This window comes from Shewanella sp. Scap07 (assembly GCF_013394145.1).
Taxonomy (GTDB): domain Bacteria; phylum Pseudomonadota; class Gammaproteobacteria; order Enterobacterales; family Shewanellaceae; genus Shewanella; species Shewanella waksmanii.
Genome location: NZ_CP041329.1, coordinates 357,672 through 415,342, shown reverse-complemented (window position 1 = coordinate 415,342; position 57,671 = coordinate 357,672). Strand labels below are relative to the sequence as shown.

The window sequence follows — 57,671 nt, the reverse complement described above, 5'->3', positions numbered from 1 at the left end:
TAAGCCATTTAATGAACCGGTTCATGTGGGCTTGGGCTCTCTGCAATGGCGGCATCTTATTTCTTATCGCCAAAATCGAGTGGGATGTCGAAGGTCTGGAGGGACTCAAACCTGATGGCTGGTACTTGCTCATCAGTAATCACCTAAGTGGTTTCGATATTGCCGCGCTCACCTATGTACTGCGTAATAACATTCCAATGTTAAAGTTCTTCTTAAAAAAAGAGCTGCTCTATGTCCCCTTTATGGGGCTTGGCTGCTGGGCGCTAGATATGCCGTTTATGAATCGCACCAGCCCTAAACAGCTGAAAAAGAACCCTAGACTCAAAGGGAAAGACTTAGAAACAACCCGACGCTCTTGCGCTAAGTTTAAGTACATCCCCACCTCTATCATCAACTATGTTGAAGGCAGCCGGTTTACTAAAGAAAAACACGCTCGCCAAGGTGCGCCATACCGCTATTTATTGCGTCCCAAAGCCGGTGGTATTGCATTTACCCTTTCTGCAATGGGTGAGCAATTTACCAACTTACTGAATGTCACTTTAGTTTATCCTGACGCGCCAGACGACGTACTGGCCGGCGTAATGCACGGAAAGGTAAAACGCATCGTTGTGCGTATCGAAACCCTGCCTGTTCCTGAAGTGGATGACAAACGTTACTTCAATGATGCCGAATGCCGTGCGCAGTTCCAGCGCTGGCTAAATGGTATTTGGCAGCAAAAAGATGAGCAAATTCACCAGATATTGCTTAAACATGATTCACACCAGCTGGTGAAAGATAAACCCGCCAACGTCAATTAAAAACAGATAGTTTTTTGAATCATCGTGACATAAATAAGGCACCTTTCGGTGCCTTATTATTATCTATTTAACCGACGCTATCGCTTAAACTGGCGCTAATCTCGGCACCAAACGCACCCAGTCACCTGGAGCGGCTAGTTTGCCTTTTTGAATATCCGTTAGCACCTGATAGATTCGACGAGTATGCGGCCCGACTTCACCATCACCCACGGTCACAACACGATTGTCTTCAAAAATGTACGAACCGACTGGAGAAACCACAGCTGCGGTACCAAAGCCACCAGCTTCGATAATCTCGCCGGCTTCAATGTCGGCAAGGAATTGGTCGAGCATCACCGTTTCTTGGCGCACTTCGCAGCCCAGTAACTCACCCAACTCTAATATCGATTGCGAGGTAATTGACTTCAAAATGGTGTCAGTGAACGTTGGGATAATAATGGTGCCGTCTTTACGCACATGAAAGTGGTTCATCGCCCCCACTTCTTCAATCTGCTTATTATTAGCATCAAGATACAGTACTTGCGCCGCGCCATATTCCGCCGCCGCTTTACCTGCTTTTAACGATGCAGCGTAGTTACCAGCCGCTTTAGAAGCTCCTGTCCCCCCGCTCACCGCGCGATGAAAACGTTCACTGATTAGGAGGCGAATGGCTTTATCAAAACCGTCAGAGTAGTACGGACCGCTTGGACTTAAGATCACGCAGAAGGTGTACTGCTCACTCGGACTGACCGATAAACGATCTTCGGTAGCAAATAGGAATGGGCGAATATATAAGCACGCACCATCTTGCATTGGGAACCAAAGTCTATCGACATCAATCAGGGCGTTGATGGCCGCAAGCTGTTTGTCTTCATCCAAACCTGGAATACATAAGATATCGGCAGAGCGATTAAGTCGCTGCGCATTTTTATCGAGACGGAAGGTGTAGATCTCACCGTCATCATGCTTAAAGGCTTTAGCACCTTCAAACACCGATTGGCCGTAGTGCAGCGCAATTGCACCCGGTGCCACTTCAAAAGGACCGTAAGGTACAATCCTTGGATCTCGCCACTCCCCATCGCGATAATCCATTAAAAACATATGGTCAGTTCTGAGGTTACCAAAGCCAACATTTTCCGCTGGCTCAAACTGCTCAGTACGGCGTTCAGACGCAGGTTTTAAGTTATAGTTTATTTGCATTGTATACCACCTTGATTACTGACCTAGCAGACTATGGATGCACTAAGCTAAAGTCAAGCCAAAACACCTTAACCCTTAGTCTACTCATCTTGGTGGTAACGTATCGCAACCTGTACGGTAACCAAATTAGTGATAACCTTACGCGGCGAAACAATGAGCCTAATCCGAGATTTGATTAGCCTATTTAATTGATTAAACTAAAACGCTTCATTGACGTTAAAGTAAAAGCCGCTGTCTCCATCGCCAAAGCCCAAATCTAGGCGCAAATTGACCCGAGGTTTCACTTCAAAGCGATAGCCCACACCATAGTTGGGCAGCAATGTTTGCTCAAATAACTCACTGACTTTATCCGCAATCACCCCCACACCGGCCCAAAACACCATGCCATGGCGACCGGGTAAATCCATACGGTACTCCGCTTGAGCTAGCAGCATCTGCTTATCGCGATAACGCCCTGTGGTATAGCCTCTTAAGCTATCACCGCCGCCGATTTTGCTCAGCTGATCCCAGGGAATATCCCCCTGCAAAAAACGACCTCTAACCTGCCAAGCTATCACGTCATCATGCCAAACAGGCAAGTACTCACTGTATAGCAAGGTCTGTTTTTCAAAATCGGTTTGACTGCCGAGTTGCTGGCGATACCAGCTCGACTCAATCTCAATAATTCGCCCTTGCTGCGGGTTAAGCGTGTTATCTCGACTATCGTAGTTAACCAACAAATTAACCCCAACACTGCGAGAGTCTTGCTCAAGGACACTGGTATCAACCAAGCTGTCGTTGGGATTAATCTCTGAGGCTCTGGCCAGCTGCAGATCAAATCCAACGCCAATATAACTGTGAGCCAGCACTTGCTGGATCCACATGGGTTTTAAACCAAAATTGAGGTAGTTAAAATCAACGCGGTTGCTGTCTTGGTGGTTATCTTGGTAGCCCACGCCATAAAACACATCGGGCACATCAAACAATTCTGCATCAAGGTAGAAGCGCTGCGCTTGATTGAAGAACGTGCGATTTTGAATGCTCGCACCCAATGCACCGTTGATTGAAGCTAGGCCATTAATCACCAAAGACGACAACTGCAATTCATCATCGTCAGCATTAACTTGATATAGGCCTACCGCTGACACCCCTACCCCAAGATCCATTTCAGGATTATAGAAAGGGCCCGGCAATACGCTAAAGTCGATAGCTTTGTCTGCATCAAACTCACCATCGGCCCCCAAACTTTGCAAGAACCCTTCAAGCCAGCTTTGCTGCTCTTCAGCTGCCGGTGATACCTCAGCATCAGCCGCCAACGCGATACTGCTGATAAACATACTCATTGCGATAAGCAATCTATTCATTGCTCAACCTTCTGTGCCTGCTCAAGGTCGGCAATTTCATCAAGACGGGCAATATCGCTAAAATCGGCATGGGTAAAACCCTGTTGCCACAAATGCGCAGGGATATGGTTAAAACTTGGTTGATACTTTGGCGCAACACTTAAGTGCTGCACTGCAATCTCATCAAGTGCGATGCCATTATACTCACGCAGCAAAGACAAGGTTTTTGCCTGCGCTCCACTGTCGATACTTCGCATTAGGCTCTCACCATCCGTAGCTGCAGAAATCAGAGTCGATGGCACCAAATAAGGGGACTGCTTGTCACCTAATTGATAATGCCGTTTGATCAGCAAATCTTTGCTGGGCAATGGCTGCGAAGAGTCCCACCAATGACCATCAATAACTGCGAATAACTCATTGGTAACAGCCTTATCTACTGGCTGTAAATATGCCAAGCTCGCTGCCAGCCATTGCGTCATATGCTGGTTATAAAGCTCGGTATTCATGGTGAGGTTATTACTTAGCAAGGCGATGGCAATTTTCGCCCCTAACATATTGGAATAAAGATCTTCTGGCGAATAAGCCGACACCTCTTCCGACCAAGGGGCTAGCGTTCGATAACCATGCCATTGGGCAATTTCGTGGGCTTCTGCCATAAAATACGCTTGGCGTGCTGCGAGGTGAATTGCTAACTCTCGACGCTCAGTCGCTGACATAGCGCTGGTATCAACCGCTTGAAACTGAATATGCCTTGGGCCAATTTCATCCGGTAAGATCACCCGAAAAGATTCGCCAAGTTGACGCTGAATAAGATAAAACAACGCAACCGTATTATCTGCGGTGTCACGCACATGGGCTAAATCAATAAAACCGCCCTGCTGAGTGTAAATCATGCCATTATTTTCGCCGCCACGTGACCCATCGGGTAAGCCTTTTTGATGGCTAAAATTCCCGGCTTCGAAGGCGTGTGGGCCGATATCATCAAGCGCCACGGTATTGGCAAAGCGATAAAAAGGGATTGTGGTTGGGCCCACTTTCACTTTATGACCCGTGCCAAAGGCACAGCAAGGACGCACGGCCTGCGGCATCCGCGCTTTGGGGTAACCCAACAAGTCAAAATCTGCCACAGCAACGTTATCTAACTGATCGTCCAACGCCGCGGCAATGGCAGCTTCATTTGGAATAGATCGCACTTGCCAGTCATTGCTGCTGCAAGCGCTCAGTAACATCAACCCGAGCCAAACAACCACAAGTTTCACTGTATAAACTCCTTAATGGCGCGAGTAACAATCTCGGGATACTCATTACTAATGCCGTGGGGGGCGTCAGGAATCACCACGATTGGCGCCTTAATGGTGTCGGCAAGTGCCAGTCCAGCAGAGAGTGGAAACACCTTGTCGTTTTCACCCCAAATAAGTAACGTTTCAGGCAGCTGACTCAGTTCAACATCGTTAGCTATTTGGTCCCGGTGCTGCGGCAAAGTTTGTATCAAGCTGCGCTTTTGTGGCTGCCACTGGGCAAAATAGCGCTGATAAATCTGCTCATCAATAAACCCGGGGTACCAAGGGAAATTATCAAATGTGCCCGCCAATAAATGCCGCATCTCGGCTTTATTTTGCGGCACGAAAATCGCTTCGGGTGACTCAACAGCAAAACGTTGGCTCAACTTGGCCAGTTCCGCATCAGAAAATAGATAGGCGGGACTGGCTAAGATAACCGCTTTTTCTACTCGAGCATCTTTCACCATCAGGTCGAAACTGACAAAGCCACCATAGGAAATCCCAACTAGATTCACCGACGTTAGCGCCAAATGATCCAGTAACTCTTGCATCAGCTGAGTTTGAGTTGCCAGATTGGCCTCGCCGTGGCTATATGATTGGCCAAACCAGGCTAAATCTGGCGCGATGATATGATAGTCGTGGGCTAAGTTGAGCATAACTTGTTGCCAGCTTGACTGCGCATCGCCACCAAAGCCATGCACCAATAACAAGGTGGGCTTAGCTTCACCTTGGCCCACCTGCCAATAACTTAGCGTGCCGCCGTCTTCAAGGGTAATACGCGTTTGGCTATACCCCGCATCAACAAGCTGATTAACCTCTCGCTGTTGCTGGTAACTGACAGCAGAGCAAGCCGATAGCAATAAACAGCCAAGTAGCACGACGAAATAATGCAATCCACGACTCATCATTTAAAACCTATAACCCACACTCAGCATGCCACTTGTGCGGGTGCCAAAACCTACTTCCAACAACAGATCTAGCTGTTGATTAATCGAGATCTGTCCGCCTAACAAGCCATTCCACTTATCTTCTAGATGTTGGTTGACTTCAAATTTTGCGTTTTCGAGCATGGCAACATTATTACCAATACCGATATCGTGTAGGTAGCCACTGAAAGTCTGTTCAACGTTTTGGTACATGGCGCCAAACCATATTTGCATTTCGTTGTTACCTGTTGGAATGCGATACCCCATACGCGGTGAGACCACAATGGTACTGATTTCGCCATCAAGGATATCTAAGTTGGTGTTAGTGTAATTGACATCTAACAGCGCAAACCAATTGCCAACCCCGCCGACCAATGTGCCACCCACACCGTAAGTTGTGCCCTTAAAATTGAGCTCAAAATCGAATGGATCGGAGGTAATGACACAAGGCGGCCTAAAACAAGGCAGTACATCGGAAATGTCTGCTTCTACCTGCACATTGGCAACACTGCTGCCTTTGGTATGGCCCAAAATGCCGTATAAATTAAGAAATGGCAGTACCCACATATCGGCGCGGAAAGTAATGGTTTCAGACTCTTGAAATGCTTCGCTGCCATTGATCGAAATCATGTCATCGATTGGCCCTAGGCCAGAGAAGTTTACCGAGTCAACAATTAGCGGTTGCTCCATATCCATAACCGTAACAGAAAAGCCATATGGTTTAGGCAATTGATGACCTAAATCTATTGCCTCTTGCGCCCAGATTGGGAATGCACGGGCGTATTTTTCATCAGCACTTTGACGCTCAATAGCGTCGACAAAGGTGCAGGTCATGGTTAATACCACGCCCGCTAAAACTCTGAACAACATATCAGACCTTAATTATTGGAAAACTAGGAAGTAAAAAAGAAGTAACAGTTAGCGCGGGTATTATCCTTGGCTAATATGAAGATAGTCTGAAAAACATACATCTTAGATAGTGCATTTTGGTCAACTTGATCACGCTCTGGCATTGTTATTTTTGTAGTTGGCTTCGCCGCAGGCAAGATATCTAAATATGTAATATCATAAATCACAGAATTCATCTGATTAATATCATTCAGTTATGGTTCAGCAACTATCTTCTACTATGCCCTCAACGACAACCAAGTCGCCTACAGATTAACCAAGAGAGCATACATCATGAAAAAGCAAACTATCGTAATCGCAACCCTTCTTTCATCAGCAATGGCGATGCCTGCAATGGCAGCAGACTGGTTCATCGGTGGTGGCATCGGTGCACAACAGAACAAATATGAAGGCAGCCGCATGCATGAAGTCGACCCAGGCTTTAATGCTGAATATGCTAAAGACAAAGAAACCAACGTCCTCTATGAGCTACGTTTTGGTGCATATATCGACGATAACAATCGTGTTTACTCAACTTATAGCTACAACTCTGACGACCACTCAAGACAGCAAAGCCTATTGTTGTCATACGACTACCTAGTGGGATTAACCGCTGACAACAAATTGAACTGGTTTATTGGTGCCACTGCAGGTGTTAACCATATTAGCCCAGCAACCAATAATGTTGACTCTAAGAACAGCTTTGTTTGGGGCGGCCAAACAGGTTTGATGTACAAGTTCAATGACAATGTCAGCACTGAAATCGGTTATCGCTACCTCAAGCAAGATTACGATGCCTCAGTCAGCTATGGCAACCCTGAGCCTGCACCACACAATATCGGCATTACCGAGTCAGCTTCTCTCAATGATAGCCAACAACTTTATCTATCGGTTGACTACCGCTTCTAATTTAATCAGTTACACAATAAAAAGCCCCTTTTCGGGGCTTTTTATTTGCCTAATTCTTGATTAGCAACTAAACCTTTAAGCAACTATTAAGGAGCCCCAATGCAAAGCTACACGCCGATTAACTGCGACCACCATGATTACATAGAACTGGCTTGTGTCAGAGGCTATCCTCTAATCATCATTTTAACCGATGGATCTGAAGTGAGAGGCCGAGCACTGACTACTGAGACCCGTGCTGATCATAGTGAATGGTTAGTGGTAGAAACCGCGGTTCACCAACGCAGCATTAGGCTAGATAGCATAGCGAAAATAAGCACTGATATTGAAGGCGCGTCTTTTTCTTCTATCAATTTAAAATGAGACTTGGCTAGCGTTAATTTGGTTAGTATTTACTTTCATCTAATGCCAAGATATTTCACCAACTAGCATAGCAAGCTGAGTTTCACTGCCGAAAAAAAACCAATCCTCGTCTATGACAAAATAAATACGATTTTTAGCCTATTTTTTCTACATTTAGCATAATTAACTATTCCTTCATCCGTTGTCACTGATAGAATCGAGTGAACCATCCAGAAACTATTAGGACTCCCCTATGAGCCTCGAATTACTGTCCAAGCTGGAGACAAAAATCCAAGCCGCACTAGAAACCATTGAACTGTTAAAAATGGAACTTGAAGAAGAGAAGCAAAAGAATGTTGCTTTGAGTGAACAGAACCAACAACTCAGCCAAGATCTTAACTCGTGGAACGAGAAAGTGACCGGACTTGTTGGTCTGCTAAATGATGAAGTCAGCTAAGTTGCTGTAAGCGGTACAAGCGAAGATAAGGCCCTAGGCCATCTTCGCTTCGCTATTTTGCGCTTCAATCAAACTATTTAATTCTAAAATTGCCTTTTTCACTTCAGGCATGGTCTTCCTTGGCAGTAAAAATCTCCCCTTTTCGAACTCTAATCGACCTAGGTCTTTAACCCAGATCACCCCAGATAAAAAAATTCGCGCGTGTTTGACTATTAGTTTTGGTGCATAGACAGGAAAAACTCTCACGTGACCTCCTATTAACCGTTTTGTTTTTAGTTATTGTACCCAGTCTTGGACCGCCTTTTTACCACGAGAGTTTCATTAATTTTAGTTTTTTTTTGTAAATAATTGATACCTGTCCATAGCGTAAAATATTTCTTATTGTCTATCAGACGAATAGCTAATGTAGAAAAATAGAAATGACACTTGCCAAATTTTTGACAGACTGCTAAGTTAGAGGTGTTACTCAGGGTAAAACTGAGCCATATGGCTCAATGACCGTATTTCCAGCGACCAGGAAATACGGTTTTTTTTAGCCTTGAATTTGAGCTTTACCAAGCAGCAGACACAAAAAAGGAGGCCGCAGCCTCCTTTAATCATGACATTGCAGGCTTTACTTCATGTTGGTTAAGTAAAACGCAATATCTTGCAGCTCTTTGTAGCTGCTGATTGATTCATTCTCGATGCGGTATTTACCATTAACCACAATCGCTGGTACACCAGAGATTTGTGCATTTTCAGTCGCACGCTTCATCTGTGACATCTGTGCACTCACCATAAATGAGCTTGCCGCTGAATCAAAGTCTTTACCGTCAACACCATAAGCAACAAATAGCTTCTTGATATCTTCTAAGCTAGTGAAGCGCTGCTTTTGATCATGAATCGCTTTAAATAGTGCGCCTTCAATTTTATCTTCAACTTTCAACTGATGAGCAATCGCAAACGCACGCGACATTTCTACTCCCATGTTGCGACCGATAAATTCAACATGGTTTTGTTTGAAAGTGACGCCTTCTGGCAGATCTTTCTTAATTTGAGGGATTGCAGTCTTATAAAAGTTATAACAGTGACCACAGTAGAATGAGAAAAACTCGGCAATTTCAGGCTTGGCTGTTGCTGGGCCTTGATTAATCACGGTGTAATGTACGCCTTCTTTATAATCAGCTGCCAATGCAGCCATTGGAGCCATAATCAAAGCCAAGGCGACTAAGAATGCTTTTTTCATATTGTTGATATCCTTTGTTTGCAACAAACAGTTTGTTTTTCAAGTTGTGCCTAACATAATCAAATATTGGAGATTATCTCAAGCATTAAGTTCATTCTTATGTGACAAAATACGTCAGCATAGGTACAAATCTGTGCCTGCAGCGCTTAATATTGCGGTGTTAGGCTCAGTGGTGGTTCATCTAATTTAGCCAGCTGTTCTTTAAATCCAAGAATCTGCTGCTCCCAATATTTGTCTTCCGCAAACCAAGGAAAGTTCATTGGAAAGGCTGGATCGTCCCAGCGCCGACTCAGCCACGCATTATAGTGCAGCATACGCATTGCCCGCAGTGGCTCAATGAGTTTCAGTTGCCGAGTATCAAACGAGCAAAAATCTTCATAGGCCTCAAGTAACACTTCTAATTGCAGTGTTTGCTGTGGTCGCTCACCCGCTAACATCATCCAAATATCTTGCACTGCCGGCCCCATCTTGGCGTCATCTAAATCAACAAAGCCTGGGCCGTCAGGGGTCCACAAAATATTACTCGGATGCAAATCACCGTGTAAACGTATCATATCAAATTCATCTTCACGCCAAAGCTGCTTAGCACGCCCCAACAGTTGTTCAACGATGGTGAAGTAAGCGGTATTAAGTGAGTCAGGCACATGACCAGATTCACGTAACCAAGTTAACGACTCATCACCTAATAGCTGAGGGGTTAACTTGTCTCGGTGCTGAAATTCCTGTTGCTGCGCATGCTGATGAATTCGACCAATAAATCGACCAACTTCTTCGAGCTGATCTAGGTTATCGACTTCAAATGCTCGGCCTCCCATTGAGGTAAACAGCGCAAATCGGTAGCCTTGGTATTCATGTAAGGTACTACCGTCGAGCACTACCGGCGTAGCGATGGGTATTTCATGCTCAAGTAAAGACAAGGAGAAGTCATGCTCTTCTTGAATTTGCGCATTGCTCCAACGTTGGGGGCGATAAAACTTCACAACATAACGTTGGCCGCGATCACAACGAAATTGATAGACACGATTTTCATAGCTGTTAAGTGCTAGCAGCCCCGTTTCAGGGTAGATATTAACGCTTTCGATAGCATCCAAAATCAGATCTGGGGTTAATGCTTGGTAATGAAACTCAGCGGAATGAGAATGGTGGCTCATAAGCTACGCTCCAAAAGTGTCTGCAAATAAGCGAGCACCTCGACATCACTACTGTTTTCCACACTCAACCAGCAAATATCACCGTAAAACTCATAATTAAGCTGCATCACAGTACCTTCAAAATCCAACAACCATTGATGACGATCTGCGCCCCACTGCGTTTCTATCACGCGGCAATCAAGGGCGGTAGCCAAAGGCTGCGCAAAGCGCTCAAAATTATCAAAGTCGATATCGGCTTCAATAGACAAGCTCTTAGCGGCTTCATTTAATTCGGTTCGGGTTACGTTTATGCTCACATTGGGCTCGCTTTATTTACCAAACAACAATTTTACTACACGACGGTGTGACTAAAACGGCTTGCGATTCACCTCGGCTTTAAGTGTATCCACAGGCAGATGAACAACGGATGAACACCTCAACACCGAAATAGTCGCAACCTAGTTTTCATTTATCCAGCGACTGACACTAACTACTGCAGGACATAATTAACCCTTGCCCCCACTGCGGTGGCCGCTGTGCATAATGAGCAAACTCAGGTTGTTCTGCAAAAGGTTGGGTCAGTAGCTGATGTAATTGCTGCAACGGCTGATTGTTACCCTCTTCAACGGCAATGATGGCCTCTTGCGCAAGGTAATTACGCAAAATATATTTAGGGTTAATAGCACTACGCTGCTGCTGCCAAGCCTCTACATCCTTTACTTTACCTAAGCGCTGCTGGAACTGTTGCCACCAAGCGTCAAATCGCGGCCTATCAATGAAATCATCCGCAAGTTTGCTACGTGATTGGGTTGGATCTAGGTAGCTAAACTGCCTAAAGCTATTGGTATAATCGAGCTGACTTTGCTGCAACATCATGGTGAACTCACCCATCAATGCGAGATCAAACTCATCTTGTTCTGAGCTGGCTGATTCAACAGTTAACCCTAACTTAGCCCGCATCAGGGTTAAGTAGTGATCGATCAAATGTTGCTGATAGCGGTTCAAGGCCGCAATCAATACATCAGATTCAATGAGGGGGACTAAGGCTTGCGCTAAACGCTGCAAATTCCACAAACCGACCCCCGGCTGCTGACCAAAAGCATATCGGCCTTCGGGATCGGAGTGATTACAGATAAAGTCTTCGTTAAAGGTATCTAAAAAGGCAAACGGTCCAAAATCGAAGCTATCACCCAATATCGACATATTGTCGGTATTCATCACTCCGTGGGCAAAACCAACGGCTTGCCAATGGGCAATCATTTTTGCAGTATCAGCAACAACCTGATTAAACCATAATTCGTAACCTTGACTGTCGCAGGTTAATGCTGGGTAGTGCTGAGTAAGAGTGAAATCAACGAGTTGCTGTAATTTGGCTTTGCTGCCTTCAGGACTATGACTGAAATACTCAAAGTGACCAAACCGAATATGGCTGCGCGCTAGTCTGACAGTAATTGCTGCTTGATCTTGGCTTTCGCGCCATACGGGTAAATCTGAGCCAATGACCGCCAATGCTCGTGTGGTCGGCACATGAATATGGTGCAGCGCTTCAGAGATTAAAAACTCACGCACCGCAGAGCGCATGACTGCACGGCCATCACCTTGACGTGAATAAGGGGTTAATCCGCCGCCTTTTAGCGCCACATCCCAATGCCCTTGCGGCCCAGATGCTTCACCCAAAATAATCGAACGTCCGTCACCTAACCTAGGCGTATAGCCACCAAACTGATGACCACTATAGACCTGCGCGTAATAACTGGCACCTGGCATCGCTTGGTTACCACTGAGTTGCTGCAATAACGACTCAGAAGGCGCTGCGTTATCAAGCAGCTTAGCGGCGTCATCACTCCAAGCTAACCAATGGGGATTACTCAGCCCTTGCGGGTTAACTTGTGAGTAAAAGCCCACTAATTGTTCGAAGTAATCCTGCTTAAACTTCACAGCTCAGCCTCTTGGGTCAAACGCTGGCAGCTGACACCACCTTGCTCGTTAGCCACACATTGATGACCACACTGGAATGAACCATTGCTATGACCACTTAGGCGGATCAGGCCTTTACCTTTGGCAACACATTGATCAAGCGCTTTGTAGTAACCCGCGATATTGTCACCTAAATCTTGCTCGGCAATATGCGGCTGACTGTCACTATAAAACAGGGTCCACTGTGGATTTTGGGTACATGCTGAGAGAATTAATGCACAACTGATGACAACAAACGGTCTAAGGCCCATGGCTAGCTCCAATAAAAAAGGCGACACACTCGTTCGCCTTTATTCTCTAATACACACTATTTTACACGCCTAGCTTACTAGATACAGTAAAGATTACTGCGCCGCTTTGGCCTTAGCTCGCTCAATACGGGTAATTCTGCCTTCAAATCCCGTCACCGTGCCATCGGTTAAACCATAATTGATAGCCTGCTGACATACGGCAATCGCGGTATCATACTGCCCGCTGTCATTAAGTAATGTCGCTAAATGCATAAAGCCCACTCCTTTTTGCTCAGCCGGTTTATCGAGCTTAGCAAATACTTCGAGATAGTCTTGCTGCAGACCTGCACCATAGTCTCGATACTGGGTTTGTTTACGCTGTTTATAGCACTCTGCAACCGCCAACAGTAACGCGCTATGTTGCGCTGCGTTTTCGCTGGCATTGCGATAGTCGATTAAAGCTGATGCCAGTTTATCATTGGCCCAAGATTCATCTTGTTGTTTTGGCTCTGGCTCTGGCTCTGGCTCTGGCTCTGGCTCTGGCTCTGGCTCTGGCTCTGGCTCTGGCTCTGGCTCTGGCTCTGGCTCTGGCTCTGCAGCAGCTTGCTCAGTCTGAATATCATTGGCAACTTCGGTGGGCTGTTTGTCGAAACTTACCCCTTCATCCAGAGGAGTCGACACGTCTTCCTTGTTGGCATTCTCTTCAGCTGCAGTTGAGTCTGACTCAATCTGTGCAACTTCCTTCTCAGTTGGTTGCTCGGCTTGCTGTTGTTCTTCACGGGCCAGTCGCTGCGCTCTCAAATAGAGATAAACACCTACAGCAATGAGCAAAATAATGGCTATGCCTTTCATTGTTATCCACCGTTTATTAGGTTGCCTAAATTCAATGTTACTCACTTATGCCCATCAAATTTGGACAGATAGTAACCAATGTTATTATTCGGTTCTTACGCTCAAAATCAACTATTTATACCCATTTTTCGCATCTACATCAAAAACCTAGGTGAATTTCTAACACTGAATGTGTTTCAACCTGTGTAGCGAAGAGTATTTATGCTAATTAATACAATTAATTAGTGATAAATGTTGCCACTGTCCAACCGAGTAAAATCAAAACAACAATTGTGGTTAGATTAATCCCTAAAAATGAACCGGCACCGGCATCGACCACGCTAAAACACTATTTTGTGCGCATGTTCATAAAACACGGCGCTAGTTTTGTCATCGCTGCCAACTCGTCCTACTATAGCTATAACCCAGTGGTTCAGTCGGAATTAGAAGTAGGTGCGATATCATGAAAACGGATGAGATTTTAGGCGGCAAATTGCTGCGTGAATTCAATACAATTTCAGCGATGGTGCAAATCTACTGTCGATCGCACTGTGCCGCTAAGGGCAAAGTTGACCAATGTGAGCATTGCCAGAGCTTTTTAGAGTATGCCCATACTCGATTAGATAGATGCCCCTACGGTGAACAAAAACCCACCTGTAATAAATGTCCGGTGCACTGCTACAAACCACATATGAAAGCCAAGGCCAAAGAGATCATGGTGTATGCCGGCCCGCGTATGCTGCTGCCTCACCCCATAATGGCCATTAGACATTTGTGGTCTGAGCGCAGCCCAGTTCCTGGCAAACCGCCTGCAGCTAGTTCAAATCGTCATATCCGTTTGAACAAAGGCCAGTCACCTAAGGCATCCACTTAGCTAAGTGTTGAATTTTCATCCATATTGCTTGCAAGTCGGTCACAATTAAGTCGACAATAGAGCAATATGAATGATTACAGTGGTTTTTTAGCACAAGGTTATTGGTGGCTGTCATTATTAGGCGGGATTCACTGTATCGGCCTCGGCCTGTATATTCGCTATGCGTATCGTGAACAAAGCCATGATAATCAGCACAACAGTAACCACAAACTATTAGGCGGCATCTTCAGCTTAATGGGACTGTACTTCTTTACTGGCATGCTCAGCAAAGACAGCTCCCCTGTTCCAATGCACATCGTGTATACGCTTATTATCCCTATCTATTTTATTTTGATGCCCATGCTGTATTTGTATTGTTACCGCAGCTTGCACAACATCAAGGGCAGTATCAATTGGTCAGTACACCTATACCTTCCTATCGCGGTGGCCAGCATTGTCGCGGTGACTGCAATGCTCGACAGCCACTGGATCCAAGATATTGATATCGACTCCTTTAATCTTAGTGACGATATCAGTTACTTTACCGCTATTGGTATGGCCCTCCCTGCACTGCTGAGCGTGCAAACTTTGACCTATTTTGTACTGATTATTAAGTTGCTACGCCAGTTTAGAAGTCGAGCGCGCAGAGCCCATTTAGGCAACCTTAAAGATATAAAGTTTCGCTGGTTGATGGCGTTAACAATCGCGCTGATGAGCAATTGGCTAATACGCACCATATTCCTTATTTTGCCATTTTATTTTGGCGACCACATTGGCCAACTGGCTCAAGCTGTCACCCGGTTAGCTTTGCTGATAACTGTCTATGTACTGGCTATTTACGGTTTACAACAAATCACTAAGGCCGCCTTTTTACGCGGAAAACTGGCACCACAAAGTCCACCAAACACTCCTACTCGCAGCAGCACCCAACTGCTCAACTCTGAAGAACTCAATTACTTACAGAAATTAATTCAAGATGAGAAAAAAGAGTGATGCTGCGTATTTAAGCCCCATTTGAATTACGGTAAGGTAACTGCGCAAGCAGATCTGCAAGTCAATAAATAATTCATTAGTAAAGGGAATACGATGGGGCGAGTTAATCAACTGTCAGCGTTGGCGCTTATGTCAATGTCACTGATAGCCAGTAGTAGTCTGGCATCACAGCGGGATCACACCATTACCACTGACGACTTTTTCTCTGTAGCCGGGATGGGCGGTGTGCAGTTAAGCCCTGATGGAAGACAAGCCGTTTGGCTTGAATCTCGTTGGGACAAAGAACTTGATAAAGCGCAACGCGACCTCTGGCTAGTTAACACCAAATCAAGCCAAAGCCAACGTCTGACTTTCACCAATGAAAGTGAATCGAGCCCCCAGTGGAGCCCAGATAGCCAATACATCTATTACCTTGGACAACAAGGCGACAAAGAAGGTAAGGCACCATTTAACGCCAAACGCCAAGTTTTCCGCCTTAATGTCAGCACCTTGCAGTCAGTACCGGTTACCAAAGAAAAACGCGGCGTAAAATCCTATCAACTTAGCCAAGACGGCAAGCAGCTGTACTTTACTACCAGCAAAGAAAGCCAAGATGACGATACATGGGCCGGCATGCGTGCCAGCCATAGTGCACCCCAGTATGGCCATGGCAAGCAAGATACCAACCCACTATACAAACTGGATTTACAGCATTACACCCAAACGCTATTGCTTGATGATGACAAGGTAGTGTGGGAATTTAGCGTAAGTAATGATGGCGGCAAAATTGCGCGGATCACCACCACAGATACTGAACTGGTATTCTTAGAAGGCTGGTCAAATATTGAAGTATTTAATACCTCTGATGCCAGCAATAAAGTGCTTGAGGACAGTGCTTGGCGCGAGCAAGCGCCTTCGCCTTATGGCTGGCTGCTAGGATTGAGCTGGCACGACGATAACCAGCAATTGGCTTTTCGTATCGACTACGATGGTCACCCAGGACAGCTATTTGTTAACCAAACCAATCAAGACAAACTACTTGAGATCAGTCGTCCTGGCGATGCAACGTTAAATGGCAACAACATTAACTGGCGCCCAGACAGTGATGAAATTTGCTACCGTGGCAGTGATCATGGTCGAGTAAAACTGTTCTGTACCGAGGTCGATGACAGCAAACAAGGTGATACCCGTACGGTTGTAAACGGCGATTTGGTGATTGGCAGTTATAGCTTCAGCCACAATGGTAAAAAGCTCGCCTTTAGCCACAACGGCCTTGACCATTTTTATGACATGTTTATCGCCGATGCCAACAGCAAACGGGCTAAGTACAAACGTATCACCAATATTAACCCTCAGGTCGACACTTGGGTGTTACCGCAAATCTCAACCGTCAGTTGGCAAGCCCCCGATGGTAGCACTGTAGAAGGGATATTAGATTTACCTGCAGGTTACAAACCTGAAGATGGACCACTACCACTTATCGTACAAATTCATGGTGGCCCAACTTCCGCTACGCCCTATGCTTTGCAACATCGCTCTTATGGTCGCTCAACATTTACCGCCAATGGCTGGGCACTGTTATCACCCAACTACCGTGGTTCAACCGGTTATGGTGACAAGTTCCTAACTGATTTGGTTGGCCACGAACATGAGATAGAAGTACAAGATATCTTAGCTGGGGTCGATTACCTGATTGCCGAAGGGATTGCAGACAAAGATAAAATGGCAGTTATGGGGTGGAGTAACGGTGGCTACCTGACCAACGCACTAATCGCTACCACTGAGCGCTTCAAAGCTGCCAGTTCTGGGGCCGGCGTGTTTGATCAACGTTTACAATGGATACTCGAAGATACCCCTGGTCACGTGATTAACTTTATGGATGGTAAGCAGCCTTGGGAAGACCCGCAGCTGTATTCCCATGGCTCATCGTTGACCTACGCCGATAAGATTAAAACCCCGACCTTAATCCATATTGGAGAAAATGATGCTCGAGTCCCACTGGGACACGCTCAAGGTCTATATCGTGCATTACGTCATTACCTCAATGTGCCAGTAGAACTGGTGGTCTATCCCGGTGAAGGCCATGGATTAAGCAAATACCAACATCGTAAAGCGAAAATGGAATGGGATCAGCGCTGGTTTAACTACTACGTGCTTGGAATCGAACCTAAGTAACAAAGCTGAATAACGACTGTCTTAAACAAAAAAAACGCCCATCATGGGCGTTTTTTATACATAGGCATTTGATTCCCATAGCCAGATCCGTATGCTGAAGGCTCAATTGTCCTTAGGGAGCGCACATGAAAAAGCTAATCACCCGGTTCACTGTTGTATTGACTATGATGGCGACATTGCTATTTAACCCCGCTGCGCTAGCAGATGAAAGCTACGGCGCTGCAATCAATAAATTTAAGCAGGCCCCTGCTACGCAAAAGTTCTTTGATAGTGCTTACGGTTTTGCCATTTTCCCAACCGTTGGTAAAGGTGGGTTTGGTATTGGAGCTGCCTATGGCAAAGGCCGAGTTTATCGTGGCGGTGGACATACTGGCGACACCAGCTTATCGCAACTGTCTATCGGTTTTCAGGTGGGTGGCCAAGCATACAGTGAAATCATTTTCTTTAAAGATGCCAACGCCTATAACGAGTTTACCAGTGGTAGCTTTGAATTTGGTGCCCAAGCCTCTGCAGTTGCAATTAATGTCGGTGCCAATGCCCAAGCCGGTACCACAGGTAACTCAGCAGGTGCTGGACAAGGTGGGGCCAATAAAGCCGCATCTGCAGCGTATATTAACGGTATGGCAGTATTTACGGCCGCAAAAGGTGGCCTAATGTTTGAAGCGGCGCTGGCCGGTCAGTCCTTTACGTTCGAAGAAAAGTAACCTAAAGCGGGCCAGCAAATCGTTCATTGGTGAGTTTGCTGGCCAGTTAACTTTGCGCGTGGGCAAGTTTTTGAAAGTAATGCACCAAAAAATCAACCAACAAGCGCACTTTCTTCGCCCCTGCAGACCCCGGCGGATAAACACCGTACACATCAATATCGGCAAGCTGATAGTCAGCCATGACCACTTCTAACAGACCTTGGTCGACTTTCGGTTTAGCATCGTAAGTGGGAATACGGGCAATGCCATAACCTCCTTCAACGAAAGCCGTACGAGCCGCCGCATTATTGGTAGTAATGTCACCTTTAACCTTCACCCTAAAAGAGCGGCTGCCCTGCGACAAATCGATGTAAGGCGCACCCAATTGATAAATAACCCATTGGTGTTGCTCAAGCTCACTGGGCGTAGTCGGCCTACCATGTTGCTTAAGGTAGCTTGGAGAAGCATAAAGTTGGGTACTTAAACGTGATAACTGCCGTGCATGCAGATTCGAGTCCACCAGCGGCGCACCGCGAATCGCTAAATCCACCCCAGACTGAATCAGATTAACCACTTCATCGCTAAGCATAATGTCGAGTTCAATTTTAGGAAACTGGGCTTTAAATGCCTTCAGCGCTGGCACCACCAGTTGCAGCCCCATATTCACCGGACAAGTAATTGACAAACGCCCTTCTGGTTCACTGCGAAAGTGCTCCATCTTTTGCTGGGCAACAATCGCTTGCTCGACAATCAATCGACTGCTGTCGTAGAAAGCTTTACCTGCTTCGGTCAAAGACAAACTCCGTGTTGAGCGATGCAACAAGGTCACACCAAGGCTAGTCTCAAGCTTTTTCATATGGTAGCTAACCACAGTGCGGGTAAGCTTGAGCTGACGCGCCGCCGTACTAAAGCTGCCCTGTTCAACCACATGGCTGAATACGACCATGCTCTTTAGCTGTTCAAAAATATGACTCACAAAGCCACCCAAGCCCAGTATTGATTCAAAAATTAGACTAATGTTATCAAAATAATCGCCATTGGCGAACCGCGCTGCAGCTTCTATAGTAAACCCACTTAAAAGAGCCTATTGGCATTTGATGCCCAGCCAAGGAAATAACATGACCTCAGCAACAAAACATATTTTGATGGTACTGACCTCACATGACGCCCTCGGTGATACCGGCAAGAAAACCGGATTTTGGGTTGAGGAGTTCGCAGCGCCTTATTATGTGCTCGCTGATGCCGGGGTTAACATTACCCTCGCATCACCAGCAGGTGGGCAACCGCCTATCGACCCAAGCAGTGAATTACCAGACTTTCAAACTGCGGCCACCCGCCGCTTCGACCAAGACAGCGAACTGCAAACTAAACTGGCCAATACCACCAAGCTGAGTGACGTTGATCTCAGCGATATTGATGCCGTGTTTTACCCAGGTGGCCATGGACCACTGTGGGATCTAACTGAAAACACACAGTCGATTGATATCATTGAACAGCTATACGCTGCCGGTAAGCCCATTGCCGCCGTCTGTCATGCCAGTGCTGCTTTGTTATTTGCCAAACACAATGGCCAAGCCCTAGTAAAAGGTAAGGCTGTTACCGGTTTTAGTAATTCTGAAGAAGATGCGGTGCAGCTCACTGACGTTGTGCCATTCTTATTAGAAGATGAGTTAATTCAGCTAGGCGCTGACTACCAAAAGGTCAGCGACTGGGCCCCCTTTGTCATTCAAGATGGCAATATTATTACCGGACAAAACCCAGCTAGCTCTCATGGTGTAGCCGAAAAGCTACTGCAAGCACTGTAATCATTTCGTTTTATTGAAGGTAAAAACCATGTTCAATTTCAGTTTTCAAAACCCAACGGCGATTCATTTTGGTGAAGGCCATATTGAAAAAATCGCAAGCGAGATCCCTGCCGATGCCAAAGTATTAATGCTGTATGGTGGCGGCTCCATCAAAGCTAATGGCGTTTATGATCAAGTTGTTGCAGCGCTAAGCCAGCATAATTTTGTGGAGTTTTCAGGCATTGAGCCCAACCCTACCTATGACACCTTGATTAAAGCTTTAGCGGTGATTGAAGCCAATGACATCGATTATTTGCTTGCGGTAGGTGGTGGTTCTGTTGTTGATGGCAGTAAGTTTATTGCCGCCGCGGCTTGCTTTGAAGGCGATGAGCCTTGGGATATTTTAGCTAAACAAGCGCCTGTCACCCAAGCCATGCCGCTGGCGGCAGTGCTGACCCTGCCCGCAACGGGTTCAGAAAGTAATGGCAACTCAGTTGTTACCCGTGATGGCAATAAGCTGGCCTTTTCTAGCCCATTAGTGAGGCCCACCTTTGCAATTCTTGACCCTAGTGTCACCCTGTCGTTATCAGAGCGCCAAGTTGCCAATGGTGTTGTTGATGCTTATGTTCATGTGATGGAGCAATACCTCACCTACAGCGTTGATGCAAAGGTTCAGGATCGTTTTTGTGAGGGATTATTAATGACCCTCATCGAAGAAGGTCAGCGGGTTATGCAGGCAGAAAATCAGCAAGACCTTACATTGCGCGCCAACATCATGTGGTCAGCGACTATGGCACTCAATGGCTTAATCGGCGTCGGCGTTCCGCAAGACTGGTCAACTCATATGATTGGTCACGAGCTTACTGGTAGCCACGGTATTGATCATGCCCGAACTTTATCTATCGTACTGCCAGCAGTCATGAAAGTCTGCACCCCAGAAAAGCGCAGTAAACTGCTCCAATATGCTGAACGCGTATGGCATATCACTGAAGGCAGTGATGATGAAAAAATTGCCAGTGCCATTAGCCAAACAGAAGCATTTTTCAAACAGATGAAAGTCCCGACTCGCCTTAGTGATGTGGATTTAGGCGCTGCCGATATCGACAACTTAGTGCAGGGGTTAGAGCAGCACGGCATGCTAAAACTTGGCGAACACGGCAATATCGATCTAGCTAAAAGCCGACTGATTTTAGAAACCGCCCTGTAATTTGTCCTCACCTAAGGCTAAGCCAGCGCTTAGCCTTACTTTTTTGTTCTCACAGCTCACTAGTTGCTAGCTTTGTAGGTAATTTTCAACCTCCACCTCAGCGAGAAATGTAAAGATTGGCTTTAGCTATTCACTTAAAGTCGAGCTTCACTTCGATCTCAAGTCAAAACCAACTCCCTTTAAAACAATAACTTAAACAAAAATCAAGCCAATCAAAGGCAGTATTTATCCCACCAAATTAACGCAAATAACAATTATTACTATTTTCATTCATTGACGTAACAAACTAAACTGGTAACATTTTTGCGCATCGATTTTGACTTCACGTGCACTCAGCAACTGACCAGGCGCCTGCAATTATGAGTAACAAAACCACCTTTACCGCCACCAAGTGGCGCAACCTCATGGCGATATTATTGGCACTTATCACGGCTACCGTGATGATCCCAGGCATGACGGTCTATTTACCTTTCTCGTTTGAAGAGCAAATTCTCCTACCTATCTTGCTGTTTCCGTTGATATGGTGCGGTCTGTTTATTTATAGCTACATGGCTAACAAAGCTTGGCAACCACTGGTACTGATGGCGTTATTGACCTTAAGCCATGGTGCGTTGAGTTATATTGCACTCACTCAAGGAGCAACCGCATGAAAAGCTTAACCATTAAAAAGCTGTTTCAAATGCACAGTTGGGTGGGGATTGTCACCGGCATATTGCTGTTTATCGTTGCATTTACTGGTGCAGTTGCGGTATTTGCTCGACCTGAACTGATCATTTGGTCTAATGCCACTGGCAGTGAATTACCTCGCGAAGTGGCGCCACAACAAGTGGAGCAGCTGGTCAATGAATATAGTCAGCATGTACCTAGCGAATTTACCGAAAATATCCATATATACATGCCAACGGGCTACAACTATACCGAGCTAACTTTGGTTTTTGAGTCACATCACGGTGACGAAAATTACGACCAACCTGTGGTCTACGCCTATGAAATTAACAGTAATACCTTTGCTCTTGAACGCCAATTCTACGGCCTAACCGGCGACTATTACGAAGGCAGAAAGTACACTGCGGGGGCTTTTATTGGTCATTTCCATGCTGACTTACACCTTGGCCGACCGGTGGGGCTAATATTAACTGGGTTTATGGGGCTCACCTTGATGATTTCGGTCATCACTGGCTTATACATTCACCGCGAGATGTTTAAGCAGCTCTTTACCTTTAGACGCGATAAAAGTATCAGCGTGGTCACCAGCGACGCCCATAAACTCTTTGGCTTATGGGGAAGTGTCTTTCATTTTGTAATTGGCTTTACCGGCGCATTCTTGGGCTTAGCCACGGTCATTTTATTGCCTGCTGCGGCGTATGTTAGCTTCAATGGCGATCAAGATAAGTTAGTTGAAACCTTTACCGCGATGCCAGAACCGGTGATTAGCGAGCAATACCAAGCCACTGAAATAGCCAGTATTATGACTCACATTAGCGCTCGAGATGAAAAAGCAACGCTGATGGATCTAACTGTGATGGCACTCAATGATAAAAACTCGACCGTTTATGCCCGCATGTTAGGTGGAGAAAACTTTGCCTCCGAGCTACTTGAATACCAAGGTAATGGCGACTTCAGTAAAGCCATGAGTAGTTTTGGCGATATTGGCGGTTGGGCCATTACGATTATTGAGTGGTTGTTCCCGCTGCATTTTGGCAACTTTTCAGGTGTATTTGTTAAAATCCTATGGGGATTTTTGGGACTCACTACCGCGCTCATTCCACTTTCAGGAGTGATGATGTGGCTATCAAAGCGTAGTCGCGGTAACAACAGCGACCTCTCTGCCGTTGCCTATCAACGTTGGAATAGACTCATCATTGGCAGTTGCGGCGGTATCGTACTGGCTTGCGCCGTGATGTTTCCCGCGCAAGTGATACTAAACGCCACGGTACATGGCGTGGCGCAAAACAGCTGGTTTGCTCCAATATTTTTTGGCAGTTGGTTAGCTTGGCTACTGTTATCTGTGTTGCCTATCGATTATCGTCGTTTATTACGGATTAACTTAATCATTGTTGCCGCCGCCTTATTACTTATCGTGCCACTTAAAATTATTACTATTGATGGCTATTTGGGATTGGTATTAGCAAGCGATTATCGATTAGTGGCAGGCATTGATTTGAGCTTTGTAATTATCGGTAGCTTATTTAGCTATATCGTCTTTCAACTTAAGGGCAGCCATGTTGCCCTGAGTCGCAAACCTCTGCAACAGGAGGTCGCATGATCTACCTCAGCTTTATTTTAGTCATACTGAGTATCTATCTGACTAAACACACCCAACTGCATAGCGGGGTTAAATGGCCAATCGCGGCAGGACTGTTGTTAACTGCACTCTGGCTGACTCAGCCGCTGTTGGGCACCGCGGCGGCGATTGTAGCCCTAGTAGCAAGCGTACTGTTATCCGGTATCTTGGTCGCGATGCTAGTCAAGCGCAGCTAACCACCAGCGGCTAAATGACTTATGCTTAGACATCAGTGGTCATTGATTAACAATTGCCACTGATAATCCATAGCTAAAACCTCCACAAAACATTGAAATTAAAGACTAAAAATTCAACTAAACCCATATAGCCAACATGATACGACCTCCACAGGGATAGCAACCAATTAGGGTTTCTATACCGGTAGGGTTTTGCTATAGTTTTAGCGCTGAAACAAGAGGGTGCTATCATTTTTTCCTTTTATTTCAGCAAAATGGAATGTTGTATTGTACATGGAGGCTACAATGGTGGATTTTTTGTTCGCCCACGCTAATTTACCCTTTTCACTGGCACTCAGTTTTGTGCTGCTACTGGGACTATTCGAAGCGCTATCTTTAATTCTGGGCTATAGCCTAGTTGGCGCCATGGATAATTGGAGTCCTATCGATGTAGATATCGACACCGATGGTTCTGCATCAGGCTTTACCGGCGTATCCGGCTGGTTGTGCCTCAATAGATTACCGCTGCTTATTTGGTTTGTGTTGGTGCTAGTTAGCTTTGCCATTGGCGGTTACAGCAGCAATTTTGTGTCGTTGTTGCTCATTGAGGCTCCGCTGCCTCAAGTGTTTAGTCTGCCTATTGCCTTATTGTTCACCGCATTTTCTTGTCGATACATCGGCGCTAGCGTCGCACGCATATTACCTAAAAATGAATCAACCGCCGTCTCTATCGACAGCCTATCTGGCAGCGTAGGTACTGTGACACTAGGTTGTGCGATACAAGGCAAGCCAAGCGAAGCCTTGGTAAGAGATCAGCACCAACAAAAACACTATGTGTTAGTGGAACCGGATACTTCAGATGCAGAGTTTCCAAGCGGGACCCAGGTGGTGCTGCTAGCGCGTGTTGGCCGAGTTTGGTCAGCCGCTAAGTTAGAAAAATAAATCAATAACTGTTTAATTTAAGGGAATAAAACATGGATGAGATTCAGGGTATTGGCTCAACGTTAGGTAATGGCTTTATATTTATTATTGCCGGTGCTGTCTTGTTGGGCATGTTAGTTATCGGTCTAATTTTTGCCAAACTGTACCGCCGCGCGTCTAAAGAGATGGCATATGTACGAACCGGGTTTGGCGGCGAGAAAATAGTAAAAGATGGCGGCGCCATTGTGCTGCCGGTTTTGCATGAGACCATTGCGGTCAATATGAATACTTTGCGCATCGAAGTAGAAAAGATGCAGAAAGATGCCTTAATCACCAAAGACAGAATGCGGGTAGATGTCAGAGCTGACTTTTATCTTCGGGTTGCCCCCAGCGCCGAAGGCATCTCCATGGCAGCACAAACACTGGGCTCGCGTACTACCCGCGTTGACGAAGTTAAGAAGTTAATGGAGTCAAAGTTTGTTGACGTACTGCGTGCCGTTGCCGCAGAAATGACCATGACCGAGATGCATGAACAACGTTCAGACTTCGTGCAACGAGTACAAAATAATGTTGCTAATGATCTAGAGAAAAATGGACTAGAGCTAGAATCTGTATCATTAACCGGTTTTGACCAAACCGATTTGCAATTCTTTAATGAAAATAATGCCTTTGATGCCGAAGGTCGGGCTCGTTTAGCTAAAATCATTGAAGAAAAGCGTAAAGAAACCAACGATATTGAACAAGAAAACCGCATTAAAATAGAGATGCGTAACCTCGAAGCTGAAAAAGAGTCTTTGAGTATTGAACAAGCAGAACAGGAAGCTAGGCTTATTCAACAGCAAGCATTGGACTTTAAACGTGCTGAGCAAAAAGCGGAAATTTTGAAGCAGCAGGAGCAAAAAACCCGCGAAGAGCGTGAAGCCGAAATTGCCAAAGAGCGCGCGATCGAAAGCGCAGAAATTGAAAAAACCAAAGATATTGAAACTCGAGAAATTGAAAAACGTAAAGCCATTGAGCAATCACGTATTCAGCAGCAACGCGATATTGAAGTAGCCGAACAAGACAAGCAGATCGCCATTGCACAGAAGTCAGAAGAGGAATCAGCAGCACGGGCGAAAGCTGCGGAAGCCGAAAAAGTAAAAGTAGAAAAACTCGAAGCCGTTATCACCACCCGTCAAGTTGCCGAAGCTAATCGTAGTAAAGAGATTGAGGTCATTGACGCCCGTAAAGAGGCAGAACGTGAAGCGGTGGGCATTACCGTACAAGCTGAAGCGGAAAAACGCGCCGCTGAAGATAAATCAAGTGCCATCTTAATCGAAGCCAAAGCCAGTGCAGATGCCAAAATGCTTAAAGCTGAAGCGGATGAAAAAGTTTATGCGGTTGAAGCGGCGGGTAAACAAGCGCTGCACGAAGCAGAGAATGTGCTCAGTGATGAGCAAATTGAACTGCAAAAATCACTCGCGGTACTGGAAGCACTACCTGAGGTGGTTAAACAATCGGTTAAACCGCTTGAGAATATTGAAGGCATTAAGATTTTACAAGGCTATGGTGCCACTGGTAGTGACGGTACTCAATCGGGGGTCATCGCTCAAACAGGACAAGCAGGTATTGCTGAGCAAGTGACTAGCGCTGCCCTAAACTACCGTGCAAATGCGCCAGTTGTTGATGCCATGCTACGAGAATTAGGTCTTGTTGATGCGGATAAAGGCGGATTAAATGATCTGCTCAATGGTAATAATTCCTTAGCCGCCGATGCGTTATCAGCTATTGACCCTAACAAGCTCAATGGTAACGCCGCTGCGACACAAGATGCACTACCCGCCAAAAAAGACAATCCAAGCGTAAACTAGACGTTTGGACTAAGCCATTAAGCTTGGACTAAGCCATTAAGCTTGGCCTAAGCCATTAAGCCTAGACTAAGTCATCGCATTTAATGCCACCAACAAAAAGCACCTTTGGGTGCTTTTTTGTTTTAGTCACTTAACCAGCTTGCCATTATCATCCAACACCTGTTGCCCATCTTCTTTAAACAGCGGGCCTGTGGGCCAAGCTTCTAGTACATCCAGCACACTTTCACTCGGGCGGCATAACTTGGTGCCTTTGCGTGTGCATACAATCGGGCGATTAACCAATATCGGATGGTTCAGCATCGCCTCAAGAATAGTCTCATTGCTGACCCCATCAGCCATCAAGCCTAGTTCTTTTGCGGGAGATTTCGTGGTTCGCAGTGCTGTTTTTGGGGTTAAATCTGCAGCGGCAAACAGAGCCTGTAGTTGAGGCTTAGTCCAACCATGTTGTAAGTATTCAATCACAATAGGCTCAAAACCAGCCTGACGAATAAAATTGAGCACATTTCTTGAAGTACCACAGTCTGGGTTATGGTGAATAACAATCACAACACACTACCTCCATGAATTTCGTGAGTCAGGCCGCTGATATGAGAGCACTCCATTGCACTGTTAAGCGCATCTAGAATTTTTATTAGCCATTTACCTATTTTAGGTTGGCAGGTTCAATATTACCAAATCGCGATTTGCCGCTAAACTGCCATCGTAATCAACTCATATAAAAAATGGCCTTTATCATTCGATAAAGGCCATCTCATATATATTTAACGCTTGGCGCAAACCTAATCAGTTAAGCGTACAACGGTCTCAACATACCAGTGTTTGGGTTACTTGTCGCTGCAAGTTGATTAGTCTTGTTGCACTGTTGCTTCGGCAGAACTAGAGTAAATCGTACTTAGATCGTCACCCACAGCATAACTTTCGAAGTCCTCAGATAGCACTGCAGTATCGCTCTCATCAGCAATGACGATATCATCAGCGAGTAACTCTTTTGCTGACTCTTTCGATGAGCTACCAATACGAACTTGATACGTTTCTGTCGCTGTACCTGTATTGATTGCTTCATAAGGACCGTAGAAGGTAGTGCCGCCATCAATTGATACAGAATAACCTGTAGCAGTCCATTCAAGCACTACATCAATGTCCGTATCATTTACATGCGTTAAGCCATCAATGACTTGCTGCGATTTAGATGAATCACGATATTTAACACTACCATCATTACTAAAGATAATTTCGCCCGTTAGGTTACTTGAAGAGGCAGAGCCACCATAAATACTAATATAAGCGGTATTATCTTCAGAAACACCTGGTGTAGCAGTGAAGTCAGCAATGGCTTGTATCTTAATGGTTGTAGAAATAGAGCCTTCAGCAAGTGGATCCGATGTTAAACGCAACTCAGCGTCAGCGTCTAATGATGTGTCCGCCATTCGGGCAACTTTATTTACACTACTTCCCGCTATGGTCTTAACAGTTGCTTCAGCAGAACTTGAATAAGTTGTACTTAAATCTTCACCATCAACATAAGCTTCGAAGTCTTCAGATAGCACTGCCATATCGCTCTCATCAGCAATGACGATATCATCAGCGAGTAACTCTTTTGCTGACTCTTTCGATGAGCTACCAATACGAACTTGATACGTTTCTGTCGCTGTACCTGTATTGATTGCTTCATAAGGACCGTAGAAGGTAGTGCCGCCATCAATTGATACAGAATAACCTGTAGCAGTCCATTCAAGCACTACATCAATGTCCGTATCATTTACATGCGTTAAGCCATCAATGACTTGCTGCGATTTAGATGAATCACGATATTTAACACTACCATCATTACTAAAGATAATTTCGCCCGTTAGGTTACTTGAAGAGGCAGAGCCACCATAAATACTAATATAAGCGGTATTATCTTCAGAAACACCTGGTGTAGCAGTGAAGTCAGCAATGGCTTGTATCTTAATGGTTGTAGAAATAGAGCCTTCAGCAATTCCATCCGATGTTAAACGCAACTCAGCATCAGCCGTTAATGATGTATCAGCCATTCTGGCAACATTGTTTGCTCCAGTATCAACAACAACTGTGCCTGTAATAGTAATTGTTAATTCAGCGGTAGTGCCATCAAAAGATTCAATAGTATAGGTATCGATTTCGCTTTCACCAACAACAAGTGCTGCAATAGTGGGATCAGCAGTATCAAGGGTATACGTCCAAGAGCCATCTTCTAATATTGCTAATGAACCGTATGTACCCATTAAGGTTGTCTGAACAATAAATGCTTCGCCATCATCTGGGTCAAGTACACTTACTAAACCTGTAGTCGTTGCTTCATCAGCTGCAATTCTTCCTGTTAAATCAAAGAATACTGCTGGTGTAGGTTCTTCTGTGCCGTCACCTGCATCAAATACAATAACTTCTGAGTAAATAGCTAAGCCATACTTGCTGTCTGAACCATCTAAAGTTTCACCTGCATCATAGCTTTCAAAGTCTTCTGAAAAGACGCTTGCAGTGCCAGCGATATCAGAAAATACTTCAATGTTATCAACATAGAAAGAACCGAAAGGAATCGTTCTATCATTATCACCGAACCTAAATTGGATAGCTTTAACACCATCAGCGAACCACTGGTCTAAGCCTGTATAATCAGAGTCAACAACTGCTGCAGTAGAGAATGAACCTCCACCAATCACTTCACCGTCAATAGTCACTGTGATTTGATCTGCTTGATCTAAGTCCCATGTAATGTCTACATCATAAAATTGCTCTTCAACAAATGGTGCAGTGATCATATTGCCAGGGTAAGCGTCACTGTCAGTATTTCGAACAAAGAAACGAGGCTCAATTACAGTGCCGTCGGCTTGAGTTTGAGTTCCTTGTATACGCAAATCTATTAGCGATTCACTAGAACTACCAGATGAGCCATAAAGCGTAATATAAGCATCTTTAATATTTCCATCACTACCAAGCGCAACCTCTTTAGATATAGATGCGGTCAGCTTACCTTGACGAAGGTTATCAACGCTAAATCTAATCTCACCCGTATCGCCGCCTGTATCGCTTATTTTTACAACTTGAGTAAGTGAAGCAACACGAATAACAATATCAGCAGTCGTACCATCAATAGAAGCGATAGTGATTGAATCTCTTACAGATTCACCTAGTTCAAGGCTCGCTAAAGTGTCATTTGCAGTGTCTACCGTGTAAGACCAGCTACCGTTGGCGCTGATACTAAATGTACCATAATCAAGTGCCACATCAGTTTGAGCAACAAAAGCATCTTCTTCAAAGTTTGGATCGATAATGGTTAGTGAACCAGTTAATGGATTAATAGCAGTATGTTGAACAGTACCGCCAAATTCACCTTCGATGATTGCTGCAACAGGGTCATTGTTATAACCAACAGCGGCTCCAATTCCGTCAAGTAATGCCTCATCAACATAGCTGGCAACTTGTGAAGTCGTTTGCAAATTAATTTGTGCTGTCTCAAGTGTCACTAAAGACTCTTCCGAAAAAGAGCCATCAGCGACGTCACTAGCAAGTTCTTGCATAACGGTAGATAAATCTGCGTCTGCGTTGTCTGCATCAACTTGTGATAGTAGCGCTAGCACAGAACCATATCTATCAGCATCTTCAGCACCATCAGCTCCAAGTTCAACAATACCAACTAAAGTAGGAAGCACTTCTGTAGTATCAAAACGAATACCGAAACGAGCATTAATTATTTCAGCTGCTTCAGCAAACTGGTTTAAATCACTCCCCGCGTTTTGAACAGCCATTTCAGTTAAAGGAGAAACAACATAGGTAGGTGGAGATACTAATACTTCCTCCCCTCCTTCATTAGTCTGAACACTATTTTCAACTACATTCACTACAGATCGTAGTTGAGGAGCATTTAAGGTTAAACCAGTTGATTCGTCCGTATAAGTGCCGCCAGTACATGCAATTAAACCAGTACCTTCGAAGTGTATGTCGATAAAAGTAACGCCACCTGAAGTGTCAGAGGTTGCATTGCCTTGCGCAGGAAGAACCGCAGCACCATTTTCATCAACTTCAAATATGTCACAAGTTGCACCATCAATAGGGCCCTTAATAATGCTCGCAGACACATTTAGGGTTGGGTTGATAGTAGGTGTTGATGCACCTACACCTTCGGTAAAGCCTGCATTATCGGTATAATTAGCAGAAACAGAAATGACTGTGCCTTCGTCAGCTTCAGTAATAGTGTAAGATGTGCCGATAGTACCTGTTGACCAAACGTAGGTAATGGTGTCTGCTTGAATTCCGTCAGCATCAGTAGCTGCTGCAGAGATTGTTTCGCCAGCGATAAAATTACTTCCGGTTATTGCTATACTACCGCGAGTATTACTATCAAGTTCAGCACCGTCATCACCGCCACACCCTACGAGGCCTGTCGCAATGATGAGTGGTATAAGTAATTTATTATTCATTTTTATTACTCCAAAAAGATTCTTTTTCCAGATTTAGCTTGTTTTATTTAAGCACTTGATTTGGCTAGTACTTAAAGCTGACACCTGCGAACAGGCGAGGACCGTAATCACTTACTTGACCCAAGTTACCTTGGGTATAGAAGTCATCACTGCGGTGCTCACTGAACAAGTTAATTGCTGAAACTTTGACACGAACGTGTTTATTGATTTTGTATGCAGCACGAGCTTCCCAAGTACCTGCCTCATCAACATAACGTAGTCTTGTGCCGTTAGAAGTGTAAGGTTGGAAGTATTCGCTACGATACTTATAGATAAGCGCAGTATCAAAATCACCTATTTGGTAGTAAATCTGACCATTGAATACATGCTCAGAAAATCCGGGCACTGAGGCAGGTGGTACAATACCTGCGGTAAGCTGAGTGGTTACACCGTCTAAATCAGTCGTATAGGTCTCACCGTAGTTACTATCTTCAAACTCATAGTTTGTGTCTGCATAGTTATAACCAAGCTTCACACCAATGCCTAAATCCCAACGATACGAGAATGTCGCTTCAAAACCATAAAGGTCACTTTTTTCGTCAGTAGTGACTGAATTAGTAATAGGTAAAGAAACTTCCACACCGTCAACGATAAACGTCTCTAACTGTGTTTGCTGTTGGAAACCGCCATTGAATTGCTTGTAGTAAACACCTAAAGCTACAATAGCATCGTCGCTTGGGTACCATTCTGCAGCAAGGTCATAGTTCCATGACATGAGTGGTTTAAGCTCAGGATTACCAGAGCCATTTGCACCCACTAGCAAGTCTTCAACTGATGTAGGGTCATCAGAGTCATCGGTTACAAATGTACGGCTATAACCCATATCAGATGGATCGGCACGTGACATACCTCGGTAAATACCGGCCCTTATGAGAATATCTTCATTGTAGTCAACAACTAAGTTAAAGCTTGGTAGTACTTCAGTGTAATCTCCGCCACTTTCAATTTGTTCAATAGTTCCGTTTGGTACTAATTCGACGATACCTGTCGCCGGATCAGTGACAACATCAAAACCTTCTCTAAAACCAATAGAATTAACATCAGTATTGACTACACGCACACCAAAGTTACCACGAACAAATTTATCAAACATTTCAGTGTCGTAGTTAAGCATTGCGTAAGCAGAGGTAGTTTTTTCTGTAACGTCAATAGTCCCCGCATTCTCGTATGTAACCTCTGGGTATGCGAATTCGCCGCCTTGTGATGTTGCTACGGCTTGAGAGAAACACTCGTTGTTATAAGTTGCCCACGAAGCGCCTGTACCGCTTTCTACAACATTACCTGAACTGTCAACATGGGTGATAATATCACCGTCAGAAACACTCGATAAAAAATCACTCTCAGGGAAGGCTATTTGGCATCCTTCAAGTACATCAATGGCCGATGTTACAGATTCATCTAAATTATATGTCGTTCTTGAGCCATTACCGTTCGAGCCACCAAATTGAACATATGTTAGCTCAGAAACGCGAACGCCAGCTTGAACGCTACTAAAAACATCACCGTCTAGAAAATAATGAGCATCAATGCGTGCACCCATAATTTCGTTGTCGCGGACATTTTCTCTGTCGAGGCGAGTACGAAGGCTATCAGTAAAATTGGAAATATCAGTCACATCAAAATCAGTCACTGTAAAATGAGGAATATATTCACCTAAATCCCAAGACAAGAAAGGACGAGAGCTCGTTCTTCCTCGGTTTGTTATTTGTAGTTCTTCACGGCTGGTTTTAGAATAGCCAAGGTCCACACTAATCTTTAGATCATCAGAGAAAAAATGTTCAACGTTCAAGCCATATCCACGATAGTTTTCTTCACGCGAAAATTGCTCGCCCGCAGCTTCGATGCGTTCTTCACCTTCCCAATGTAGAATACCGCCAACATCGTTTGTGATCAGATTTTGTCCCGTTACGCCCGGTGTAACGCGCTTTTGTAAGAAAATTAAATCATGGCGCGCTTCTGCTTGAGTGCGATCTGAAAGTTGCACGTCAAAATTGATATCCCATTTTTCTGAGGGTTGGTATTGTAGAGCAAAGAATAAAGCATCTCTTTCATCAGATGTTTCATTTTGACGGAAGCTTCGGCTTGAGCCAGTCCATGCGTATTCTCTGCCATCATCTACAGCAAGACCTGTTTCTGGATCAATCTCATTGTTATAACCTTGGTTATTTGAGCCAATAATTTCATCTTCACAATCGCCCGCTGAGCTACGGAAAAAACCGGTATTGGTATCGGTTGGATCATTCAAACATGCCCACAAAGATGAACCTGTTGGGCTTGAGCTTCTATATTCAGCTTCTGGCTGGCTAATATCTTGACGTTGAAAGCCTACACTCAAACCCAATGCTTGGCCGTTATCAAATTCAAATTGGTCAACATAACTTAGTGTTCCACGGTAGCCCAAATCATCTTGAAGTGAACTGTCAACGTTTGCTTGGTCTGGGTTGTAATTAGCTTTTACTTCAGCCTGAAAACGTTGCTTACCAAAATCTAAAGGCTTAAGTGTCTCCAGAGTTATAACACCGGCAACTCCACCTTCAATCATGGAAGCGTCTTGTGTTTTATAAATAGCCACTTTCTGCATCAGCTCTGATGGGAACTGAGAAAAGTTAACTGAACGGTCACCACTACCATTAGTCGCTTCACGGCCATTGATGTTAGTGGCACTTAAGAATGGGCCTAAACCACGAATACTGATTTCAGTAGCACCACCATTTTCACGATGAGATGATGCACCGGTTAATGATTCTAGCGCCTCAGCAATTGAAAGTGCAGGTAAATCACCAATGTCTGCAGCAGATAAACCGTCAACAACCGTGGTAGATTCACGCTTTATTGATATTTGGTCTTGAATTGTTTTACGTGTACCAGTAATTACAACAACTTCTATATCATTATCAACTTTATCTAGATTTTCAGTTTCGGCTTCTTGTGCTATTGCCGAAAATGCAAAAGAACTGGTTACAGAAGTAAATGCAGCAAGCTTCATCCATTTTGCTATAGGTGAAAGCTTGAACTTCCCTATTTTATGGATGGGTTTTGTTTTTTTACTGAATTTCGTCGACATACCGTACTTCCCCTTAGTATTTTAATAAGCATGTTAATGCCATTTAATTCTTATATTTATTATTACCAGTAGGTTACTGCCTTAAATCCTTATATTTGTTACTGCAAGCAGATTACTGCCATTAAATTCTTATATTGAAATTAGAGTTACATTAATTTCAACAGACGAAACTCAAACAAAAGTTTTAACCTATTAATTTTAATAAAAATACAACCAATAACTGTAGTTACGAGCTACGAATTCTAAATTGATGTGTTGACTGCGCTAAAATTTATACCCTTTATGTATATTATGGATATGATAGAAAGTGGCTTGCACATAATCACCCTCGGCTCCGCCATTGTTTTGATTATAAACACCCGCTTTAAAATACATATACTGGTCACTCGCACTATAGCCACTATCTTTCATATCGTAGTACTTAGTAATATTTGGCTTACCTTCCCTGATTATCGTGACGAACAACACTTCATCTTCGACGGAAATTTTATAAGAGAATTTTTCGTTTAAGGCGATGCCGTCTTCAGGATCTGACAAAGCGTGAGAACGTGAGCCAATCATATTTATCCAAATATCATTACCGCCATTTATTTCATGGGCAAAATAAATAGACCCTTTCGAGTTGGCTGGTAATTTTCGGTAATATAAACGGATGGGTTCGTCATCAGTGGCATGAATTTGCCCGATGATCACGCGACCAACCTTTTTTTCATCACCTGTGGTAGATACTCGGTTTATTGCCAAAGTCCCTTCCAAACTGCCTTCAACTCCCCCGGACTTAACTTTCGCCGAACCATGCGCGTTACTGAAAACCCAGTTATTCTTTGTCAGGCCACGCGTTTTTATTCGACTATTACCCCTACGTAGCATTTCGCGTAGTTCGGTTCTCGCATATTTTGTATTTTTTGAGGTCTTGGCTCCTACGTTTGGGCAAGCGAATACCAAACCACCATCATCTGCTGTATAAAAAAATGGCTTTAATTTGAATCCTTTAGATAATGATTTCTCATAGACGGTATCAGCTTTTTTATCTTTGTTGAGATCGGTTGGCAACGTTAACGACCAATCGAGTAAGTCAAAATTTTCACCTGGCTTTTTAAGCGGATCGAGTTTTGACAAATCCCCCAGTAAAACGCCTTCAGCAAGGCTAGTATGTGACTTCGGAATAAGCGTATTCTCCTCAATGTCCTGAGCATTGAGTGATGCGCTAAAAACAGCTAAAGCAAAAGCTAGTACAGCGAAAACGTCACACATTTTCTTTTGAAAAGGTCGGTAAGATTTATATGTGTTGATATTGGAATCCATTAAAATTTACGATCTCTTTGTTGAATATGTTCGTGTATTGTTCGGCTTACCTATTTTCACAGCTTACTTAGAATGCCTATATGCACAGCATATAGTGGCGCACCTACACATGAACTTAACTAACCCTTAAAAACGTCATAAAAATAGGTAAGATTTTGCTTCTAATGAACACCAAAAATTATCTAATTTCGTTGTAAAAAGAAGCAGAACTCTTTGTTGTATATGATCAAAGAGCTATGATTAATTGCTATGCATAGAATCATAGATAACTTACCTAACACAGCTGCGTACTTACCTAACACAACTGCACACTCAACAATTTATTTACACCTACAACATTATGCTAAACAAAATATAACCACCACAACACACCCCTGTCAACCAAAATGGTGCCACAAGCATTACCAAAAATCAGAATTGGTAGTAACCATGAAATAGAAAAAGACTAACGCATTGGCTTGACACATCTTTCACGCCACAAAAAAACACACCAAATAAACAACAACTTATGTGAAATCCAGCTGTTATTGTTGAATAGTTTTGATATTCACTACTAATGGATATGACAACATAACCAAATCACAGAACAAAGTTAGCCAGTGATGCGCCTGTATTACCAATTGGCAACAAATATTATTACCAAATGAAATGCAAACATTACCAATAGGTGATGTAATGAGATTACAGTTCAGAACTAATATGCAGACTATAAGCTGTACGATAATTCGTATTGATTGTGATTTGTCATTAATGCTCTTGTTGAACGAAGCTAAGCTGTCAGGCGCATTAGTGCTTATTTCGAGGCTATGCTGCTAAGCTACGGTAACGCATACGCTTGATGTTAGCGGTGGCTGGAACGGTATTTGAGCCACACGAAAAAGCCACCAGGACTCAGGCAGTACGACCTTGCCCTTGCTGCCAACAACCGATGACATTTAAGGGGTGCTGGCAACAAAGTAATGGGGATGAGCTAACGCGACCGACAAGCTCAATGAAGTAAAATCAAACGCGGCCTAACGCCACTGTTTAAGCCGAAGGATGACAAGTCCAACACAGAGAATGCAAAGTAACAGAAATATAAGAAGGTGATAAGTTATTGATATTTTATAATAAATTAATTGGCTGACATAGCTAAGGGATCGCTAAGGCCAATAGAACAACAAGGCTTATATTCATGATGAAAACATGCGTCGAATTCCAACGTGCTTTCACACATTATTGTTTCGCTCACTTTTGCACTCGCGAATTTAAAAACGTTTTTATTGGGCGAAGGCTTACGTAAATTCCGTATATACATGCACAAAAATCTCGAACAACACCAGTATATTTAGTGTACAGCCGCTCGAGATTTTTGTCAGACTATGGTTATCTTATGTCAATGTATGCTTTCAGCGACAATTACTCATGTCCCCAAGGTACTGGTGGCAGTGTTACGGGTTTGCTTAAGTCAAAATCGACACGGAAATCTCGGTTTTCGCGGGTTAAGCGATAAGTAAATTCAGAGGGTTTGATATACATATGCCACACGTTGGTGATGGAAACATCAAGGCCATTTTCTCTAAAGTTATTGATTGAGTGAGCATCAGCAGGGAAAGATTGCTCGGTCGCGCTCCCCATGTCTGCGGTCATACCGCCATACATGGTCACTTTGTCTTCGCTACCATCTTCATGGCGATGGTCGTGAGCTAAATGCAAACCATACTGGGTTTTGGTGATCACCCAAGTACGTGAATGATCATCACCAACATGAAACGGCACTTTTAACTGGTCATCAGTGCATTCACGCACATGCATCACCAACTTCTTACCGCTGAACGCTGAATCAGCATCGTTACCCGCGGTTACGGTACCTTCAAAGGCTTTGCCGCAATGGGCGGCAATATTATCAAAGAATTGATTTTGCTCAGTGGTGGTTGCCATTGCAGGGGCTGCAAAAACGGCTGCAGAGGTCAGAAGCAGCGCCAGCTGTGAATTTTTTGTTGTTGTCATTGTTGTTCTCATAGCTATCTTATTCATGATGGATAGATGAGGCTAACATAAACAGATAAATATTAACTTAAACGTCTGCGCGTTAATCAAACCAAGTGGCACATTTTTGTTCAGCTTGCTGCCTGACATCGTCATCAATATATAAACTTACCATCGCTAACGCAGCAGCTAGTGCGCCTAAATCATCAGAAAAACCGACTACGGGCGTCAAATCAGGTATCGCATCTAGCGGTGCAATAAAGTAAGCCAGTGCACCAAATATCACTGTCTTAGCCCATTTAGGCGTATCGGGCCTTTGCGCCGCGTAATATAGACACAGGGCATTATCAATCACTTCACGGCCAGCTTGTTTAGCAAACTGTTTCACTTTTTGCCAAAAGCTGGCATCACTGTAATCGTCAGGTCCGTGGGGCGTACCCGTTGAAGAGTCGTGCTGCTGAGACATAATTAACTCCTAAAAAAATAGGGGAACATCAATGATATTCCCCTATTTCTCGCCAAATAACTACTACCTTTGATGCTTAGGCGTTGTGCCCCAAGCATTTTTAGCCGGGCGGCGCTTACTGTTTGCGTTAGCTTGCCCACCTTTACCAGTCGCTTTACCACTAGCTTGGCCGCCGGATTTAGCCGTGTTCTTATTGCCTGACTTAGGTTTATGACTAGGCTTTTTGTTACCTTTGCCAGCTTCTCTATCGGCAAATTGATCGCTACTAAAACGGGTGAAAGCCCTTTTACTGCCGTCTGCTTTGGCATTGCCGCCACCTTTGCGCTTACCACGGTTTGCTTCGCGCTCTTGACGAGATTCAGCCGGCACTAAACAATCTGGACCATTACCAATCAGCTTAGTTTTGCCCATATCGGTCAGTGCTTCACGAATAAGCGGCCAACCAGCTGGGTCATGATAACGTAACAAGGCTTTGTGTAGCTTACGCTGACGTCCGCCTTTGGGGACATCGACTTGTTCACTGGTGTGCTTAACATTCTTCAGTGAATTAAGTTCAGTATGATAAATCGTGGTGGCGTTCGCCATTGGTGATGGATAGAAGTTCTGTACTTGGTCTAGCTTGAACTTCTCACCTTTCAACCACAGCGCTAAATTGACCATATCTTCATTGGTGGTGCCAGGATGCGCCGAGATAAAGTACGGGATCAGATACTGTTTCTTACCCGCTTCAGCAGAATACTTGTCGAACAACTCTTTAAACTTATCGTAGGTGCCCATGCCGGGCTTCATCATCTTGTTGAGCGGCCCCTCTTCTGTGTGCTCTGGGGCAATTTTCAAATAGCCGCCCACGTGATGACTGGCTAGCTCTTTCACGTAGCGTGGATCTTCAGTCGCTAAGTCGTAACGCACCCCAGATGCAATTAGCACCTTTTTGATACCCGGCACATCTCGAGCAGCGCGATAAAGATCGATGGTCGCCTGATGGTCGGTATCTAAATGGCCGCATATTGATGGGAATACACAAGATAAGCGTCGGCAGGTTTTCTCTGCTTTCTCACTTTTACAGCCTAGACGATACATGTTGGCTGTAGGCCCACCCAAATCGGATATCACCCCAGTAAAACCGGGCACCTTGTCTTGAATATCTTTAATTTCTTTGACAATGGACTCTTGCGAGCGGCTTTGAATAATGCGCCCTTCATGTTCGGTGATCGAACAGAAAGAACAGCCACCAAAACACCCACGCATAATATTGATCGAGGTTTTGATCATGTCATAAGCCGGAATTTTATCCTGACCATAACTCGGGTGAGGCACTCGCTGGTAAGCTAAATCGAACACCCCATCCATCTCATCGGTGTTCAATGGCCACGCGGGCGGATTCACCCAAATAGCGCGCTTGGCATGGGGCTGGAATAAGGCTCTCGCACAACCCGGGTTTTGCTCTTGATGCAAAATACGCGAAGCATGGGCATACAGGTACTTATCTTCTGCAACCTTTTCATAGCTAGGTAGGAGTACATAGGTTTTTTCCCACGGCTTAGGTCGCGGCGGCTGCACAGAGATGGCTTTAGGTGCATCGTTATCAAACACCTTTTCATCAGTTGGGCCTGAAAGGTTTTTACACCCTACATCATCGGCACCATACGGATTAGGAATAGGGTCAATTTTATGTAATTGATCTAGCTTGCGCGAGTCCATGCCTTTCCATTCAGGCAAAGGCTCATTACGGATCACCGCAGTGCCACGTACGTTGTGGATCGCACTGATAGGCTCTCCGCTGGCGATACGATGAGACAGCTCAACTAAAGGGCGCTCAGCATTACCGTAGACGAGAATGTCAGCTTTAGCGTCCAGAATTACCGAACGGCGCACTTTATCTGACCAATAATCATAGTGGGCTATGCGGCGCAAACTGGCTTCAATGCCACCAATAACCACTGGCACTTGTTTAAAGGCTTCTTTGCAGCGCTGGGTATACACAGTGACTGCTCTATCAGGTCGCTTACCGCCAATGTTGCCTGCAGTATACGCATCGTCATGGCGCAGTCTACGTTCAGCCGTATAACGGTTGATCATCGAGTCCATGTTGCCAGCAGTCACACCGAAATACAGATTGGGCTTACCCAGCTTCATAAAGTCGTTTTTGTTCGACCAATCAGGCTGAGAAATTATCCCCACCCGAAAGCCTTGTGCTTCAAGCATACGGCCAATCACCGCCATACCAAAGCTGGGGTGGTCCACATAGGCATCGCCGGTCACAATGATGATGTCACAACTATCCCAGCCTAATTTATCCATCTCCTTGCGGGACATAGGTAAAAACGGCGCCGCTTTATGTTGCTCGGGGCGGTATTTAGGATGGGTAAATAGTGTCGATTCAACTTGCATGTATCTAGGTGCCTAACTCTGCTACAGTCGTTATCTGAACATTAAGTATAAACCTGCACCACAAAAAAGCGGCGATAAATCAGGTAAACTTCGACAGTATAACAACCTCATCACTGACTAAAATGGACGCGGAGTATAACAGGCTCAGGCAGCTCTAGGCGAACAAAAATCAACCAAACCTTTAAGAAAATGCACTAAATGCAAAAAAAATGATATTAACCACAGACAGCGTAAGGACAAGCAACCAGCTAATTAACCCGCCCATAAAACGCCCATAATGATAGCCGCCATTGCCTTGAGTCAGCCCCATGGCATGCAATAGGCGAGCAACAATCCAACTGATACCCACAATGTGCAACCATAGCGGTGCAAGACCTTGTGATTCTGCCACCACCATTAAAAGCAAAACAAATGGCGCATTCTCCACTAAATTGCCATGGACGCGACAGGCCAGCTCGAGTGCGCGATTATCTGCAGTACCGATACCAACCTTGTGTAACCGGCGTAACTTAACCACCCGCATCGCTAACACCACCACTAAAATAGCGGTTAAACTGATATATAACCCCGAAATAGCAAACGTCATCTGTCTTCCTTGTTATCCATTGGCAAGCTTAATCTAACCATTTATCCACAATGGCTTGTAGCTCGCCTGATTGTTTTAGTTCTGCAAACGCGGCTTGGTAGGCCGCAACAAGCTCAGTATCACTGTCTAAGCTCATGGCAATAGCCATTGGCGTCGGCGCAGACTTCACCACAGGTGAATGGGCTACAATAACATGATCATCTGCCATTTTTTCAAGTAGGTAGGCAAAAGAGTGGCGACCAGAAAGAATAAAATCAATCCGCCCTTTTCTTAGTAAACCGATGCTCTGGCTAAAACCATTGGTGATATACAGGTTTTGGTTACGGATAAAACCGTGACTCTCAAGCATGGGGATATTGGCATCATCTCTGGGTAAACTCGTTAGATAATTAACCCGTTGTGGCCAATCATCTAAGGCTAACTGTAGATTTTCTTTGCGGGTCCATATCCATAACTCGTCCCAAAATGGCAGCTCGCCTACCCAATGAAATTGGGCGAGTCGAGCCTGAGTTTTGGTGATCCCTAAAATAATAGTGTTTGGCCGAGTACTAGCCAAATAGATGGCGCGACTCCAGGGGTAAATATCAATTGCCGGCGTTTGGCCTACGAGTTGGTCTAAGCGCTTAATGATTTCAATCGACAAACCATGGAGCTCACCCTGCTGATGAAACTGATAGGGCGCCATTTCTTCAGCAACCACAATGAGCTTGTTATCAGCTATGGCAGCAGACTGGCACCAGCCTACAGCGATACATAGGCATATCCATAGCCGTCGACACCTTGCCCATTCACCCATGATTACCGCCGTTTATTTGCTGCTATTACAGGCTAACTTATGCTGGAAGTTATTGGTTTGCAATTGATATGAAAAATAATAACTTAAACAGAAACCACCCATCTACTTAGAGTATTGCGCTACTTTTTGGCTTTATGACTTAAGGTTAACAACCCCAAGTTAGCAAGTGCTAGCTTAGCCCACTAAAGAATAGGTGATAACCTCACTTTTCACCTAGTTAGATTTGCCATCAATTAGCAAAATATCGCTAATTTAGCCTATTTTTTTATTCTGTGTGTTAGGTACAAAAAAACCTGCAACTCGTTAACCTTTTTGGCACAAGATAGGTTACTATGCGCTCGCTTGAGCTTAGGCTCACTACTTGATTATTGGACGGTATCACCAGTGACCAACGAAGAGTTTATTGAAAAACGACGATTTATCATTAAATTGGGCAAATCTTTGCACAAATTTGGCACCCCTGCCTATCGTTTAGAAGCTCACTTACAAGCGGTTTCCAACTTACTGGGTATCGACGGCTATTTCCTGATCTCTCCCACCGCGATGACCTTTGTACTGCAACATGATACCGACCAAGAGTACAACCATGTTGCTCGCGTGCGACCCGGTGAGCTAGATTTAGGCTCGCTAGCGCGTACCGATGAACTGGTCGATGAGCTCGTGACCGGGCAGCGTACTTTAGCCGAAGCGTTAGAGCGTCTTGAAGAGATCGCTAACAAGCCTAATCCCTATGGCAACCTGCTTACTTTATTAGCCTTTGGTAGCTCAGCCGGCGCTTTTGCCATGCTGATGGGCACCAGTTGGAATGATGTGTTTTGGTCGGCACTGCTCGGATTTATGGTTTATTGGCTGGTTTATCGTGCCGAACGTTCTAAACGTATGGCTGAGACCCTCGAACCCCTAGCGGCAATTTTATGTGCCATTGCGGCCTGTGGTATTGCCCAGTACGACCCCAGTATTAATATTCCGGTGGTGATTTTATCGGGAATTATTATCTTTATCCCCGGCCTAGCCCTCACCTTAGGCTTGGCAGAGTTAGCTGCTCGCGATCTGATATCGGGTACTGCCCGCATCATGGATGCGTGTATGTTGCTGTTTAAACTCTATTTTGGCGCCATATTTGGCATGGTGATCGGCCAGGCCATTTTTGGCGAAGCTATCTACTTTGAACCACAACCGTTACCGCAATGGGCGATATGGTCAGCGGTGCCGATTCTTTCTATGGCGCTGGTTATTATTTTCAAAGCGCGCCTTAAAGATTCCCCTTGGGGAGTACTCGCCGGTATCGTGGCCTTCTTTTCAGCCATGCTTGGCGGCATCTACTTGGGCGATTCAATCGGGATTTTCTTCGGCGCGCTGGCCGTTGGGATCTACTCCAACCTGTACGCGCGGTGGATGAAAGCACCGGCGTCTATCGCATTGCTGCAAGGCATTGTTATCTTGGTACCCGGCAGTAAAACCTACATCGGCCTTAACACCCTCATTTTGGGTGAGACCATGCTTAACCAGAGCCACATTGGCACACAAATATTCCTTATTTTTATGTCACTCATCGCTGGACTTATTTTCGCCAACGTCGCCGTACCACCACGTAAAACCTTATAATTCATCTTTACAGCAGTCACTAGCTTACCCAGGGTAAGTTAGTGATTGTTGATGTAAAATCATCTACTTATTTTGTTTCCAACCTTGACTAAAGCTGAAACTCGGTCTGTTATTAATAGGTCACCTATTTATCGTGTTTAGCGCCTATGTCTCCCTAATTTGATGGTTGGATTATATTGAAAAGCCGCTGTGGTACGTTCATTTTATTGCTCACTCTCAGCCCCGCAGCTTGGAGCGATGTACCACAAGCCCACACCACAGCGGTCACCTCCAGCGCACTAAACCAAGCCTCAGAACATAAAATCAGTAAAATTGTTATCGTCAGTAACCCCATTTTTGATGAATCCGATGAAGACGCATTTTTTATTCACGACTGGGCCAACTACCTGCATATCAATACCCGAGAATCCACCATATTAAACAAGCTGGCATTTGACGAAGGTGACACAGTATCAGTCAAAGATCTGCAAGAAGCTCAGCGCATATTGCGCAAAGAGGCTTACCTGCGCGATGCGGAAATTAGCTTTACCCAACTTGATCCCAACGAGGAAAATAACCACAGTGAGCAAGTAATTTTAGTCGAGACATGGGATAACTGGTCACTGCTACCAACCTTTAGCCTGAGTCACAGTGGTGGTGAAAGTAAGTTCTCGGTGGGGATTAAAGAAGATAATTTGCTTGGTTACGGTATCCGCACTCGACTGCGTTACTCTTCTGATGACGATCGCAGTGGTTACAAATTTGCTATTGAAGCGCCACTCGATGGGTTTATCAAACATTCAACGGTCGCAGTAGATTTTCACGACAACAGTGATGGCCAAGCCACCCAATTGCTGTTCAACAAACCCTTTTATACCCTTGATAGCCTAGATATGTACGGGGTTAACTTTATTGATAATTTACGCACCGATACCATCAAACAAAACGGTGAAGACATCCGTGAGTTTGCCCACCAAATAGATTATCTAAACCTACAATATGGCCGACGAATTAGCCGTAATGCCACCTCGCGCAGCCGCTTGCTTTTCGGTATCACTCAAGATAAACATCAGTTTTCCCACGTGCTCGAATACCCTGATGCTCCGTTGCCGCAAGACCGCGACTTTCTCTACCCTTGGTTAGCCTATGAGTATCTAGATGATGATTTTAGGGTGCTCAATAATATCCACTTAATCAGTCACAATGAGGACGTTAACTTAGGCTGGCACCACTTTATTAAGCTTGGCATCGAAACCCAAGATCTCAACGACAGTGACCCCCTCGGTTATCATATCAACTATTACGCATCACGCGGTTATCAAGCTCACAATCACCTCACTTTACTGTCTTTTAGTGCTGAAGGGGTATTTGCTACCGCCCAAGCAGACCGCTACAAAGCCTCGTTTAGCGCGGAGTATTTTTATCACATCACGCCTAAGTGGACCTCATATAGCAAAGTCAGGCTCACCGGTTCGAAGAATAATTACCTTGACCAACCCATGACGCTTGGCGATGAAACCGGGGTGCGTGGCTACCCAAATGATTATCAACATGGGGATAACCAGTGGCTATTCACCACTGAAATTCGTAACTACCCCAATATCAACCTTTATCAATTAGCTGATTTAGGCTGGGCGGTGTTTACCGATTTGGGTGAAGCGAGTGGCGGCAACTATCAAACCAATGCCATTGACGGCCCTATTGGCAGTGTTGGCATTGGCGCACGCATCTATTCATCACGTTCAAGCTACGGTAATGTGGCCCATATCAACTTTACCGTACCTTATAGAACCGGCCCCAATGTCGATAAATGGGAGTGGCAATTCCAAGTCAAACGCCATTTTTAAGCGACCGTTTTATAGGGAAACCGTCGATAAAAATCGACTAATTCGACGCTAGAACTGGCCTAAAAAAGCTGCGATCATAACTCACTATACAATCGGTTTCAGCGCCGAATTGAAATGCTTTCTGGCAATCAGGGCAAGTTAACGACTGCTGGCGATAGTCTTCATACGCCGCCAAGCTCGCAAAAGTAAACAATGCTAGCGCAACGTTATTCGCACCTTCAGACGGCAGAAAATAACCATTGTGCTGACCACCGAACTTTTCCACTAACGGAATCCACATCTTGGCATACGTTTCAAATTCGCTGATTTTTTTAGGGTCTATAATGTAGCGCACATAACAGGTGACCATAGTGATTTCCTCCTTAAAATAATCCCTAAGCATACCTGCTTATCGGCTGGCTCGCTGACCTTTGATGAGCAGTAAAATAAAGTACATGCCACCCACAACAGACACCACAGTGCCTGCCGCAATCTGCGACGGATAAACCACGTTCTGCCCTATCCAGTCTGACAAAATCATCAGGCCCGCTCCCATCAAGGCTGCAACCGGTAATTGCTGCTGCGCTTTTTTCGCTCCCAGCATCACCGCCATGTGCGGCGCAAGCAAACCCACAAAAGCCACAGGCCCCATCGTGGCTGTCACAAACGCACACAGCAATGCCACACAGCAAAGCAGCAGTAGAAATGCGCGAGGAACATTGAGACCTCTCGCCTTGGCAAAATCACGGCCTGTTGAAATCAGTGTTAGCCAGCGGCTGGTCAACAGTGCAAATGCCATTAAACCCGCTACGCCAAACAGCAGCCACAAAGACGCCACATTAGAGACCCGATATGTCGACCCAGCTAACCAACTCAAAATGGTGTAAGAGGTTTCATCACCGCGCGCCAGCGCAAATTGCACTAGGGCTTCAATGAGTGCCGTTAACGCAATACCGGTTAAAATCAGCATAGATGGTGCAAATTGGTGCCGTCTGCCAAGCAGTAACAGTAGGCCGAGTACGGCCATGCTACCCGCAAATGCAATGAAAGGTGCGGCATCAAAAATATTCAACCCAATAAACACACTGCCAGCGACCAATGCGCAGGTAGCACCGGCCGATATCCCGAGAATATCGGGGCTTGCCAATGGGTTATAAATCAAACGTTGCAGCAGCACCCCAGCCACTGCCAAACCAGCTCCAGCGGCGATGCTGGTCGTGAGCCTTGGCCATTGAACTTGCCAATCAAAAGCACTGGGTAGCTGCCACTGCCAAACAGTATGCGCGTCAATAGTGGCTTGGCCAAATAGCAGCGATACTACTGCTAATACCGCCACGCCCACAGCCATCCATACCACCCCAGATGCGCGCATTTGGTAGGCACTTTTAGGCATTGAAAATGACAACTGATCTTGCGCTGATAATTTACGTCGCGTAAACCATATTAACGCGGGCGCGCCAATCAGGGCAGCCGCAGTACCTGAAGGCACCACATCGAAAGTCAGCGTGCTCATCAGCATTGCTAACGCATCGGTCGCTACCAGCACGATTGCACCTAATAACATACTTAGCAGCAGCTCATCTTTGGGAGTCCGAGCCCCCAATTGCCGGGCAATATTAGGTGCTAATAGGCCAATAAAACTGATCACGCCAACGGTGGTGATCGACACCGACACGAGCCAAATACCTAAGGTAAATAATCCTAAAATTGCAGGGATGATATTTAAACCACGGGCAGCTGCGCCGGCTTGTCCCATGCGTAATAACGCTAGAATACGCGGCGCAAACACAAAAATCAGAATAGCGATCATAAGCTTGGGCCATAACCACTGCACTTGCTGCCAACCGTTTTGTGCTAAATCACCCGCCCCCCAAATAAACAGGTTTTTCGCGTATTGATCGTTAAGCAAGATAATGGCTGTCGCTACCGCGCCCAGTAAGATATTAACCGCCATACCTGCAAGCACCACAGGTAAACCAGACAAGTTATTAATGCCGGCGATAAGAATCACTAAGCCTAAGGTCAGCATGGCACCCGTTGTTGCCGCCAGCGGCGCGTAATCGCCAACCCAGGCTGGGAACCACACATTCATCGCCACTAACGCCAACCAGGCACCGGAAGCGGTACCTAAAGTCATTGGTGATACCAATGAGTTTTGGGTTAGTTGCTGCATCAAGCTACCGACTAAACCTAATACCGCCCCCACCATCAATGCCATCACAATACGCGGCATTTGCGCTTCGACAAACATGATAGCGTCAAAGTCATTAGCCAAGTTGCCGCGCTCAGCGAAGTGAATCAGTAACTGCCATTGCTGCGCTAAACTAATTTGGGTGTCGACTTGCGCAGATATGACGCAGAACACCAACAAGATGGCTAGGCAGAACAGATAGCGCAAGCTCACCGAAGCCATCATGGGGTCACCTCAGTAGCACTGGTTTTACGCGGTGCAATAGCCAATAGGCTTTGGGTCAAGGCCTCAGCCATATACTCTATTGATACCGCGCCACCGTAATTCCACGCCGAGGTCACTGAGCTCATTTTGCCATCCCGAACAAACGGCATGGCATTCCACATCACACTGCCCGCCAGTTGATCTTCCTGGGCAAAGGGCTCGAAATACAAAGCCACCCCTTCACCAATATGCCTAAGGTTTTTCAGTCGCTGCTGTTTCACGCCCCATTGAGTCGGCCCTTGCTTGATTGCCGGCGCAATTCCCAAGCGCTGCAACGCATACTGCGCAGTTGAGTTATCACCGTATTGATATACCGAGGTCATACTGGCAAAGCGAAAGGTAGTGACGGAAGGTAACTGGCCCGCATAGGCTTGCATGAGCTGTGCTTTTAATTCTGCTAAGCGTTGATCCATTTGCGCCAGTCGTTGCTCTGCCTGTTGCTGGCGGCCCAATAAAGTGGCGATATGCTTAAAATTATCAATTGCAGCTTGGGCGTTATCATGCTGCTCGCTGTAGGTTTGAAAAAACAGTACTGGCGCAATTTGCTGTAGCCGCGGCATTAAGTCTAACTGTGGCGAGGCAATAATAATCACATCCGGCTTGAGTGATGCTAGACGCTGCAAGTTTGGCTCAACACGGCCGCCAATATCCATCACACTGTCGGGCACTTCTGGTTTCATAACCCATTGACGGTATTCGCCGATGTCCGGCATCGCAATGGGCGTGACACCCAGTGCCAATACTTGCTCAGCAATATCCCAGTTGAGCGCTGCTACCCTTGATGGTACATGCTCGAATGTATGTTGGCCTTGGCTGTCTTGAACCACGATGACATCTTGAGCGCGGCTGATATTAGTCAATAAGGTGATTGCCACAAGACTTATCAATAGCAGGGCTTGTTGGCAGCGTACTAACATACAATCGCGACCTTATGTGGTTGATGAGGATGGTCGATAAGCGTAACTGGTGTGGCGTATAAATCGCTGAGTCTTTGCTCATCTTGCAGCAAACTAACATCGCCATGAAAAGCCACTTTTCCCGCTTTAAGAGCCACAATTTGGGTGGCATAACGCAAGGCTAAATTCAGATCATGCAAGATAACAATCACGCCTTTACCTGTGGTTTTATTGAGGCGACTGAGTAAATCCATTAACTGATACTGGTGTTGAATATCCAGTGCTGAAGTGGGCTCATCGAGGATCAAAAGTTCTGCTTGCTGAGCGAGCAGCATGGCCACCCAAGTTCGCTGGCGCTCACCACCTGAAAGCTGGTCGGCCAAGGTATCTTTAAACTGCGTCACCCCGGTTTCGGCCATTGCATCAGCGATGATTTGCTCATCTTCTTTGCGCCAACGGCCTAAGGTTCCGCGCCACGGGAAACGGCCTAACCTAACAAGTTCGGCGACATTCAACCCGGCCACTTCAGGCAATTTTTGTGGTAAGTAAGCCACGGTTTGTGCCAGTGCTTTAGCACTGTACTGCTGCAAGGTTTTGTCCGCTAAGGTGACGGTTCCCTGCTCGGGCTGGAATTGATTGGCAAGTAAGTTAACCAAAGTCGATTTACCAGAACCATTGTGTCCTAGTACCACAGTTAACGCGTGAGGATCGATATTTAGCTGCTCAATATCTAAGATTGTGCGCTGCTCGCGGATCACTTTGACATCTTTTAGTTGATACATGTATTACTCTTTACTTGAGCCGAGGGCAATTGGCACATTTACTTCCAGTTTGGGTTTTATAGACCGCGCAACAGCTGCTGCGTTGCAATACTAACTTACCTTCACAATTGCTATGAACCGTATCAAGCGCACGAAGGGGTAACGACATTGCCTCAAGCCACCAACCAATATGCTGACGTAAGCTGGCAGTGGGCATCTCTGGATGCGTTTGCTGTAACAATAATAAGCGACTGATTAACGTATCAGCTAATAGCGTATCGGTAAACTTAGGTCGGCATCGCACAGACTGGTCGAGCTCAACTCGATAATGGTCAAACATGGCACGCAACTGTTGCCCGGCTTGCTGAATGAGTTGCTTGACTGAGCCACTTGCACAGGCAGTACAGCTAAAACTGAAACCTGCCACCACACCATCACAATGGCGCTGCTGCATATGCTGCAAATTAGGTAAAGCCTGACATTGATAGATGGCGGTAACCGCAAGATACAAAGGTTGCCAAGTCAGCAAATCCCAGCTTCTGGTAAGCCAGTAACTGCGACCCGCTTCTGGCGCTTGTTGCTGTAGATGATGATGCAGTGACTTAATGGTCGTGACGTTGCTGCCATTAACACTGATGTGACTGTCATTCGCTTGCAGTTCTGCCGTTGCCATCGCCTTAAGGTAGGGCGACAGTTGTTCACAGTGCTGATAAATCTGCTGAATAACCTGTTGTGTCATAGTTCACCAAACGGGTTAAGCGGTGAGCCTGACTCACCACTTAACAACACTTTAGAAATTATACTTAAAGTTCAGTTCGATATTGCGCTCTGCGCCATACCAGCAGTTCACGGAGTCATAACAGGTATAGTACTCTTCATTGAACAGGTTGTTGGCCACAAGGTTTACGCTGGCACCAAGCAAGCTGGCACTGAGTTCACTCAGATCATATCCTACAGAGAGGTCAACTAAAGTGTACGACTCAACAGTATCGGTGTTCATTGCATCCATCTGCATTTCACCCACATAGCGAACGCCGCCACCAATGCGCATACCGGCTAGTGCACCGTCATCGATGTGATAGTTAGTCCATAGTGACGCGGCATGTTTAGGCACATAAATAGGTTGTGTACCTTGTAAACCATTGCCGGCATCTTTAGTAATTTCCATATCGATGTAGGTATAGTTCAGTGCGACATCAAAGTTATCGGTCACAAACCAATGGCCTTCAAACTCAGCGCCACGGGATTCGATTTCACCAATTTGTAGCTTGTCACCCCAAGGATCATCAGGGTTGGCCATGAGCGCGTCACTTTTAACAATGTTGAAAAATGAAATCGCTGCCGTTTTACTGGCATCATCAGAGCTATATTTTAAACCGAACTCAAACTGCTCACCCATTTCAGGCTTGTAGGTTGTTCCGTCGGTTTTAGTGCCTGCAACAGGTTCAAAGCTAGTGGCATAGCTAATGAAGGGGGAAATACCATTTTCAAACTCATACATGGCTCCCACACGGTAAGAGAACTCTTGCTGATCGGCCTGGGTTTTACTGGCACCATAATCGTCAGAGTAGTCGCTCGATGAGCTATAGTCGTCCCAGCGGCCGCCAACAATCATGATTAATTGGTCAAAACGCATTTGGTTTTGGAAATATACGCCCAACTGCTCAACTTGCACGTCATCAGTCGCGTCATAGGTGGATGACAGCTGAGATGGGTCAATCATATCGTTATTCGGGTTAAAGATATTAAAGGTCCCGAATTGGCTAGTTGTGCCGTACTCTGAATATGCAGACACACCATCAAGTTTCTGGTAATCCAAACCAAACAATAGATTATGTTCAACGCTGCCGGTCATCACTAAGCCGGACAATTGGTTATCTATGGTGTAACCCGTTGAGCTTTCTTCAGTGCTGTAAATATTACGGTCTAAATCACCAGTCTCTGGATTAAAGTTATCACCAATATGATAGGTATTCTTTTGGGTCAGTGACGCATCCATATAGCGGAAGTTCTGCAAAAATGACCAGTTATCATTGAATTCATGATTAATTTTATAACCCGCTAATACAAACTCACGCTCAAATTCAGACCAGTTTTTATCGCCTGCAAAGGTCGATGGACTGGTGCTGCCATTAGGGTTATCGTAAATCATCCCCGATGCGGGTAGCGACGAGTTCATCCCCATTGATGGGTCTTTTTGATAGTACAGGTTGAAATTCACATAGGTGCTGTCAGATACATTCCAGTCAATCGACGGGGCAAATACAAAGCGCTCCTCTTCAGTATGATCCACTTGACCATCTTTACTGCGCGCTAATGCAATCACTCGATAAGAAAAATCGCTGTCGCCAATTTGTCCAGTAGTATCAATTGACGCTTCCATTAGGTTATGCGAGCCGGTGGCCACATTGACCTCAGTGCTGCTGGTGCTTTGTGGCGTTTTGGCAATCATATTCACCATGCCACCTGGTGGCATAGAACCATAAAGTACCGATGTTGGGCCTTTAAAAACTTCGACCTGTTCTAACGCGATAGGATCAATTTGCGGTTGCAAGTTCCAACCATTGAGGTACTGCAGTACTAGACCATCATAGTAGCTCTGATTAACGTCAAAACCACGGATGTTAAAGGTGTCATACATAGTGACCGCGCCACCTTTTTGCTCAGTGGTCACACCCGGTACGTAGCGCAATGCTTGGTTTAAAGATTTCACACCACGCTCATGCAGTAACTCACTATCAATAACCGTAACGCCTTGTGGCGTTTCTTGCGGTGTGAGGGCGGTTTTGGTTGCGGTATTACGGTAAGCTTGACCCAGTACCGTAATGGTTTCCATTGTTGGGATCTCAATGGCGAGATCATCACTTTCAGCCGCTACGACCTGCGCTGAACATACTAACGACGTGCTAATTGCTGTCGCAACCACTGTTAGCTTAAATGACTTGTTAAATGCTGTTGAGACCATGCCGCCCTCTTCTACCCTGTAACCGTGCCGATTATTAATTTAACCTGAACACTAATGAGAATGATTATCAAGTGCGGATGATATACTGTTTCATTTGCTCACATTTAACAATTTGGTGCATTAAAGTAGGAAAGTCGCAAATAGCTGCTTAAATCGCGAGTGGAATCACAGTTTTGTGGTGGGGGCAACGGGTAACCAATACTCCATTTTATTCGGCTCTTGACCGAGCAGTGCCAACTCACCATAGCATTCAAGCTCAAAGCCATTAATGCTGTCATAGCCAGAATCTGGCAGCCATTCACAAATCAGACATTCAACCAACTGGCTAAAGCCACTTAACTGGCCTTGATATGACACCACAGCGTATTCTTGGGCCGGAATAGACAACGAAGCCAACGCTGACTCACCAAGCTCTGCTTGCAACAAGCCTAACTGTTCGGGCACCAGATCTAGCCCAGCCCAATATTCGACACTTTGCTGCTGATCATTGGTGTGGCGAGTATCTACCACGCCTATCATTTGCGCACTGAGCGGTTCAATTTTAGCGACCCGCGCCAGCAGCTTTTCCCACGTCAGCGGTACTTGAGTATAAAAGTCAGGGTTGTCAGCTAATACCCCTTGCAGCGAGGTGAATAATCCGGTGATTTGCAACGGCGAACGGTATTCAATACGGGTATGTAAAAAGGCTCTGTCGATGGGTTCGCCATGGCGAATCTTGATGGGCGTGCGCAGCCCGACTCGAATACCCCGACGTCGGTAAGCGCTGGGGCTTAAGCCGAAAAACTGTTTAAATGCACGGCTAAAACTTACCTCGGAGGCAAAGCCATGCTGCAGCGCAACATCTAGCATACGGGCATCACTTTGCAATACGGCATCAGCTGCTAGGCTCAATTTCAGCTCACGAACATACTGTGCAACATTAAGGCCTGTTTGCTGTTGAAAAATACGCTGCAACTGCCAACGAGACACGCCACAAACCTCAGCTAAATCATCTAAAGCTAATGCTTGCTCCAAATTATCATGGATATAGGCCAACACTCGCTCTGTTCGAGTGAAAGGACTTTGGCGTGACATGATGCTCTCTTTACTAGTGATATTGTTGATAAGCTACGCGATATAAAATTTATAGCAAGTCACGCAGCCAGTTCACTGTTATCCATTTTAGTATCAGCCGCCACTTGTTCAATAAACTATTCACGAGCTGACCGCTATCGATTAGGGTGCCACAAACGGGTCACTCAGTTTCTCATCGCTGAGCATGTGATGATCTGTTAGCGTATGCAAGAAGGCCACCAGTGCGGCTTTTTCTTCATCGCTGAAATTAAATTTAACCGGCTCTCCATTACCCATAGTGAGCTGATTTGCCAGATTGGGATGTGGCTGAATGCCTTGACTATAGTGATCTATTACCTCCTCAAGTGTCGCAAAACGTCCATCATGCATATAGGGTGGACGTGCACCAACATTCACCAACGACGGGGTTTTGAATTTGCCTATGTCATTCACATTCATGGTCGTCTCAAACACGCCTAGATCACCCACTGATTCATCATCTAAACCATTATTGGTTGCTGCAGTGGTGGCAAATTGTCCCGGCACTTCTAGGCCAACAAACGCCTCAGAAATATGGCAGCCGGCGCAATTGGCAACCTCACCGTTACCAAGATCTCTTGGTCTAAAGAACAGATCTTTGCCCTGATTCTCAAGCGCGGTAAATCCTGGAAAGGCTTGCGTAGCGGTGATCACGTCGGCGCGGGCAATATCATACTTTGATTGAGTACTCACGATACTACGCTGGAACTGCGCTAACGCTTGAGCAATGCGCTCGTGACTCACTGTATCATCACCAAATGCGGCATTAAACAGGGGGGGATAGTAGCTTTGCTGTTGTACAATTTGCTCCAATTGCGTCAACGTTAACCCCATTTCCACTGGATCTTGAAACGGCATCAATACTTGCTCTTCAAGAGAAGCGGCGCGCTCATCCCAAAAGAATTTCCCAGAAGCATAAAACCTAACATTGGCCAATCCCATTGAATGACGACGGGTCAATCCACCTTCAAAACCTGTACTTTGTACTTGTGAGTCTGAGAAAGCGTGCGCTTGCTGATGACACGATGCGCAGGCAACAGTGCCATTGGCACTGAGTTTTTTATCGTAAAACAGCACTCTACCGAGTGTGGCCCCAGCGTCTGTAATCCCATTGTCTGCGGGGGTATTATCCAGCGCAATCGCCGCACGCTGAAAGGGGTTGTTGTCTGAGAAATCATTACTGAGATAATGCGCAGGCAGCGCTACTGCCGCATAATTATCTAGCTGTTGTGGTAACTGCAATGTTACTGCTTCACTCCAGCGATTAGGATCGTTAGGAAACGCATCCGCGTTATCACCCACCCCATCGCCATCTGAGTCCGCCCATTCACTGGCATCATTGACAAAAACATCACTATTGTCACCCACACCATCCCCATCGCTATCTAGCCACTCACTGGCATCATCAACAAAGGCATCACTATTATCGCCAAAGCCATCATTGTCTGAGTCTAGCCATTCATTGGCATCATTGGGAAAAGCATCTTGATCATCAGCGACACCGTCAGCATCGCTATCAAGCACAATAGGACTTGGCGCTGGTTCACTGGCATCATCGGAACCTCCGCATGCAGTTAAAACGAGTAAAGACAATATTATCCACGGGAGAATTCGCATAGTGACATCCTGTTGTTGTTCTGGACGGAGCCAATGTGCTCGGCATTACGCAATTGGCTGCAATCAATGTGTCTATGATAGCGTTGTGAATGTAAGCAAATGTCAACTGGGTGTAATGATACGCAAATGTTAACCAGATGTAGCAATCAAGATGGTAGCGTTTAAAGCCTAGCTAAGAATAACTATAGTTTAATGATCTGATCAGCCACTTCAATCATAGAGCGCGCCATAATATCGGGCTTTTTGTACAGCGGATGATAAGGGCTCGCTAACCTATCGACAAACGCACCATGCAGCCCCGCACACAGCGCACCATGGGTATCCCAGTCATGCGCTGCCACCAGCCTTGTCTGATGGGCTGGTACATTAAGCTGATTCAGTGCCAATTGATAGGCCGCTGCAGCAGGTTTAAAAGTCGCAGCGGTTTCAACGGAAATGACCTCATCGAATAAGGTTATGATGCCGGCATTGGTGAGTTGCGCGTTGAGTAGCGCCAATGATGAATTCGATAGCGCCACTAATTTAAAACCGGCTTGTCGCAATTTTTGCATAGCGGGAACGATGTCATCATGAGCTGCAAGCTGAGCAAAAGTTGCCAGGATCTCGTCAATACTTTCCGAGCTTAATGAGACTTGCACGCGACCCGCTAGGCTAAGTAAAGCTGCTCTGGCTAAGCTCTTAAAGTCACTACGTACCGATGTGGTCACACATACTGTTGAGGAGTGTAACAGCATGGCAAACCAGGTGCTCATATGTAACTCATCGCCAAAATAGTGCTGAAACTTGGGTTTCAAACTGGCCAGATCTAACACGGTTTCGTTGATATCAAACAAGATGACCTGCTGAGACATGACTGAACCTCACGTTTATTTTTAGAATGGGTAGTGGCTAAACATATCCTCAATCATCCCATTGAGTTGCTGCGGGTCACTGTTCATTTTGGCAAAAGTCCGCAGGCCGGCAATCTGAATCTGTACGTGGTTTGCCAAGTCAGAGGCAGTTTTAGTAGTACTAATCTCGCCTTTGGCCTGAGCCTGCTCAATGATTGCTGCAAACTCGGCGGCGATCTCTCCCAAATGCGCTTTGGTAGTCTCAATCAATGGCTGATTTTCTTCAGTCAGCTCACTCAGTGTTTTAGATAGCATGCACATGCCATTGGGGGCCGTGGATTGCGTATCAATGACTTGTGCTTTAACAAATGCTTTTAACGCCATAATTGGCGAATCATGTTGCTGACGACATGCTTCAATATGAGCGAGCCCCATATCGGTATAGTTGCGTAAGGTGGCTTTAAACAGGCCATCTTTGCTACCAAATGCGGCATAAATGCTGCCTGGGCGCATATCAATGACATCTTGAAGATTGCGCATCGACGTCGCATGAAACCCCTTTTGCCAATAGAGGTTGGTTGCTTTGTCTACAACCTGCTGACGATCATATTTTGCCACTTTTGCCATTTATCGAGCCTACCACCAACGTTGAACATTCGTTCAATTATAGTTTTTAGCTTTCTCAAGGTAAAGGCTAAAGTGACGGCGCTGCCATTTAATCACAGCCAAAAAAGACAATATAAAAAATAATTAGTGACTTTATTGCATGAAGATCAAGATCTTAAATATTAAGATGGCACCAAATTGAACGACTGTTCAAAATAAAGCTTGAACGATCGTTCAAATAAATCTATAGTCTATTACATCAACGAGGGCTGTCGACCTGCCTTCATTCAAACCAGATGCAGATAAGCAAACCATTGGAGCATATGATGAGCAAATTTACCTTTCACACTGTAGACACCGCGCCAGCTGAAAGTAAGCCTATGTTAGAGGGCGCCATAAAACAGATGGGCAGCATACCGGGTTTGTACGCGGTGATGGCTCAATCACCTGAAACCTTAAAAGCCTACCAGCAACTGCATCAATTATTTACCGCAACCTCATTCGATGCAGAAGAGCTGACTGTGGTATGGCAAACCATCAATGTCGAGCACGAGTGTCACTTCTGTGTTCCAGCCCATACAGCCATCGCGCATTCAATGAAAGTTGATCCAGCAATTACCGAAGCACTGCGTAATCAAACATCAATGCCAACGGCTAAACTACAAGCGTTGCATGATTTCACCCTTGCTATGGTGCGCGAGCGCGGCAATGTGAGCGATGAACAATTAGCAGCATTTTTCGCAGCAGGTTACGGCCAGCAACAAGTGATTGAAGTGATTCTAGGCCTATCACAAAAAGTGATCAGCAACTATGTCAATCACGTTGCCAAAACCCCTGTCGACCCCTTGTTTGCCGAGTTTACTTGGAACAAATAACTTTGTTTGTGAGCCAGTCTACTCACCCCGTAGACTGGTTTTGTTCAACATGTCATCTACGCCTGATGGAAGAATAATGAGTAACAAGATCAAGTTAGACATCATTTCCGATGTTGTGTGCCCGTGGTGCATTGTCGGTTACAAACACCTCGAAGCAGCCATTGCAGAACTTGGCCTAGAAGATCAGGTTGAGATTGAGTGGCAACCGTTTGAGCTCAATCCAGATATGCCGGCACAGGGCGAAGAGTTACGCGCTCACCTAGCCAGAAAATATGGTTCTAACCGCGAAGATAGCGACAATGCACGCGCCGCTATCACTCAACGGGGGGCTGACTACGGTTTCGAATTTAATTTTTATGATGATATGCACATCGTCAATACACTTGATGCCCACGTGCTACTTGAGCTGGCACAACAAATGGGATTACAAACTCAGCTTAAATTACGTTTATTCTCAGCCTACTTTTCTGAGAAAAAGGATGTGTCGAACAGAAAGGTCTTAATCAATGAGGCTGTAGCGGTGGGCATTGACCGCGAACAAGCAGCTGAGCTACTGGCTGATACGAAGGCACGCCGGCAAATTAAAGCCAAAATCGGCCAATGGCAACAAATGGGAATCTCTGGCGTCCCCACCGTGGTGTTCAATCGCAATAGTGCTGTCACCGGAGCACAACCGCAAGCCACCTTTAAGCAAATACTGCTTGAGCTGCAGCAA

General features: G+C 45.4%; 51 protein-coding genes and 1 pseudogene (2 of these 52 cut by a window edge). 20 read left to right on the top strand and 32 right to left on the bottom strand.

The features are described 5' to 3' along the window. On the top strand, positions 1 to 797 hold the 3' portion of the coding sequence (locus FLM48_RS02080) for an acyltransferase (RefSeq protein WP_179023125.1). The gene continues 142 nt to the left of window position 1, outside the view; only the last 797 of its 939 coding nucleotides appear in the window; the start codon falls outside the window, past its left edge; its stop codon occupies positions 795 to 797. Between the two features lie 84 nt (positions 798 to 881). Here the strand turns inward: FLM48_RS02080 and FLM48_RS02075 are convergent, their stop codons facing one another. The 5 genes from FLM48_RS02075 to FLM48_RS02055 form a co-directional block, all read right to left on the bottom strand. Next, positions 882 to 1,976, bottom strand: a complete 1,095-nt coding sequence (locus FLM48_RS02075) for a branched-chain amino acid aminotransferase (RefSeq protein WP_179023124.1) — start codon at positions 1,974 to 1,976, stop codon at positions 882 to 884. 197 nt (positions 1,977 to 2,173) lie between these two features. Further along, on the bottom strand, positions 2,174 to 3,319 hold the full coding sequence (locus FLM48_RS02070) for a BamA/TamA family outer membrane protein (protein WP_028773659.1): 1,146 nt from the start codon (positions 3,317 to 3,319) through the stop codon (positions 2,174 to 2,176). Then, the gene (locus tag FLM48_RS02065) at positions 3,316 to 4,557 is read right to left on the bottom strand and encodes a DUF4056 domain-containing protein (protein WP_256871019.1); all 1,242 of its coding nucleotides are present in this window, start codon (positions 4,555 to 4,557) and stop codon (positions 3,316 to 3,318) included. The genes FLM48_RS02070 and FLM48_RS02065 overlap by 4 nt, the downstream gene beginning before the upstream one ends. Continuing rightward, the gene (locus FLM48_RS02060) at positions 4,554 to 5,486 is read right to left on the bottom strand and encodes an alpha/beta fold hydrolase (RefSeq protein WP_179023122.1); all 933 of its coding nucleotides are present in this window, start codon (positions 5,484 to 5,486) and stop codon (positions 4,554 to 4,556) included. Before FLM48_RS02060 ends, FLM48_RS02065 begins: the two co-directional genes overlap by 4 nt. Continuing rightward, positions 5,487 to 6,374, bottom strand: a complete 888-nt coding sequence (locus FLM48_RS02055) for a virulence protein (protein ID WP_179023120.1) — start codon at positions 6,372 to 6,374, stop codon at positions 5,487 to 5,489. Between the two features lie 312 nt (positions 6,375 to 6,686). Between FLM48_RS02055 and FLM48_RS02050 the strand changes: the two genes are divergently transcribed. From FLM48_RS02050 to FLM48_RS02040, 3 genes are all read left to right on the top strand, one after another. Next, positions 6,687 to 7,301 (top strand): outer membrane beta-barrel protein, encoded by a 615-nt coding sequence (locus FLM48_RS02050; RefSeq protein ID WP_179023118.1) that lies wholly within the window; start codon positions 6,687 to 6,689, stop codon positions 7,299 to 7,301. Between the two features lie 99 nt (positions 7,302 to 7,400). After that, complete coding sequence (locus FLM48_RS02045) at positions 7,401 to 7,661, top strand: Rho-binding antiterminator (RefSeq protein WP_179023116.1); 261 nt, start codon at positions 7,401 to 7,403, stop codon at positions 7,659 to 7,661. Between the two features lie 232 nt (positions 7,662 to 7,893). Then, positions 7,894 to 8,097 carry a cell division protein ZapB gene (locus tag FLM48_RS02040; protein WP_028773665.1) on the top strand — a complete coding sequence of 68 codons (204 nt, stop codon included), beginning with the start codon at positions 7,894 to 7,896 and terminating at the stop codon, positions 8,095 to 8,097. A 33-nt stretch (positions 8,098 to 8,130) separates the two neighbouring features. Here the strand turns inward: FLM48_RS02040 and FLM48_RS02035 are convergent, their stop codons facing one another. The 7 genes from FLM48_RS02035 to FLM48_RS02005 all read right to left on the bottom strand — a co-directional run bounded on the left by FLM48_RS02035 (position 8,131) and on the right by FLM48_RS02005 (position 13,511). Beyond that, positions 8,131 to 8,343, bottom strand: coding sequence for a DUF1107 domain-containing protein (locus tag FLM48_RS02035; RefSeq protein ID WP_028773666.1), 213 nt, complete (start codon positions 8,341 to 8,343; stop codon positions 8,131 to 8,133). 367 nt (positions 8,344 to 8,710) lie between these two features. Continuing rightward, complete coding sequence (locus tag FLM48_RS02030; RefSeq protein WP_028773667.1) at positions 8,711 to 9,322, bottom strand: thiol:disulfide interchange protein DsbA/DsbL; 612 nt, start codon at positions 9,320 to 9,322, stop codon at positions 8,711 to 8,713. A gap of 146 nt (positions 9,323 to 9,468) precedes the next feature. Further along, entirely contained in the window at positions 9,469 to 10,473 is a 1,005-nt protein-coding gene (locus tag FLM48_RS02025; RefSeq protein WP_028773668.1) for a serine/threonine protein kinase, read from the bottom strand. Further along, positions 10,470 to 10,769, bottom strand: a complete 300-nt coding sequence (locus FLM48_RS02020; protein WP_179023115.1) for a DUF3630 family protein — start codon at positions 10,767 to 10,769, stop codon at positions 10,470 to 10,472. The genes FLM48_RS02025 and FLM48_RS02020 overlap by 4 nt, the downstream gene beginning before the upstream one ends. A gap of 169 nt (positions 10,770 to 10,938) precedes the next feature. Next, positions 10,939 to 12,390: a YdiU family protein gene (locus FLM48_RS02015; protein ID WP_179023113.1), complete on the bottom strand. Its 1,452-nt coding sequence runs from the start codon at positions 12,388 to 12,390 to the stop codon at positions 10,939 to 10,941. Continuing rightward, complete coding sequence (locus tag FLM48_RS02010) at positions 12,387 to 12,707, bottom strand: hypothetical protein (protein ID WP_256871018.1); 321 nt, start codon at positions 12,705 to 12,707, stop codon at positions 12,387 to 12,389. Before FLM48_RS02010 ends, FLM48_RS02015 begins: the two co-directional genes overlap by 4 nt. A 66-nt stretch (positions 12,708 to 12,773) precedes the next feature. Then, positions 12,774 to 13,511 (bottom strand): hypothetical protein, encoded by a 738-nt coding sequence (locus tag FLM48_RS02005; RefSeq protein WP_179023111.1) that lies wholly within the window; start codon positions 13,509 to 13,511, stop codon positions 12,774 to 12,776. A gap of 442 nt (positions 13,512 to 13,953) precedes the next feature. Here FLM48_RS02005 and FLM48_RS02000 point away from each other — a divergent pair, with 442 nt between their 5' ends. From FLM48_RS02000 to FLM48_RS01985, 4 genes are all read left to right on the top strand, one after another. Continuing rightward, entirely contained in the window at positions 13,954 to 14,364 is a 411-nt protein-coding gene (locus tag FLM48_RS02000; protein WP_028774732.1) for a nitrous oxide-stimulated promoter family protein, read from the top strand. A 66-nt stretch (positions 14,365 to 14,430) separates the two neighbouring features. Next, positions 14,431 to 15,336, top strand: a complete 906-nt coding sequence (locus FLM48_RS01995; protein WP_028774733.1) for a hypothetical protein — start codon at positions 14,431 to 14,433, stop codon at positions 15,334 to 15,336. Positions 15,337 to 15,429: 93 nt separating this feature from the next. Next, positions 15,430 to 17,490 carry a S9 family peptidase gene (locus FLM48_RS01990; protein WP_179023109.1) on the top strand — a complete coding sequence of 687 codons (2,061 nt, stop codon included), beginning with the start codon at positions 15,430 to 15,432 and terminating at the stop codon, positions 17,488 to 17,490. Between the two features lie 164 nt (positions 17,491 to 17,654). After that, the gene (locus tag FLM48_RS01985) at positions 17,655 to 18,194 is read left to right on the top strand and encodes a YSC84-related protein (protein WP_372847465.1); all 540 of its coding nucleotides are present in this window, start codon (positions 17,655 to 17,657) and stop codon (positions 18,192 to 18,194) included. Between the two features lie 46 nt (positions 18,195 to 18,240). On the opposite strand, the gene FLM48_RS01980 is transcribed toward FLM48_RS01985, so the two are convergent. Then, complete coding sequence (locus FLM48_RS01980) at positions 18,241 to 19,149, bottom strand: LysR family transcriptional regulator (protein WP_179023105.1); 909 nt, start codon at positions 19,147 to 19,149, stop codon at positions 18,241 to 18,243. Between the two features lie 142 nt (positions 19,150 to 19,291). On the opposite strand from FLM48_RS01980, the gene FLM48_RS01975 reads away from it, so the two are divergent. From FLM48_RS01975 to FLM48_RS01945, 7 genes are all read left to right on the top strand, one after another. Beyond that, positions 19,292 to 19,978, top strand: coding sequence for a type 1 glutamine amidotransferase domain-containing protein (locus FLM48_RS01975; RefSeq protein ID WP_028774737.1), 687 nt, complete (start codon positions 19,292 to 19,294; stop codon positions 19,976 to 19,978). Positions 19,979 to 20,006: 28 nt separating this feature from the next. After that, the gene (locus FLM48_RS01970; RefSeq protein WP_028774738.1) at positions 20,007 to 21,164 is read left to right on the top strand and encodes an iron-containing alcohol dehydrogenase; all 1,158 of its coding nucleotides are present in this window, start codon (positions 20,007 to 20,009) and stop codon (positions 21,162 to 21,164) included. A 359-nt stretch (positions 21,165 to 21,523) separates the two neighbouring features. After that, a complete protein-coding gene (locus FLM48_RS01965) occupies positions 21,524 to 21,814 on the top strand; it encodes a hypothetical protein (protein ID WP_028774739.1) in 291 nt (96 codons plus the stop codon). Continuing rightward, positions 21,811 to 23,430 carry a PepSY domain-containing protein gene (locus FLM48_RS01960; protein WP_179023103.1) on the top strand — a complete coding sequence of 540 codons (1,620 nt, stop codon included), beginning with the start codon at positions 21,811 to 21,813 and terminating at the stop codon, positions 23,428 to 23,430. Before FLM48_RS01965 ends, FLM48_RS01960 begins: the two co-directional genes overlap by 4 nt. Further along, entirely contained in the window at positions 23,427 to 23,645 is a 219-nt protein-coding gene (locus FLM48_RS01955; protein WP_179023101.1) for a hypothetical protein, read from the top strand. Before FLM48_RS01960 ends, FLM48_RS01955 begins: the two co-directional genes overlap by 4 nt. A gap of 285 nt (positions 23,646 to 23,930) precedes the next feature. Beyond that, positions 23,931 to 24,566 (top strand): YqiJ family protein, encoded by a 636-nt coding sequence (locus FLM48_RS01950; protein ID WP_179023100.1) that lies wholly within the window; start codon positions 23,931 to 23,933, stop codon positions 24,564 to 24,566. Between the two features lie 32 nt (positions 24,567 to 24,598). Further along, the gene (locus FLM48_RS01945) at positions 24,599 to 26,395 is read left to right on the top strand and encodes a flotillin family protein (RefSeq protein ID WP_179023098.1); all 1,797 of its coding nucleotides are present in this window, start codon (positions 24,599 to 24,601) and stop codon (positions 26,393 to 26,395) included. 126 nt (positions 26,396 to 26,521) lie between these two features. Here FLM48_RS01945 and arsC read toward each other — a convergent pair whose 3' ends face one another. The 4 genes from arsC to FLM48_RS01925 all read right to left on the bottom strand — a co-directional run bounded on the left by arsC (position 26,522) and on the right by FLM48_RS01925 (position 35,242). Continuing rightward, on the bottom strand, positions 26,522 to 26,941 hold the full coding sequence (gene arsC, locus FLM48_RS01940; protein WP_179023096.1) for an arsenate reductase (glutaredoxin): 420 nt from the start codon (positions 26,939 to 26,941) through the stop codon (positions 26,522 to 26,524). A 299-nt stretch (positions 26,942 to 27,240) separates the two neighbouring features. Next, a complete protein-coding gene (locus tag FLM48_RS01935; protein WP_179023094.1) occupies positions 27,241 to 30,834 on the bottom strand; it encodes a VCBS domain-containing protein in 3,594 nt (1,197 codons plus the stop codon). A gap of 64 nt (positions 30,835 to 30,898) precedes the next feature. Further along, positions 30,899 to 33,937: a TonB-dependent receptor gene (locus tag FLM48_RS01930; RefSeq protein ID WP_179023092.1), complete on the bottom strand. Its 3,039-nt coding sequence runs from the start codon at positions 33,935 to 33,937 to the stop codon at positions 30,899 to 30,901. 264 nt (positions 33,938 to 34,201) lie between these two features. Then, a complete protein-coding gene (locus FLM48_RS01925) occupies positions 34,202 to 35,242 on the bottom strand; it encodes a polysaccharide lyase family 7 protein (protein ID WP_256871017.1) in 1,041 nt (346 codons plus the stop codon). A gap of 793 nt (positions 35,243 to 36,035) precedes the next feature. On the opposite strand from FLM48_RS01925, the pseudogene FLM48_RS22650 reads away from it, so the two are divergent. Further along, a pseudogene (locus FLM48_RS22650) lies at positions 36,036 to 36,242 on the top strand (hypothetical protein); the annotation flags it as partial. 398 nt (positions 36,243 to 36,640) lie between these two features. Here FLM48_RS22650 and FLM48_RS01920 read toward each other — a convergent pair. From FLM48_RS01920 to FLM48_RS01900, 5 genes are all read right to left on the bottom strand, one after another. Next, on the bottom strand, positions 36,641 to 37,231 hold the full coding sequence (locus FLM48_RS01920; protein ID WP_028775314.1) for a hypothetical protein: 591 nt from the start codon (positions 37,229 to 37,231) through the stop codon (positions 36,641 to 36,643). Positions 37,232 to 37,313: 82 nt separating this feature from the next. After that, the gene (locus FLM48_RS01915) at positions 37,314 to 37,676 is read right to left on the bottom strand and encodes a YkvA family protein (protein WP_179023090.1); all 363 of its coding nucleotides are present in this window, start codon (positions 37,674 to 37,676) and stop codon (positions 37,314 to 37,316) included. Between the two features lie 63 nt (positions 37,677 to 37,739). After that, entirely contained in the window at positions 37,740 to 40,067 is a 2,328-nt protein-coding gene (locus FLM48_RS01910; RefSeq protein ID WP_179023089.1) for a YgiQ family radical SAM protein, read from the bottom strand. 181 nt (positions 40,068 to 40,248) lie between these two features. Further along, positions 40,249 to 40,653 (bottom strand): MAPEG family protein, encoded by a 405-nt coding sequence (locus FLM48_RS01905; RefSeq protein ID WP_028775311.1) that lies wholly within the window; start codon positions 40,651 to 40,653, stop codon positions 40,249 to 40,251. Between the two features lie 28 nt (positions 40,654 to 40,681). Beyond that, a complete protein-coding gene (locus FLM48_RS01900) occupies positions 40,682 to 41,449 on the bottom strand; it encodes an ABC transporter substrate-binding protein (RefSeq protein WP_179023087.1) in 768 nt (255 codons plus the stop codon). Between the two features lie 384 nt (positions 41,450 to 41,833). On the opposite strand from FLM48_RS01900, the gene FLM48_RS01895 reads away from it, so the two are divergent. Further along, on the top strand, positions 41,834 to 43,054 hold the full coding sequence (locus FLM48_RS01895) for a threonine/serine exporter ThrE family protein (RefSeq protein WP_028775309.1): 1,221 nt from the start codon (positions 41,834 to 41,836) through the stop codon (positions 43,052 to 43,054). Between the two features lie 176 nt (positions 43,055 to 43,230). Continuing rightward, the gene (locus tag FLM48_RS01890) at positions 43,231 to 44,880 is read left to right on the top strand and encodes a ShlB/FhaC/HecB family hemolysin secretion/activation protein (RefSeq protein WP_372847443.1); all 1,650 of its coding nucleotides are present in this window, start codon (positions 43,231 to 43,233) and stop codon (positions 44,878 to 44,880) included. Between the two features lie 37 nt (positions 44,881 to 44,917). On the opposite strand, the gene FLM48_RS01885 is transcribed toward FLM48_RS01890, so the two are convergent. From FLM48_RS01885 to FLM48_RS01840, 10 genes are all read right to left on the bottom strand, one after another. Beyond that, a complete protein-coding gene (locus tag FLM48_RS01885; protein ID WP_179023085.1) occupies positions 44,918 to 45,229 on the bottom strand; it encodes an NIPSNAP family protein in 312 nt (103 codons plus the stop codon). Positions 45,230 to 45,268: 39 nt separating this feature from the next. Further along, the gene (gene fhuB, locus FLM48_RS01880; RefSeq protein WP_256871016.1) at positions 45,269 to 47,275 is read right to left on the bottom strand and encodes a Fe(3+)-hydroxamate ABC transporter permease FhuB; all 2,007 of its coding nucleotides are present in this window, start codon (positions 47,273 to 47,275) and stop codon (positions 45,269 to 45,271) included. Further along, positions 47,272 to 48,231, bottom strand: coding sequence for an iron-siderophore ABC transporter substrate-binding protein (locus FLM48_RS01875; RefSeq protein ID WP_179023083.1), 960 nt, complete (start codon positions 48,229 to 48,231; stop codon positions 47,272 to 47,274). Before FLM48_RS01875 ends, fhuB begins: the two co-directional genes overlap by 4 nt. Then, complete coding sequence (locus FLM48_RS01870) at positions 48,225 to 48,992, bottom strand: ABC transporter ATP-binding protein (protein WP_179023081.1); 768 nt, start codon at positions 48,990 to 48,992, stop codon at positions 48,225 to 48,227. Before FLM48_RS01870 ends, FLM48_RS01875 begins: the two co-directional genes overlap by 7 nt. 10 nt (positions 48,993 to 49,002) lie before the next feature. Further along, on the bottom strand, positions 49,003 to 49,710 hold the full coding sequence (locus tag FLM48_RS01865) for a siderophore ferric iron reductase (protein ID WP_028775304.1): 708 nt from the start codon (positions 49,708 to 49,710) through the stop codon (positions 49,003 to 49,005). A gap of 51 nt (positions 49,711 to 49,761) precedes the next feature. Beyond that, positions 49,762 to 51,936: a TonB-dependent siderophore receptor gene (locus tag FLM48_RS01860; RefSeq protein ID WP_179023079.1), complete on the bottom strand. Its 2,175-nt coding sequence runs from the start codon at positions 51,934 to 51,936 to the stop codon at positions 49,762 to 49,764. A gap of 165 nt (positions 51,937 to 52,101) precedes the next feature. Next, positions 52,102 to 53,010, bottom strand: coding sequence for a helix-turn-helix domain-containing protein (locus FLM48_RS01855; RefSeq protein WP_179023077.1), 909 nt, complete (start codon positions 53,008 to 53,010; stop codon positions 52,102 to 52,104). Positions 53,011 to 53,151: 141 nt separating this feature from the next. Next, positions 53,152 to 54,645: a cytochrome-c peroxidase gene (locus FLM48_RS01850; protein WP_179023076.1), complete on the bottom strand. Its 1,494-nt coding sequence runs from the start codon at positions 54,643 to 54,645 to the stop codon at positions 53,152 to 53,154. 182 nt (positions 54,646 to 54,827) lie between these two features. Then, positions 54,828 to 55,496: a haloacid dehalogenase type II gene (locus FLM48_RS01845; protein WP_179023074.1), complete on the bottom strand. Its 669-nt coding sequence runs from the start codon at positions 55,494 to 55,496 to the stop codon at positions 54,828 to 54,830. Between the two features lie 21 nt (positions 55,497 to 55,517). After that, on the bottom strand, positions 55,518 to 56,102 hold the full coding sequence (locus FLM48_RS01840) for a TetR/AcrR family transcriptional regulator (protein ID WP_028775301.1): 585 nt from the start codon (positions 56,100 to 56,102) through the stop codon (positions 55,518 to 55,520). Between the two features lie 305 nt (positions 56,103 to 56,407). On the opposite strand from FLM48_RS01840, the gene FLM48_RS01835 reads away from it, so the two are divergent. Next, positions 56,408 to 56,956, top strand: a complete 549-nt coding sequence (locus FLM48_RS01835) for a carboxymuconolactone decarboxylase family protein (RefSeq protein ID WP_028775300.1) — start codon at positions 56,408 to 56,410, stop codon at positions 56,954 to 56,956. Positions 56,957 to 57,032: 76 nt separating this feature from the next. Next, positions 57,033 to 57,671 carry the 5' portion of a DsbA family oxidoreductase gene (locus tag FLM48_RS01830; protein WP_179023072.1) on the top strand. 6 nt of this gene lie beyond the right edge of the window, so 639 of the gene's 645 nt are visible here — the first part of the coding sequence; its start codon is at positions 57,033 to 57,035; its stop codon lies beyond the right edge, outside the window.

Coding starts and splice junctions, on each gene's coding strand:
- FLM48_RS02075 (WP_179023124.1), bottom strand. CDS start 1,976: ATGCAAATAAACTATAACTTAAAACCTGCGTCTGAACGCCGTACTGAG.
- FLM48_RS02070 (WP_028773659.1), bottom strand. CDS start 3,319: ATGAATAGATTGCTTATCGCAATGAGTATGTTTATCAGCAGTATCGCG.
- FLM48_RS02060 (WP_179023122.1), bottom strand. CDS start 5,486: ATGATGAGTCGTGGATTGCATTATTTCGTCGTGCTACTTGGCTGTTTA.
- FLM48_RS02055 (WP_179023120.1), bottom strand. CDS start 6,374: ATGTTGTTCAGAGTTTTAGCGGGCGTGGTATTAACCATGACCTGCACC.
- FLM48_RS02050 (WP_179023118.1), top strand. CDS start 6,687: ATGAAAAAGCAAACTATCGTAATCGCAACCCTTCTTTCATCAGCAATG.
- FLM48_RS02045 (WP_179023116.1), top strand. CDS start 7,401: ATGCAAAGCTACACGCCGATTAACTGCGACCACCATGATTACATAGAA.
- FLM48_RS02040 (WP_028773665.1), top strand. CDS start 7,894: ATGAGCCTCGAATTACTGTCCAAGCTGGAGACAAAAATCCAAGCCGCA.
- FLM48_RS02030 (WP_028773667.1), bottom strand. CDS start 9,322: ATGAAAAAAGCATTCTTAGTCGCCTTGGCTTTGATTATGGCTCCAATG.
- FLM48_RS02025 (WP_028773668.1), bottom strand. CDS start 10,473: ATGAGCCACCATTCTCATTCCGCTGAGTTTCATTACCAAGCATTAACC.
- FLM48_RS02005 (WP_179023111.1), bottom strand. CDS start 13,511: ATGAAAGGCATAGCCATTATTTTGCTCATTGCTGTAGGTGTTTATCTC.
- FLM48_RS02000 (WP_028774732.1), top strand. CDS start 13,954: ATGAAAACGGATGAGATTTTAGGCGGCAAATTGCTGCGTGAATTCAAT.
- FLM48_RS01995 (WP_028774733.1), top strand. CDS start 14,431: ATGAATGATTACAGTGGTTTTTTAGCACAAGGTTATTGGTGGCTGTCA.
- FLM48_RS01990 (WP_179023109.1), top strand. CDS start 15,430: ATGGGGCGAGTTAATCAACTGTCAGCGTTGGCGCTTATGTCAATGTCA.
- FLM48_RS01985 (WP_372847465.1), top strand. CDS start 17,655: ATGATGGCGACATTGCTATTTAACCCCGCTGCGCTAGCAGATGAAAGC.
- FLM48_RS01975 (WP_028774737.1), top strand. CDS start 19,292: ATGACCTCAGCAACAAAACATATTTTGATGGTACTGACCTCACATGAC.
- FLM48_RS01970 (WP_028774738.1), top strand. CDS start 20,007: ATGTTCAATTTCAGTTTTCAAAACCCAACGGCGATTCATTTTGGTGAA.
- FLM48_RS01965 (WP_028774739.1), top strand. CDS start 21,524: ATGAGTAACAAAACCACCTTTACCGCCACCAAGTGGCGCAACCTCATG.
- FLM48_RS01960 (WP_179023103.1), top strand. CDS start 21,811: ATGAAAAGCTTAACCATTAAAAAGCTGTTTCAAATGCACAGTTGGGTG.
- FLM48_RS01955 (WP_179023101.1), top strand. CDS start 23,427: ATGATCTACCTCAGCTTTATTTTAGTCATACTGAGTATCTATCTGACT.
- FLM48_RS01950 (WP_179023100.1), top strand. CDS start 23,931: ATGGTGGATTTTTTGTTCGCCCACGCTAATTTACCCTTTTCACTGGCA.
- FLM48_RS01945 (WP_179023098.1), top strand. CDS start 24,599: ATGGATGAGATTCAGGGTATTGGCTCAACGTTAGGTAATGGCTTTATA.
- FLM48_RS01935 (WP_179023094.1), bottom strand. CDS start 30,834: ATGAATAATAAATTACTTATACCACTCATCATTGCGACAGGCCTCGTA.
- FLM48_RS01930 (WP_179023092.1), bottom strand. CDS start 33,937: ATGTCGACGAAATTCAGTAAAAAAACAAAACCCATCCATAAAATAGGG.
- FLM48_RS01925 (WP_256871017.1), bottom strand. CDS start 35,242: ATGGATTCCAATATCAACACATATAAATCTTACCGACCTTTTCAAAAG.
- FLM48_RS01920 (WP_028775314.1), bottom strand. CDS start 37,231: ATGACAACAACAAAAAATTCACAGCTGGCGCTGCTTCTGACCTCTGCA.
- FLM48_RS01915 (WP_179023090.1), bottom strand. CDS start 37,676: ATGTCTCAGCAGCACGACTCTTCAACGGGTACGCCCCACGGACCTGAC.
- FLM48_RS01910 (WP_179023089.1), bottom strand. CDS start 40,067: ATGCAAGTTGAATCGACACTATTTACCCATCCTAAATACCGCCCCGAG.
- FLM48_RS01905 (WP_028775311.1), bottom strand. CDS start 40,653: ATGACGTTTGCTATTTCGGGGTTATATATCAGTTTAACCGCTATTTTA.
- FLM48_RS01900 (WP_179023087.1), bottom strand. CDS start 41,449: ATGGGTGAATGGGCAAGGTGTCGACGGCTATGGATATGCCTATGTATC.
- FLM48_RS01885 (WP_179023085.1), bottom strand. CDS start 45,229: ATGGTCACCTGTTATGTGCGCTACATTATAGACCCTAAAAAAATCAGC.
- fhuB (WP_256871016.1), bottom strand. CDS start 47,275: ATGATGGCTTCGGTGAGCTTGCGCTATCTGTTCTGCCTAGCCATCTTG.
- FLM48_RS01875 (WP_179023083.1), bottom strand. CDS start 48,231: ATGTTAGTACGCTGCCAACAAGCCCTGCTATTGATAAGTCTTGTGGCA.
- FLM48_RS01870 (WP_179023081.1), bottom strand. CDS start 48,992: ATGTATCAACTAAAAGATGTCAAAGTGATCCGCGAGCAGCGCACAATC.
- FLM48_RS01865 (WP_028775304.1), bottom strand. CDS start 49,710: ATGACACAACAGGTTATTCAGCAGATTTATCAGCACTGTGAACAACTG.
- FLM48_RS01860 (WP_179023079.1), bottom strand. CDS start 51,936: ATGGTCTCAACAGCATTTAACAAGTCATTTAAGCTAACAGTGGTTGCG.
- FLM48_RS01855 (WP_179023077.1), bottom strand. CDS start 53,010: ATGTCACGCCAAAGTCCTTTCACTCGAACAGAGCGAGTGTTGGCCTAT.
- FLM48_RS01850 (WP_179023076.1), bottom strand. CDS start 54,645: ATGCGAATTCTCCCGTGGATAATATTGTCTTTACTCGTTTTAACTGCA.
- FLM48_RS01845 (WP_179023074.1), bottom strand. CDS start 55,496: ATGTCTCAGCAGGTCATCTTGTTTGATATCAACGAAACCGTGTTAGAT.
- FLM48_RS01840 (WP_028775301.1), bottom strand. CDS start 56,102: ATGGCAAAAGTGGCAAAATATGATCGTCAGCAGGTTGTAGACAAAGCA.
- FLM48_RS01835 (WP_028775300.1), top strand. CDS start 56,408: ATGAGCAAATTTACCTTTCACACTGTAGACACCGCGCCAGCTGAAAGT.